The 47993-nt window shown below is 73.7% G+C and carries 46 protein-coding genes (1 of these 46 cut by a window edge); 7 read left to right on the top strand and 39 right to left on the bottom strand.

All coding sequences use genetic code 11. The features are described 5' to 3' along the window. Positions 1–118 precede the first annotated feature (118 nt). The 12 genes from coaBC to pyrR form a co-directional block, all read right to left on the bottom strand. Positions 119–1342 (bottom strand): bifunctional phosphopantothenoylcysteine decarboxylase/phosphopantothenate--cysteine ligase CoaBC, encoded by a 1224-nt coding sequence (gene coaBC / locus RM425_RS14025; RefSeq protein ID WP_311345834.1) that lies wholly within the window; start codon positions 1340–1342, stop codon positions 119–121. A 157-nt stretch (positions 1343–1499) separates the two neighbouring features. Further along, a complete protein-coding gene (rpoZ, locus tag RM425_RS14020; protein ID WP_012949163.1) occupies positions 1500–1763 on the bottom strand; it encodes a DNA-directed RNA polymerase subunit omega in 264 nt (87 codons plus the stop codon). A gap of 76 nt (positions 1764–1839) precedes the next feature. Then, a complete protein-coding gene (gmk, locus tag RM425_RS14015; RefSeq protein WP_311345833.1) occupies positions 1840–2427 on the bottom strand; it encodes a guanylate kinase in 588 nt (195 codons plus the stop codon). 43 nt (positions 2428–2470) lie between these two features. Further along, positions 2471–2797, bottom strand: a complete 327-nt coding sequence (mihF, locus tag RM425_RS14010) for an integration host factor, actinobacterial type (RefSeq protein WP_311345832.1) — start codon at positions 2795–2797, stop codon at positions 2471–2473. Positions 2798–3103: 306 nt separating this feature from the next. Further along, complete coding sequence (locus RM425_RS14005) at positions 3104–3394, bottom strand: hypothetical protein (protein WP_311345831.1); 291 nt, start codon at positions 3392–3394, stop codon at positions 3104–3106. Positions 3395–3402: 8 nt separating this feature from the next. Then, a complete protein-coding gene (pyrF, locus tag RM425_RS14000) occupies positions 3403–4218 on the bottom strand; it encodes an orotidine-5'-phosphate decarboxylase (protein ID WP_311345830.1) in 816 nt (271 codons plus the stop codon). Then, the gene (locus RM425_RS13995) at positions 4215–5600 is read right to left on the bottom strand and encodes a beta/alpha barrel domain-containing protein (RefSeq protein WP_311345829.1); all 1386 of its coding nucleotides are present in this window, start codon (positions 5598–5600) and stop codon (positions 4215–4217) included. Before RM425_RS13995 ends, pyrF begins: the two co-directional genes overlap by 4 nt. Then, entirely contained in the window at positions 5597–8926 is a 3330-nt protein-coding gene (gene carB / locus RM425_RS13990; protein WP_311345828.1) for a carbamoyl-phosphate synthase large subunit, read from the bottom strand. Before carB ends, RM425_RS13995 begins: the two co-directional genes overlap by 4 nt. Further along, positions 8926–10095, bottom strand: a complete 1170-nt coding sequence (gene carA, locus RM425_RS13985) for a glutamine-hydrolyzing carbamoyl-phosphate synthase small subunit (RefSeq protein ID WP_311345827.1) — start codon at positions 10093–10095, stop codon at positions 8926–8928. Before carA ends, carB begins: the two co-directional genes overlap by 1 nt. 76 nt (positions 10096–10171) lie before the next feature. Beyond that, positions 10172–11461 (bottom strand): dihydroorotase, encoded by a 1290-nt coding sequence (locus RM425_RS13980; protein WP_311345826.1) that lies wholly within the window; start codon positions 11459–11461, stop codon positions 10172–10174. Then, a complete protein-coding gene (locus RM425_RS13975) occupies positions 11458–12378 on the bottom strand; it encodes an aspartate carbamoyltransferase catalytic subunit (protein ID WP_311345825.1) in 921 nt (306 codons plus the stop codon). The genes RM425_RS13980 and RM425_RS13975 overlap by 4 nt, the downstream gene beginning before the upstream one ends. Further along, the gene (pyrR, locus tag RM425_RS13970) at positions 12375–13013 is read right to left on the bottom strand and encodes a bifunctional pyr operon transcriptional regulator/uracil phosphoribosyltransferase PyrR (protein ID WP_311345824.1); all 639 of its coding nucleotides are present in this window, start codon (positions 13011–13013) and stop codon (positions 12375–12377) included. The genes RM425_RS13975 and pyrR overlap by 4 nt, the downstream gene beginning before the upstream one ends. A gap of 248 nt (positions 13014–13261) precedes the next feature. On the opposite strand from pyrR, the gene bldD reads away from it, so the two are divergent. Further along, positions 13262–13816, top strand: a complete 555-nt coding sequence (bldD, locus tag RM425_RS13965) for a transcriptional regulator BldD (protein ID WP_311345823.1) — start codon at positions 13262–13264, stop codon at positions 13814–13816. Positions 13817–13895: 79 nt separating this feature from the next. Here the strand turns inward: bldD and RM425_RS13960 are convergent, their stop codons facing one another. Beyond that, positions 13896–14432 (bottom strand): GNAT family N-acetyltransferase, encoded by a 537-nt coding sequence (locus RM425_RS13960; RefSeq protein WP_311345822.1) that lies wholly within the window; start codon positions 14430–14432, stop codon positions 13896–13898. A 121-nt stretch (positions 14433–14553) separates the two neighbouring features. On the opposite strand from RM425_RS13960, the gene RM425_RS13955 reads away from it, so the two are divergent. After that, the gene (locus tag RM425_RS13955; protein WP_311345821.1) at positions 14554–15507 is read left to right on the top strand and encodes an ABC transporter ATP-binding protein; all 954 of its coding nucleotides are present in this window, start codon (positions 14554–14556) and stop codon (positions 15505–15507) included. Then, positions 15504–16550, top strand: a complete 1047-nt coding sequence (locus RM425_RS13950; protein ID WP_311345820.1) for an ABC transporter permease subunit — start codon at positions 15504–15506, stop codon at positions 16548–16550. Before RM425_RS13955 ends, RM425_RS13950 begins: the two co-directional genes overlap by 4 nt. Positions 16551–16705: 155 nt before the next feature. Here RM425_RS13950 and nusB read toward each other — a convergent pair whose 3' ends face one another. From nusB to RM425_RS13875, 15 genes are all read right to left on the bottom strand, one after another. Beyond that, positions 16706–17113, bottom strand: coding sequence for a transcription antitermination factor NusB (nusB, locus tag RM425_RS13945; RefSeq protein ID WP_311345819.1), 408 nt, complete (start codon positions 17111–17113; stop codon positions 16706–16708). 34 nt (positions 17114–17147) lie between these two features. Then, positions 17148–17708: an elongation factor P gene (gene efp / locus RM425_RS13940; RefSeq protein WP_311345818.1), complete on the bottom strand. Its 561-nt coding sequence runs from the start codon at positions 17706–17708 to the stop codon at positions 17148–17150. Further along, positions 17708–18829, bottom strand: a complete 1122-nt coding sequence (locus RM425_RS13935; protein ID WP_311345817.1) for a M24 family metallopeptidase — start codon at positions 18827–18829, stop codon at positions 17708–17710. The genes efp and RM425_RS13935 overlap by 1 nt, the downstream gene beginning before the upstream one ends. After that, positions 18826–19260 (bottom strand): type II 3-dehydroquinate dehydratase, encoded by a 435-nt coding sequence (aroQ, locus tag RM425_RS13930; RefSeq protein WP_311345816.1) that lies wholly within the window; start codon positions 19258–19260, stop codon positions 18826–18828. The genes RM425_RS13935 and aroQ overlap by 4 nt, the downstream gene beginning before the upstream one ends. Then, on the bottom strand, positions 19257–20342 hold the full coding sequence (aroB, locus tag RM425_RS13925; protein WP_311345815.1) for a 3-dehydroquinate synthase: 1086 nt from the start codon (positions 20340–20342) through the stop codon (positions 19257–19259). The genes aroQ and aroB overlap by 4 nt, the downstream gene beginning before the upstream one ends. Continuing rightward, positions 20339–20860: a shikimate kinase gene (locus RM425_RS13920; protein ID WP_311345814.1), complete on the bottom strand. Its 522-nt coding sequence runs from the start codon at positions 20858–20860 to the stop codon at positions 20339–20341. The genes aroB and RM425_RS13920 overlap by 4 nt, the downstream gene beginning before the upstream one ends. A gap of 20 nt (positions 20861–20880) precedes the next feature. Beyond that, positions 20881–22074 (bottom strand): chorismate synthase, encoded by a 1194-nt coding sequence (aroC, locus tag RM425_RS13915; protein ID WP_311345813.1) that lies wholly within the window; start codon positions 22072–22074, stop codon positions 20881–20883. A 75-nt stretch (positions 22075–22149) separates the two neighbouring features. After that, positions 22150–22812, bottom strand: coding sequence for a prepilin peptidase (locus tag RM425_RS13910; RefSeq protein ID WP_311345812.1), 663 nt, complete (start codon positions 22810–22812; stop codon positions 22150–22152). Between the two features lie 12 nt (positions 22813–22824). Beyond that, positions 22825–23643 carry a shikimate dehydrogenase gene (locus RM425_RS13905; RefSeq protein WP_311345811.1) on the bottom strand — a complete coding sequence of 273 codons (819 nt, stop codon included), beginning with the start codon at positions 23641–23643 and terminating at the stop codon, positions 22825–22827. Between the two features lie 7 nt (positions 23644–23650). Beyond that, positions 23651–25384, bottom strand: coding sequence for an endolytic transglycosylase MltG (mltG, locus tag RM425_RS13900; RefSeq protein WP_311345810.1), 1734 nt, complete (start codon positions 25382–25384; stop codon positions 23651–23653). Positions 25385–25611: 227 nt separating this feature from the next. After that, positions 25612–26298, bottom strand: a complete 687-nt coding sequence (gene ruvX, locus RM425_RS13895) for a Holliday junction resolvase RuvX (protein ID WP_311345809.1) — start codon at positions 26296–26298, stop codon at positions 25612–25614. A gap of 5 nt (positions 26299–26303) precedes the next feature. Continuing rightward, complete coding sequence (alaS, locus tag RM425_RS13890; protein WP_311345808.1) at positions 26304–28988, bottom strand: alanine--tRNA ligase; 2685 nt, start codon at positions 28986–28988, stop codon at positions 26304–26306. Positions 28989–29049: 61 nt separating this feature from the next. Next, on the bottom strand, positions 29050–29337 hold the full coding sequence (locus RM425_RS13885) for a hypothetical protein (protein ID WP_311345807.1): 288 nt from the start codon (positions 29335–29337) through the stop codon (positions 29050–29052). After that, positions 29337–29762: a DUF948 domain-containing protein gene (locus tag RM425_RS13880; RefSeq protein WP_311345806.1), complete on the bottom strand. Its 426-nt coding sequence runs from the start codon at positions 29760–29762 to the stop codon at positions 29337–29339. Before RM425_RS13880 ends, RM425_RS13885 begins: the two co-directional genes overlap by 1 nt. Before the next feature lie 136 nt (positions 29763–29898). Continuing rightward, a complete protein-coding gene (locus RM425_RS13875) occupies positions 29899–31236 on the bottom strand; it encodes a replication-associated recombination protein A (RefSeq protein ID WP_311345805.1) in 1338 nt (445 codons plus the stop codon). A 142-nt stretch (positions 31237–31378) separates the two neighbouring features. On the opposite strand from RM425_RS13875, the gene RM425_RS13870 reads away from it, so the two are divergent. Both RM425_RS13870 and RM425_RS13865 read left to right on the top strand, forming a co-directional pair. After that, on the top strand, positions 31379–32209 hold the full coding sequence (locus tag RM425_RS13870; RefSeq protein ID WP_311345804.1) for an aldo/keto reductase: 831 nt from the start codon (positions 31379–31381) through the stop codon (positions 32207–32209). A gap of 188 nt (positions 32210–32397) precedes the next feature. Then, positions 32398–33264 (top strand): endonuclease domain-containing protein, encoded by an 867-nt coding sequence (locus RM425_RS13865; RefSeq protein ID WP_311345803.1) that lies wholly within the window; start codon positions 32398–32400, stop codon positions 33262–33264. Between the two features lie 105 nt (positions 33265–33369). Here the strand turns inward: RM425_RS13865 and RM425_RS13860 are convergent, their stop codons facing one another. The 5 genes from RM425_RS13860 to RM425_RS13840 all read right to left on the bottom strand — a co-directional run bounded on the left by RM425_RS13860 (position 33370) and on the right by RM425_RS13840 (position 39335). Next, positions 33370–34458 carry a pyridoxal-phosphate-dependent aminotransferase family protein gene (locus RM425_RS13860; RefSeq protein WP_311345802.1) on the bottom strand — a complete coding sequence of 363 codons (1089 nt, stop codon included), beginning with the start codon at positions 34456–34458 and terminating at the stop codon, positions 33370–33372. Between the two features lie 9 nt (positions 34459–34467). Beyond that, positions 34468–36258 (bottom strand): aspartate--tRNA ligase, encoded by a 1791-nt coding sequence (aspS, locus tag RM425_RS13855; RefSeq protein WP_311345801.1) that lies wholly within the window; start codon positions 36256–36258, stop codon positions 34468–34470. A 77-nt stretch (positions 36259–36335) separates the two neighbouring features. Further along, complete coding sequence (locus tag RM425_RS13850) at positions 36336–37328, bottom strand: aldo/keto reductase (protein WP_311345800.1); 993 nt, start codon at positions 37326–37328, stop codon at positions 36336–36338. A 58-nt stretch (positions 37329–37386) separates the two neighbouring features. Then, entirely contained in the window at positions 37387–38652 is a 1266-nt protein-coding gene (hisS, locus tag RM425_RS13845; protein ID WP_311345799.1) for a histidine--tRNA ligase, read from the bottom strand. Next, on the bottom strand, positions 38652–39335 hold the full coding sequence (locus RM425_RS13840; RefSeq protein ID WP_311345798.1) for an MBL fold metallo-hydrolase: 684 nt from the start codon (positions 39333–39335) through the stop codon (positions 38652–38654). Before RM425_RS13840 ends, hisS begins: the two co-directional genes overlap by 1 nt. Positions 39336–39501: 166 nt before the next feature. Here RM425_RS13840 and RM425_RS13835 point away from each other — a divergent pair, with 166 nt between their 5' ends. Then, positions 39502–40359: a peptidylprolyl isomerase gene (locus RM425_RS13835; protein WP_311345797.1), complete on the top strand. Its 858-nt coding sequence runs from the start codon at positions 39502–39504 to the stop codon at positions 40357–40359. A 10-nt stretch (positions 40360–40369) separates the two neighbouring features. Continuing rightward, entirely contained in the window at positions 40370–41017 is a 648-nt protein-coding gene (locus RM425_RS13830) for a methyltransferase domain-containing protein (protein WP_311345796.1), read from the top strand. 127 nt (positions 41018–41144) lie between these two features. Here RM425_RS13830 and RM425_RS13825 read toward each other — a convergent pair whose 3' ends face one another. The 6 genes from RM425_RS13825 to ruvB all read right to left on the bottom strand — a co-directional run. Continuing rightward, positions 41145–43601 carry a RelA/SpoT family protein gene (locus tag RM425_RS13825; RefSeq protein WP_311345795.1) on the bottom strand — a complete coding sequence of 819 codons (2457 nt, stop codon included), beginning with the start codon at positions 43599–43601 and terminating at the stop codon, positions 41145–41147. 94 nt (positions 43602–43695) lie between these two features. Next, complete coding sequence (locus RM425_RS13820; protein WP_396137049.1) at positions 43696–44310, bottom strand: adenine phosphoribosyltransferase; 615 nt, start codon at positions 44308–44310, stop codon at positions 43696–43698. Continuing rightward, the gene (secF, locus tag RM425_RS13815; RefSeq protein ID WP_311345794.1) at positions 44307–45698 is read right to left on the bottom strand and encodes a protein translocase subunit SecF; all 1392 of its coding nucleotides are present in this window, start codon (positions 45696–45698) and stop codon (positions 44307–44309) included. The genes RM425_RS13820 and secF overlap by 4 nt, the downstream gene beginning before the upstream one ends. Then, positions 45695–47401, bottom strand: coding sequence for a protein translocase subunit SecD (gene secD / locus RM425_RS13810; protein ID WP_311345793.1), 1707 nt, complete (start codon positions 47399–47401; stop codon positions 45695–45697). The genes secF and secD overlap by 4 nt, the downstream gene beginning before the upstream one ends. Before the next feature lie 14 nt (positions 47402–47415). Then, on the bottom strand, positions 47416–47748 hold the full coding sequence (gene yajC, locus RM425_RS13805; protein ID WP_311345792.1) for a preprotein translocase subunit YajC: 333 nt from the start codon (positions 47746–47748) through the stop codon (positions 47416–47418). Between the two features lie 164 nt (positions 47749–47912). After that, positions 47913–47993 carry the 3' end of a Holliday junction branch migration DNA helicase RuvB gene (gene ruvB, locus RM425_RS13800; RefSeq protein WP_311345791.1) on the bottom strand. 1044 nt of this gene lie beyond the right edge of the window, so the window shows 81 of its 1125 coding nt (coding positions 1045–1125); its start codon lies off the right edge, out of view; it ends in the stop codon at positions 47913–47915.

The following is a 47993-nucleotide window of genomic DNA, read 5'->3' as shown; positions in this document are numbered from 1 at the left end:
GACCGCGCGTCGACAACGACACGCTCGCCCACCACACCGGCAGACGAAGCAGAGGCGCCCGCCCGAAGCAATCCGGACGGGCGCCTCACCCTGCCCCTTGACAGAAACGAGCTACATATCAGCTGTAGCGAGGGGTCAGGCGGGACGCCACCACGGTCCAGATGCCGGCGGCCACGCCGTCCTTGGGGCCGCGCGGGATCTCGGTGCTCTCCCCGTCGGCGGCCAGCACCACGACCGCGTTGTCCGCCTGCCCGAAGACCAAGTCGCCGGAGACGTCGTTGACCACCAGGAGGTCGCAGCCCTTGCGGGCCAGCTTGGCGCGGGCGTGGGTGAGCACGTCGGCGTCGGCGTCGCCGGTCTCGGCCGCGAAGCCGACGACCAGCTGCCCCGGCGACCGCTTCGCCACCAGCTCGGCCAGGATGTCGGGGTTGCGGACCAGCGGCACGGAGTCCGGTTCGGCAGCCGAGTCCTTCTTCATCTTCGCCTCGGCGACGCTCGCGGGGCGGAAGTCGGCGACCGCGGCGCTCATGACGACGACGTCGGCGTCCGTGGCCTCGGCGTGCACCGCCGCCCGCAGCTCCTCGGCGGTGCCCACGTGCACGACGCGCACCCCGAACGGGGCCGGCAGCTCGACGTTGGCGGCGACCAGCACGACCTCCGCCCCCCGTGCCGCGGCCACCCGCGCCAGCGCCCAGCCCTGCTTGCCCGAGGAGCGGTTGCCCAGGTAGCGGACCGGGTCCAGGGGCTCGCGGGTCCCGCCGGCGCTGATGACCACCCGGCGGCCGGTCAGGTCGTGCGCCAGCGCGGACGCCCCGCCCGCCAGCACCACGGTCGTCAGGGCGGCGATGTCGGCGGGCTCGGGCAGCCGGCCCGGTCCGGAGTCCGGCCCGGTGAGCCGGCCCACCGCGGGCGGCAGCACGACCGACCCGCGGCGGCGCAGGGTGGCGACGTTGTCCTGGGTGGCCGGGTGCAGCCACATCTCGGTGTGCATGGCCGGCACGAACACCACCGGGCAGTGCGCGGTGAGCAGCGTGGCGGTGAGCAGGTCGTCGGCCCGCCCGGCCGCGGCGCGGGCCAGCAGGTCCGCGGTGGCCGGGGCGATGACGACGAGGTCGGACTCCTGGCCGATCCGCACGTGGGCCACCTCGTCGACGTCGGACCAGACGTCAGTGGTGACCGGGTTCCCGGACAGCGCCTCGAAGGTCGCGGCACCGACGAAGTGCAGCGCCGACGGCGTGGGGACGACGCGGACGTCGTGCCCGGCCTCGGTGAGCGCGCGCAGCAGGAGTGCCGCCTTGTAGGCGGCCACGCCGCCGCTGACGCCCAGCACGATCCGACTCATGGGTTCATCCTGCCGCAGGCACGACGATGCCCCCGGCCGGAGCCGGGGGCGTCGTCACTACAAAGGGCGGTGACGACGTGACGCCATCAGCCGTCGGACCCGGTCCAGAGGCTCGCCCCTGAGCTCGCGAAGGGGTGAGGGGGACCGGGGTCCTCTTTCAGTTCTCGCCGGCGGTGTGGGTCAGCAGGCCCTCGTTGATCTCGCGGAGCGCGATCGACAGGGGCTTCTCCTGCGGAGCGGTGTCCACCAGCGGGCCGACGTACTCCAGCAGGCCCTCGGAGAGCTGGCTGTAGTAGGCGTTGATCTGGCGCGCGCGCTTGGCGGCGAAGATGACCAGGCCGTACTTGCTGCTGGTGCGCTCGAGCAGCTCGTCGATCGGCGGGTTGGTGATGCCCTCGGGGGCAGGTGCGACTCCGGACACGGGCGGGCGTGCTCCTCATTCGATAGCGGGAGGAAGCGTCCGGCGGGGCCGCCGGCGGTGCTCTTCCTCGTGGGCGCTACTCCCCCGGCACGAGTCCGGGCGAGGGCGCAGTCAGCAAGCCTACCAACTCGTCCGCGGCCCGGGCGACGTCGTCGTTCACGACCACCACGTCGAACTCGCCGGCGGCGTCCAGCTCCGCCTGCGCGATGCGCAGCCGCGCCTCCTGGACCGCCGCCGGTTCCGACCCCCGCCCGGCCAGCCGGCTCTGCAGCTCGGTCCAGGACGGCGGAGCCAGGAAGACCAGCTGGGCCTCGGGGGCCCGGGCCCGCACCTGGCGGGCACCCTGGAGCTCGATCTCCAGCAGGGCCGGCGCCCCGGCGGCCAGCCGCTCGCGCACCGGGGCGACCGGGGTGCCGTAGCGGTTGCCGGCGTACTCGGCCCACTCCAGCAGCCCGTCGGTGGCGATCAGCCGGTCGAACTCGGCGTCGTCCACGAAGTGGTAGTGGGTGCCGTGGACCTCGCCCGGGCGGGGTCGACGGGTGGTCGCGGACACCGACACCCATACGTCGGGGTGCCTCCGCCGGACCTCGGCGACCACGGTGCCCTTGCCGACCCCGGAGGGTCCGGAGAGCACGGTGAGCCGTGCCGGTGCGTTCGATCCCACTCGTCGTCCTCGTCCGGGTCGTGCGCGTGCGTGCCGGGACGGGTCAGACGACCTGGTCGCCGCCGAACTCCGTCTCCAGCGCACGGCGCTGGTTGGCGCCCAGCCCCCGCACGCGGCGCGTCGGGGAGATCTCCAGGCGCTCCATGATCTTCGCAGCCCGGGCCTTGCCGACTCCGGGGAGGGACTCCAGGACCGCCGAGACGCGCATCTTGCCGATGACCTCGTCGGTCTCGCCCTGCTTGAGGACGTCGCTGACGGTCGCCCCCTTGCTCTTGAGCCGTTCACGCAGCTCGGCGCGCGTCTTGCGGGCCGCGGCGGCCTTCTCGAGTGCGGCGGCGCGCTGCTCCGGGGACAGTTCGGGAAGGGGCATGGTGCAACCCAATCGTGTCGTCGCCGGCGTCGTTGCCGGCGTTGCTGTTCGCGGATTCTGAGGACGGACGGCGTGCGGTGCTGAGCCTCGCGACCATCATCCCTACGGGCAAATCCGCAGGTCACACGACCGCGCGCGGAAGGCTGCCCCCGGGTCGTCCCGGCGTTCACCCCCCGTCCACGAGTGCGCTCACCCACCGTCATCTCCGCAGGTCAGCGAGGGATCCGGACGATACCGTTCCGAATTCGCCGCAGGCGGCCTCCGGGCGCCTGCGTGCCGACACGCCCGGACGCCGACACGCCGGGATCAGGTCCGCGCGGACGACCGCCGACCGAGCTCCCAGTCGCCGGCAGCGGCGAACAGGAGCAGCCCGGTGACGACCAGCAGCGCACCCGCCACGTGCGCGCCGGTCCAGAGCACCGCCCACGGATCGTCGAAGCTCAGGACGAGGTCGCTCCGGTAGGCGACCTGCGGTTCCAGCGGGGTGGAGGCGGTCCGGCCGACGTCCCGCGGTGCGCCGGATCCGTCCGCGACGGCGAAGACGACCACCCCGGCGACCAGGAAGCCCGCAGCCAGGGTCGCCAGGAGTGCCGGCACCCGGCGTCTCATGCTGCCAGCGCCCCGGCCCACCGCTCGGCCGCCGCCCGCAGCGCGGCGGGGTCGGGCCCGGCGGTGAGCACGTCGCGCGAGACCGTCGGGACCACCACGGTGCCCTCGGCGAACAGCCGCCGCAGGTCCGCCGGGGATCCGCCCTGCACGCCGAGGCCGGGCGCGAGCACCGGTCCGCCGAGGCCTGCGAGGTCGACGTCGAGCTCCCGCAGCGTGGCGCCGACGACGACGCCGAAGGAGCCGGCGGCCGGGGTCTCCGCGTTCCAGCCACCCACGGTGTCCACGACGGCCTGCGCGACGCTCCGGTCGCCCACCCGCGCGTGCTGCAGCGTGCCGGCGTCGGGGTTGGAGGTGCGGGCCAGGACGAACAGCCCGCCACCGTGCGCGCGGGCGGTGTCGACGGCCGGCTGCAGCGAGTCCGGCCCGAGGTAGGGGCTGACCGTCATCGCGTCGACCTGCATCGGGTGGTCGTCGTGCAGGTAGTCGGCGTAGGCGGCCATGGTCGAGCCGATGTCGCCGCGCTTGGCGTCGAGCAGAACGAGCGCGCCGGCGGAGCGCATGTGGCCGACGGCCTCCTCCAGGACGGCGACTCCGCGCGCACCGAAGCGCTCGTAGAACGCCATCTGGGGCTTGAGCACCGAGACCGACCCCGCGAGCGCCTCGACCACCCCATCGGTGAACCGGCGCAGCCCGTCCAGGTCGTCGCCGGCCCCCCAGGCCAGGAGGAGCTCCCGGTGCGGGTCGATGCCGACGCACAGGGGGCCGCGGGCGGTCACCGCCCCGGCGAGACGCTGTCCGAACGGCGCGGTCACGGGGCCTCCAGGGCTCGGGGCAGGGTGGTCCCCAGCTCGGCGACGCAGGCCGCCGCCAGGAAGGGGTCGGCGAACGCGCCGGCCGCGGACTGCACGGCGTCCGCGCCGAGGCCGAACAGCGCCTCGAACGACGCGGGATCGGTGACCCCGCCCATGGCGAGGACGTCGAAGGGCACCCCGCCCGCGTCGCGCAGCGCGACCAGCCTGCGGCTGAAGTCCAGGGCCGGCTCCCGCACCGCGATGCCGGACAGCCCGGCGAGCTCGCGCCCGGGGAAGGTCGGCGTGCCGTCGCTGCGGCGCACCCGGCTCTGCACGGTGTTGATCCCCGCGATGCCGTCGACGAGCGGGGCCAGCTCGGGGACGAGGGCGCTCAGCCGCGGCTCGTCGAGCCAGGACAGCTTGGCCACCAGCCCGGTGCGGTCGTCCAGCGCCCGGCGCACGGTGTCCACCACGGTCACGGTCGCGTCGGGATCCAGGCACAGCGGCGGCTTCACCCCGGAGGCCGTCCGGTCGAGCGTGTTCGGGCAGGAGAGGTTGAGCTCCACCACCGACGCCCCGGCCTCCTGGGCCATGAGCGCCGTGCGGGCGAAGTCGGCGGCGAGGTCGGAGACCCGGCCGGTGCCCTCGGGATCCTCCCCCATCACGCTCACCAGCAGCAGCTGCTCGTCACCGACGACGCGCAGAGCGCGCTCCAGATCGGCCATCCACTCCTCCGGCTCCGGAGAGGGGACGCCGAAGGAGTTGACGCTGCTGACCGCCGGGCTGCCCGGGGGCACCCAGTCCCACGGATCGGCGACGACGTCGGCGTCCGCGCCCGGGGGCAGGCTGGTGGTCTCCCGCGCGGCGAACACCCAGTTCGGCTGCTCGTTGGGCGGATGGGCCCGGCCGCGGACCGTCTTGTAGGTCAGCACGTTCCAGCCGTTGGCGACGTTGTGCCGCACCCAGGCCTCGCTGCCGTTGAGGACGCAGGCCGGCACGCCGATCGGGAAGCCGATCCGGCGACCCAGGAGCGACCAGCGCCGGTTCCCCGCCGTGGGCCGCTCGGGCAGCCGGGGACCCAGGGGGCGGGCGAGGTTGTCCCGGAAGCCGCCCAGCACGTCGTACACGGGGCTGAGCACGCCGTGCACCGCGAGCAGCTCGGCCTGCCCGGCGAGGTACAGCACCCGGGTCAGCAGCGGCAGGTCGCCGCCGTCGACCGCCCCGGACGCGAGCCGCCCGGCCAGGCCGTCGACCTCCGCCGCGAGCGCGTCCAGCTCCGCCCGTGGTGGCTGCCCGAACCGGGTGATCCCCGCCAGGAACGCCGCGGGCAGCCCCTGGACCAGCCCGCGGCCCACGACGTCGTCGCGCAGGCGCCGGACGGCGTCCGGCGACGACGGGGTCACGGTCCGGTGCCCGAGAAGGTGCTGGGACCGCCGTGCGTGCCCCCGGCCAGCGCCGCGTGCACCTCCTGCAGGCTGCGCACCCCGATGCCGCCCTGGCGCAGCGCCTCGATGCCCTGGACCGCGGCGGCCATCCCCTGCACGGTGGTGATGCACGGGATGCCGGCCGACACCGCGGCGGTGCGGATCTCGTAGCCGTCCAGTCGGGGACCGCTGTTGCCCGGCGCCCCGAACGGCGTGTTCACGACCATGTCGACGTCGCCGGCCAGGATCGCCTCCACGACGTTGCCCGGGCCCTCGCTGAACTTGCCGACGACCTCCGCGGCCACCCCGTTGCGCCGCAGCACCTGCGCGGTGCCGGCGGTGGCCAGGATGCGGAAGCCCAGGTCGGCCAGCCGCTTCACCGGGAAGATCGCCCCCCGCTTGTCGCGGTTGGCCAGGGACACGAAGACCGTGCCGACCGTCGGCAGCGAGCCGTATGCGGCGGCCTGCGACTTGGCGAAGGCGGTGCCGAACTCGGTGTCCAGGCCCATGACCTCGCCGGTGGACTTCATCTCCGGGGAGAGCAGGGTGTCCACGCCGTGGCCCTCGACGGTCCGGAAGCGGTTGAAGGGCAGGACCGCCTCCTTGACCGCGATCGGCGCGCCCTCGGGGAGGTCGGTTCCGTCACCGGTCGCCGGCAGCACGCCGGAGGCGCGCAGCGAGGCGATCGTCTCCCCCACCGCGATGCGGGCCGCGGCCTTGGCCAGCTGGACCGCCGTGGCCTTGGAGACGAACGGCACCGTGCGGCTGGCCCGGGGGTTGGCCTCGATCACGTAGAGGATGTCGTCCTTGATCGCGTACTGGACGTTCATCAGCCCCCGGACGCCGATCCGCTCGGCCAGCTTCCCGGTGGCCGCCCGGATCTTCAGCAGGTCCGCCGTCCCCAGCGTGATGGGCGGCAGGGCGCAGGCCGAGTCGCCGGAGTGGATGCCGGCCTCCTCGATGTGCTCCATGACCCCGCCCAGGTACAGGTCGGTGCCGTCGTAGAGGGCGTCGACGTCGATCTCGACCGCGTCCTCCAGGAACCGGTCGACGAGCACCGGGTGGTCGACGCTGACGTCGGTCGCCTTGGCGATGTAGGCCTCGAGCGTGGCGTCGTCGTAGACGATCTCCATCCCGCGGCCGCCGAGCACGTAGGACGGCCGCACCAGCACGGGGTAGCCGATGTCGGCGGCGATGGCGCGCGCCTCGGGGAAGGTCGTGGCCATCCCGTGCTTGGGCGCGAGCAGCCCGGTGTCGGAGAGCACCCGGCTGAACGCCCCGCGGTCCTCGGCGTCGTCGATGGCCTCCGGCGAGGTGCCCAGCACCGGGACGCCGGCGTCCTTGAGGCGCTGCGCCAGCCCCAGCGGCGTCTGCCCGCCGAGGGTGCAGATGACCCCGGCCACCGGACCGGCCGCACGCTCGGCCTCCACGACCTCGAGGACGTCCTCGAAGGTCAGCGGCTCGAAGTACAGCCGGTCGGCGGTGTCGTAGTCGGTGGAGACGGTCTCGGGGTTGCAGTTGACCATCACCGCCTCGTAGCCGGCGTCCTGCAGCGCCATGACCGCGTGCACGCAGGAGTAGTCGAACTCGATCCCCTGCCCGATGCGGTTGGGCCCGGAGCCCAGGATCAGCACCGCCGGCTTCTCGCGCGGCTCGACCTCGGTCTCCTCGTCGTAGGAGGAGTAGTGGTACGGCGTGCGGGCGGCGAACTCCCCGGCGCAGGTGTCGACGGTCTTGTAGACCGGCCGGATGCCCTGCCGCCAGCGCAGGGACCGGACGCCGTCCTCGCCGGCGAGCTCCGGCCGGAGCGCGGCGACCTGCCGGTCGGAGAGCCCGAACCGCTTCGCCCGGCGCAGCACCTCCGGCGTGAGGGACGGCGCGTCGCGGACCTCGTCGGCCACCTCGCGGACCAGCGCTATCTGGTCGACGAACCACGGGTCGAACCCACTGGCCTCGGCGACCTGCTCGACGGTCGCGCCGGCGGCGAGCGCCTGCTCGGCCACGTAGAGCCGGCCGTCGACCGGGACGCGCAGCACCTTGAGCAGCTCGTCGGCGGTGCGGGTGTCCTCCGGACCGGTCCAGAAGCCCGCGACCTTGGTCTCCGTGGACCGCATCGCCTTGCCCAGCGCCTCGGCGAAGTTGCGGCCCATCGACATGACCTCGCCGACGCTCTTCATCGTCGTGGTCAGCCGGGGGTCGGCCCCGGGGAACTTCTCGAAGGCGAACCGCGGGATCTTCACGACGACGTAGTCCAGCGTCGGCTCGAACGCGGCCGGGGTGACGCCGGTGATGTCGTTGGTGATCTCGTCGAGGGTGTAGCCGATGGCGAGCTTCGCGGCGATCTTGGCGATCGGGAAGCCGGTGGCCTTCGACGCCAGCGCGCTGGAGCGAGAGACGCGCGGGTTCATCTCGATGACGACGAGCCGGCCGTCGGCGGGGTTGACCGCGAACTGGATGTTGCAACCGCCGGTGTCCACCCCGACCTCGCGCAGCACGGCGATGCCGACGTCGCGCATCTTCTGGTACTCGACGTCGGTGAGGGTCATCGCCGGGGCGACGGTCACCGAGTCGCCGGTGTGCACGCCCATCGCGTCGATGTTCTCGATCGAGCAGATGACCACGACGTTGTCGCTGCGGTCGCGCATCAGCTCGAGCTCGTACTCCTTCCAGCCCAGCACCGACTCCTCGATGAGGACGGTGTGCACCGGGGAGTCGGCCAGCCCGTGGGAGGCCATCCGGCGGAGCATCGCCTCGTCGGTGGCGAAGCCGGAGCCGAGCCCGCCCATGGTGAAGCTGGGCCGGATGACGACCGGGTAACCGACCTCCTCGGCGGTGGCGATCGCCTCCTCGACGGTCGAGCAGACCGTCGAGCGGGGGGCATCGGCGCCGATGGAGCGGACGATGTCCTTGAACAGCTGCCGGTCCTCGCCGCGGTTGATCGCGTCGACGTCGGCGCCGATGAGCTGGACGCCGTACTTCTCCAGCACACCGTTCTCGTACAGGCCGATCGCGATGTTGAGCGCGGTCTGCCCACCGAGGGTGGCCAGCAGCGCGTCGGGGCGCTCCTTGGCGATCACCTTCTCGACGAACTCCGGCGTCAGCGGCTCGATGTAGGTGGCGTCGGCGACCTCGGGGTCGGTCATGATCGTCGCCGGGTTGCTGTTCACCAGGCTGACCCGCAGGCCCTCGGCGCGCAGGACGCGGCAGGCCTGGGTGCCGGAGTAGTCGAACTCGGCGGCCTGGCCGATGAGGATCGGCCCGGAGCCGATGACCAGGACGTGCTTCAGGTCGGTGCGCTTGGGCATCAGGCCTGCTCCTCCCCCGTGCTGTGCTGGACGACGGTCGCCGGTCCCCCGGCGTGGGCATCCCCGGTGCGGGCGGCCTCCATCAGGTCGACGAAGCGCTGGAACAGCGGCGCCGCGTCGTGCGGGCCGGCGGCCGACTCAGGGTGGAACTGCACGCTGAACGCCGGCGTCTCGAGCAGGCGCAGCCCCTCGACGACGTCGTCGTTGAGGCCGACGTGGCTGACCTCCACCGGCCCGTAGGGGGTGTCGGTGGGCCGGTCGAGCGGGGCGTCGACGGCGAAGCCGTGGTTGTGGCTGGTCACCCGCACCGTGCCGCTGACCCGGTCGAGCACCGGCTGGTTCAGGCCGCGGTGGCCGAAGCGCAGCTTGTAGGTGCCCAGGCCCAGGGCGCGGCCCAGGATCTGGTTGCCGAAGCAGATGCCGAACAGCGGACGGCGCGCGTCGAGCACGCCCCTCACCGCCTCGACCGCGTAGTCGGCAGCGGCCGGGTCGCCCGGGCCGTTGGAGAGGAACACCCCGTCCGGGCCGGCGGCCAGCAGCTCATCGGCGGTCGCCGTCGAGGGCAGCACGTGCGTCTCGACCCCGAGCGCGGCCAGGTGCCGGGGCGTGGCCGTCTTGATGCCCAGGTCGAGCGCGGCGATCGTGAACCGCTTCTCCCCCACCGCCGGGACGACGTAGGCCTCGCCGGTGCTGACCGTCGGTGCCAGGTCCGCGCCGGTCATGCCCGCGGCGTCGGTGACCCGCGACAGCAGCTCCTCGGCACCCAGCTCGGTGCTGATGCCGGCCCGCATGGCGCCGCGGTCGCGCAGGTGGCGGGTCAGCGCGCGGGTGTCGATGCCGCTGATGCCCACGATGCCCTGGGCGACCAGCTCGTCGTCGAGGCTGCCGGTCGACCGCCAGTTCGACGTGCGGCGGGCGGGGTCGCGGACGACGAAGCCGGCGGGCCACATGCGGCGGCTCTCGTCGTCCTCGTCGTTCACCCCGGTGTTGCCGATGTGGGGGGCCGTCATGGCGACGATCTGACCGGCGTAGCTGGGGTCGGTCAGCGTCTCCTGGTAGCCGGTCATCCCGGTGGCGAACACCGCCTCGCCCACCGTCGTGCCGACCGCGCCGTAGGCCTCGCCGCGGAACGTGCGTCCGTCCTCGAGCACGAGGATTGCCTGACTCACGCTGCACACCGTTCGGCTCCGCGGTCGCTCCGCTCCTCGCTCGCAGACCTCACTGCGATGCTCACTTCCTGTCGCGTCACCGGGTTGCCTTTCCGTCCAGAACTGTCGGCGTCCCCCGCAGGAACGTCGCGACGATCCGGCCGGGGAGCTCCCGGCCGGCATAGGGGCTGTTGCGGCTGCGGCTGGCCAGCGCCGCGGGGTCGACCGCCGCGCGCACCGCCGGGTCGACCAGGACCAGGTTCGCGGGCTCCCCGGCGGCCAGCGGCCGGCCGTGCCCGTCGAGGCGGCCGATGGCGGCCGGGCGGACCGACATCCGGTCGGCGACGCCGGCCCAGTCGAGCCGGCCGGGCTCGACCATCGTCTCGATGACCACCGCGAGCGCCTGCTCCAGCCCGAGCATGCCGGGCCGGGCCTGCGCCCACTCGCTCTCCTTGTCCTCCACCGCGTGCGGGGCGTGGTCGGTGCCGACGGCGTCGATCGTGCCGTCGGCCAGGCCCGCCCGGAGCGCCTCGACGTCGGCGTCGGTGCGCAGCGGCGGGTTGACCTTGAACACCGGGTCGTAGCTCTCGGCGCAGGCGTCGGTGAGCAGCAGGTGGTGCGGGGTGACCTCGGCGGTGACCTGCACCCCGCGGGACTTCGCCCAGCGCAGGATCTCCACCGACCCCGCCGTCGACACGTGGCAGACGTGCAGCCGGGCACCGACGTGCTCGGCCAGCAGGACGTCGCGGGCGATGATCGCCTCCTCGGCGGCGGCCGGCCAGCCGGTCAGCCCGAGCTTGGCGGAGCGCTCGCCCTCGTGCATCTGCGCGCCGACGGTGAGCCGCGGCTCCTCGGCGTGCTGGGCGACGACGCCGTCGAACGCCTTCACGTACTCCAGCGCGCGACGCATGAGCGCGGGGTCGGCGACGCAGTGCCCGTCGTCGGAGAACACCCGGACGCGGGCGGCGGAGTCGGCCATGGCGCCGAGCTCGGCCAGCCGCTCCCCCTTGAGCCCGACGGTGACGGCACCCACCGGGACGACGTCGACCAGCCCGGCCTCCTGCCCGAGCCGCCACACCTGCTCGACGACGCCGGCGGTGTCGGCCACCGGGTCGGTGTTGGCCATGGCGTGCACCGCGGTGAACCCGCCGAGCGCCGCGGCCCGGCTGCCGGTCTCCACGGTCTCGGCGTCCTCGCGGCCGGGCTCGCGCAGGTGGGTGTGCAGATCGACCAGGCCGGGCAGGGCGATCAGCCCGGCCGCCTCGACCACCTCGGCGCCGGTCGCTTCGAGGGAGTCCCCGAGAGCGGCGATCCGGCCGTCCTTGATCAGGATGTCGGCTGCCTCGCCGCCGTAGGGCTTCGCGCCCTTGATCAGGTACGTCGTCACTGGGGTGCGCCTCCGAGCAGCAGGTAGAGCACGGCCATGCGGGTGGAGACCCCGTTGGCGACCTGCTCGACGATCGTGGAACGGGCAGAGTCGGCCACCTCGGCGGCGATCTCCATCCCGCGGTTCATGGGGCCTGGGTGCATGACGATCGCGTCGTCGGGCAGCGCGCCCATCCGGCGCGCGTCCAGGCCGTAGCGGCGGCTGTACTCCCGGGCGCTGGGGAAGAACGAGGCATTCATCCGCTCGGCCTGCACCCGCAGCATCATCACCACGTCCACCTTGGGCAGCACGGCGTCCAGGTCGTAGGAGACCTCGGCCGGCCAGCTGCCGACGCCGACGGGCAGCAGGGTGGGCGGGGCGACCAGCGTGACCTCCGCACCGAGGGTGGTCAGCAGGCCGACGTTGGACCGGGCCACCCGGCTGTGCAGCACGTCGCCGACGATCGCCACCCGCACGCCCTCGAGCCGGCCCAGCCGCTGCCGGATCGTGTACGCGTCCAGGAGCGCCTGCGTCGGGTGCTCGTGGGTGCCGTCACCGGCGTTGACCACGCTGCCGCGCACCCAGTTCGCCAGCCGGTGCGGCGCCCCCGACGAAGAGTGCCGGACGACGACGGCGTCGGCGCCCATGGCCTCCAGGGTCAGCGCGGTGTCCTTGAGGCTCTCCCCCTTGGAGACGCTGCTGCCCTTCGCCGAGAAGTTGATGACGTCGGCGGACAGCCGCTTGGCCGCCAGCTCGAAGGAGATCCGGGTACGGGTGGAGTCCTCGTAGAAGAGGTTCACCACCGTGCGCCCGCGCAGTGTCGGCAGCTTCTTGACCTCGCGGCCGGTGAGCGCCTGGTCGATCTGCGCCGCGGTGTCCAGCACCAGCGTCGCGTCGTCCCGGTCGAGGTCCGCCGCCTCCAGCAGGTGCCGCTTCATCGCTCGTCCGCCCCGCCCGTCGCCCTCTCGGTGACCAGGACCTCGTCCACGCCGTCGGTCTCGGCCAGCCGCACCGACACCTTCTGGGTGCGCGAGGTGGGCAGGTTCTTGCCGACCAGGTCGGCGCGGATCGGCAGTTCGCGGTGCCCCCGGTCGACGAGGACCGCCAGCTGCACGGCCCTGGGGCGGCCCAGGTCGCGCAGCGCGTCCAGCGCCGCCCGCACCGAGCGCCCGGAGTAGAGGACGTCGTCGACGAGGACGACGAGCCGGTCGTCGACGCCCCCGGCCGGCAGCTCCGTGGGCTCCAGGGCGCGGACGCCACGGCGCCGGAGGTCGTCCCGGTAGAGGGTGATGTCCACGGTGGCGACGTCGACGGTCACCCCCGAGAACGCCTCGATGCGGGCGGCCAGGCGCCGGGCGAGCGGGGCGCCGCGGGTGGGGATGCCGACCAGGACGAGATTCGCGAGACCGGCCGTGGTGTCGCCGGCGTCGGCGTCGGTCGCGGCGCGCTCGATGAGCTGGTGGGCCATCCGGTCGACCATGCGGGCGACGTCGGCGGCGGAGAGGACCGAACCCGGTGACGGGTCGCCGCTGGAGGGCGCCGCGTTCCGGGCAGGCTGGGCAGAGCTGGCCATCAGGCCTCCTTCCCCGCCTCACTGGACGGGTCGTTAAAGGAGTGGGTGGACCTGGCTCGACGGTACTGCACGCCCCGATCCGGCCCTACTCCGGTGCGGAACCGCAGGTAGGCGGCCCGGCGGATCCGGCGGGGCCTCGACCGCTTCCGGGATCTCTGCCCGATCCGGCTGTTGCGGCCGGGCCTCGACCAGTACGCTCAGTGACGATCAGCCGCATCCACAGACGACGGACAGTGAGCAGGAACGCGATGAGCACCGACTACTCACGGGCCCTCGGCGCCCGGCTACGCGCCATCCGCAACCAGCAGGGCCTGTCCCTGCAGGGCGTGGAGGACAAGTCGCACGGCCGCTGGAAGGCAGTCGTCGTCGGCTCCTACGAGCGCGGCGACCGCGCCGTCACCGTGCAGCGCCTCTCCGAGCTGGCCGTCTTCTACGGCGTGCCGGTCTCCGAGCTGCTGCCGGACCCGCGGCCGAGCTCCGCGGTCACCTCCAGCAGCAAGATCGTGCTGAACCTGGAGTCGCTGGGTTCGCTGCCCGCGGACGAGGCCGGCCCCTTGGCGCGGTACGCCTCGACCATCCAGGCCCAGCGGCACGACTACAACGGCAAGGTCCTCTCCATCCGCGCCGAGGACCTGAAGTCGCTGGCGATCATCTACGACATGAGCCCCGACGAGCTCACCTCGCGGCTGATCGAGTGGGGGGTCATCTCCGCCGGCATGGACAGCGTCGTGGGCTTCGGCGGCCCCGACGACGAGGACGAGGAGCTCGATCCCAACTGGGAGCGGCGCCGCGCCCCGCGGTGAGCCGCAGCAGAGGGCGCTGAACGCGAGAGGCCCAGGACCGCCACGGTCCTGGGCCTCTCGCGTTCAGCGCTTCCCGCGATCAGAGCGTTCTCGTGGTGAACAGGGTGGTCCCGTGGACCGCGTCCACGTCCTTCCGCCCGGTCTCGGTGAACCCGACCTTGGCCAGCACGCGGCGAGAAGCGGTGTTCCAGTCCCAGACGGTGGCCCACAGGCGTTCGTAGCCAGCTGATCTCGCCCAGTCCAGGACCGCCGACGAGGCCTCGGTCGCGTATCCCTGCCGCCAGGTCCGCCGTAGCAGCTCGAACGCCAGCTCCGGTTCCCGTGCCGCGCCTCGTCCGCTGTCGACCAGCCCGCAGTAGCCGATGACGTCACCGGCGGCCTTCCGCTCCACCGCCAACAACCCGATCGACGACGGCTCAGCGGCACGGATCCACTGCTCGAGGTCTGCGACCGTGGGTCGTCCGTCCGCGTCGATCCGGCGGTGCGGTGGAACGCGTGGATCACGTTCGGTCCACAGCTCGTGCTGGACGACGGCCTCGGTCACCCGCCACGGCCTGAGCAGCAGGCGTTCCGTCTCGAGCACGACCCCGTGGGCCGGGGTCGCGCCAGCCGCCATGGCATCGACCCTCTCACGGACCCGCGTCGTGAACTCCCGGGTGTCGCATCCGCTGGGATGACCGCTTCCTGTGCCAGGGTGCAGCCACCCGGGGCGCTGGGCCTCGGAGCAGGGAGATCCCATGCCGGCCGTGCAGCTGACCGCGGTGTCCAAGAGCTACCGACGCCGCGGGCGCCCCCCGCAGAAGGCGCTGGACGACCTCGACCTCCTCGTCGAGTCCGGCGGGGTCCACGGGTTCCTCGGTCCCAACGGATCGGGCAAGACCACCACCATCCGGGTGCTCCTCGGTCTGGTGTCCGCCGATCCCGGCGGCGGCGAGATCCGGCTGCTCGACCAGCCGGTACCGCGGGGCCTCCCCGACGTGATCGGCTCGGTCGGCGCCCTGGTCGAGACCCCGCTGTTCTTCCCCGGTTTCTCCGGCCGGCTCAACCTCCAGCTCCTGGCCGAGGCCGCCGGGGTGTCCCACGCCCGCGTCGAGGAGTGTCTGGAGCTGGTCGACCTCTCCGGCCGCGCCGACGACCGCTTCAAGGGTTACTCCCTGGGCATGAAGCAGCGCCTCGGCATCGCCGCGGCGCTGCTCAAGGCGCCGCGCCTGCTGATCCTCGACGAGCCGAGCAACGGTCTGGACCCCGCCGGCATCCGCGACGTGCGCGAGCTGATCCGCCGCCTCGGCCGGGACGGGCACACCACCGTCCTGCTCTCCTCGCACCTGCTGGCCGAGATCCAGCAGGTCTGCGACTCGGTCTCGATCCTGGCCCGCGGGCGCTGCGTGGCCTCCGGCCCGGTCGGCGAGGTGCTCGCCAGCCGCGGGTCGGGCGACGTCCTCGTGCAGATCGCCGATCCGACCGCGGCCGCAGGAGTGCTGCAGCAGGCCGGCTTCTCGGTGTCTCCCGCCGACGGCGCCCTGATGGTCCACTCCGTGGCCACTCCCAGCGACATCACCCGCGTCCTGGCCGGATCCGGCCTCTACCTCGAGGAGCTGAGACGGGTGACCCCCGACCTGGAGAGCGCCTTCCTCGCCATCACCGGCGACCAGCCGCACGACGGGCCCGCCGCGGCCGGGACGCCGGCATGAGCGCCGTGATGGAGGATCCCGGCGCGCGCGTCGCCGAGCCCTCGGCCCACCGGGCCAGCTTCGCCAGCCTGCTGCGGTCGGAGGCGCACCGCTTCCGCTCGCGCCGGTTCATCCAGCTCCTGATGCTGCTCGCCGTGGTCGGCTGGGTGGTGGCGACGGTCATCGGCCTGCTGAACTACGGCACGCCCGACGACGGCGATCTCGCCGACGCGCAGGCCCGGCTGGACCAGATCGTCGCCGAGCAGCAGATTTACCACGAGCAGTGCCTGGAGGACTCGAACATCCCCGAGGGAACCTCCCCCGAGGAGTGGTGCGGGCCGGCGCCCACCGCGGACAACTTCGGCGGACCCGAGCAGTTCCTCGACAAGGCGCCGTTCGACTTCGGCGAGGCCGGCCCCGACGGTGCGCTGGGTGTCGCCGCGCTCGCCGCCGCACTCGCCATCGCCATGGGCGCCACCTGGATCGGCGCGGAGTGGTCGTCGCGGACGATCGTCGCCCTGCTGTTCTGGGTGCCGCGGCGGCTGCAGGTCATGGCCGCCAAGCTGACCGTGCTGATCGGCGCAGCCGCGCTGTTCGGGGTGCTGACGCAGGCCGCCTGGCTGGCGACCGCCGGCATCTGGGAGGCGACGGTCGGCAGCCCGGATCCGCTGCCGGAAGAATTCTGGAGCACGCTGCTGCAGACCCAGGCGCGCGCCGTGCTCCTCGTCGTCCTGGCCGCGGTGCTCGCCTTCGGCCTGACCAACGTGGTGCGCAACACCGGGGCGGCGCTGGGGATCGCCTTCGTCTACACGGCCATCGTGGAGAACATCCTCCGGGCGCTGCGTCCGCACTGGGAGCCCTGGTTGCTCACCAGGAACGCGCTGGCCCTGGTCCAGGACGGCGGCTACACCATCGTCTACTGGAACGACGGGCCGATCGGGCCCGACGGGCAGCCTCCGGAGTACTACCTGGGGCCGCTGCAGGCAGGCGTCTACCTGGGGGCGGTGGCCCTCGTGCTGGCCGCGGTCGGTGCGCTGCTGTTCGCCAAGCGCGACCTGCACTGAGGCCTCCGCCGACGCGACAGGGTGCGTGGATGCGCCGTTCCGCCCGCCGGGACGGCGCATCCGCGCACTCCGTCCATCGCGGGCCCCGCCGATCAGGAAGCGCTCGCGACGAGGTGGCGCTCGTCGGTGGAACGTGAGGGGGACGGCGACCGTCGTCAGGCGGTGGGGACCTCGGCGGCCAGGATCGCGCCCAGGACGCCGTTGACGTAGCCCGGCGAGTCGTCGGTGGACAGCGTCTTGGCCAGCTCCACCGCTTCGTCGATCACCACGGCGTCGGGGACGTCGTCAGCCCAGAGCAGCTCGTAGACCGCCATGCGCAGGATGGCGCGATCGACGTCGGGCAGCCGGTCGATCGACCAGCCCGACGCGTGGGTGTCGATGAGCTCGTCGATGCGCCGGGCGTTCTCGTCGAACCCCTCGACCAGGCGGATCGTGTGCTCGGGTACCGGCGGGTTGCCGTCGGCGACGCGCTCGCCGAGCAGCTCCCGTCGGTTGCGGCCACGGACGTCGGCCTCGTACAGGACGTCGACGGCGCGCTTGCGTGCCTTGGAACGTGCGGCCATCAGCGTGCGGACCGGATGTGGACCAACAGCCGGCTCAGTTGGCGCGGCCGAGGTACCGGCCGTCGCGGGTGTCGACCTTGAGCTTCTCGCCGGTCGTGATGAACAGCGGGACCTGGATCTCCGCGCCGGTCTCCAGCCGCGCCGGCTTCGTGCCGCCGGTGGAGCGGTCGCCCTGCAGGCCCGGGTCGGTGTGCTCCACCACGAGCTCGAGGGTCACCGGGAGCTCGATGTACAGCGGCACGCCCTCGTTCACCGCAACCATGGCCTCGGTGTTCTCCAGCATGTAGTCCGCCGCGCCGCCGACCGTCGCCGCGGGCACGGTGATCTGGTCGAACGTGTCGCCGTCCATGAAGACGAAGTCGGCGCCGTCCTTGTACAGGAAGGTCATGTTGCGCTTGTCGACCGTGGCCGTCTCGACCTTCAGACCGGCGTTGAACGTCTTGTCGACGACCTTGCCCGAGAGCACGTTCTTCAGCGTGGTGCGCACGAACGCGCCGCCCTTGCCGGGCTTCACGTGCTGGAAGTCGGTGACGGTCCAGAGCTGGCCGTCCAGCTTGAGGACGATGCCGTTCTTCAGGTCGTTGGTGGTAGCCATCAGAGAACCAGCAGTTCCTTGCTCGTGAGGGTCAACAGTTCGGGCGCGTCGTCCGTGACGATCAGGGTGTCCTCGATCCGGACACCGCCGTGGCCGGGCAGGTAGACGCCCGGCTCCACGGTGACGGCCATGCCGGCAGCCAGGGTACCTGCGCCCAGCGGCCCGATCCCCGGCGCCTCGTGGATCTCCAGCCCGACACCGTGCCCCAGTCCGTGGGTGAAGTGCTCTCCGTGGCCCGCCTGGGCGATGACGTCGCGGGAGGCGGCGTCCACCGCGACGACCTCCGCTCCGACGGCCAGCGCCGCCCGTCCCGCCGCCTGGGACTCCGCGACCAGGGCGTAGATCTCGCGCTGCCAGTCGGCGGCGTGCTTGAGCACCACCGTGCGCGTCATGTCCGAGTGGTAGCCGTCGACGGTGGCGCCGAAGTCGAGCTTCAGGAAGTCGCCGTCGCGCAGCACGGTGGCGTCGGGCCGGTGGTGCGGGATGGCCGAGTTCGCGCCGGCGGCGACGATCGTCTCGAACGAGGGCGCCTCGGCACCGAGGGCGAGCATCCGGGCGTCCAGCTCGCGGCCGACCTCCAGCTCGGTCCGTCCCGCCCGGAGGGCGCCCTCCGCGGCGAGCTCGGCCAGCGCCTGGTCGGCGACCGCGCAGGCCCGCCGCAGCGCCTCGATCTCGCCGTCGTCCTTGATCGCCCGCTGCGCCTCGACCGCCCGGCGGATCGACTCCAGCTCCGGCACCGTGCCGCCGGCGGCGGCATCGGCGAGCACGCGGCGCAGCTGCTCGAGCCCGTCGACGGTCAGCTCGTGGGACTCGAAGCCCAGCCGCCCGGTGCCCGCGCGGACGGCGGCACGGGCCAGTGCCGGCACGGTGCCGCGGTCAACGAGGACCTCCACGTCGGGCACCTGGGCCGCCGCCTGGGTCGTGTACCGGCCGTCGGTGCCGAAGAGGTCGGCTGGGTGGGCGGGAGACGGATCGGTCCGGACGAGCAGCGCGCCGTTGGACCCGGTGAACCCGGTGAGGTAGCGGACGTTGAGCAGGTTGGTGACCAGGACGGCGTCCAGGCCCCGCTCGGCGGCGGTGGCGCGCAGCGCGTCCCGGCGTGCGGCGGCCCGTGCGCTCACCGGTGACCTCGCAGCGACATCCACTGCAGGGCGAGCACGTAGCCCTCGACGCCGAGCCCGGCGATGACGCCGTCGGCCACGGCGGAGACGTAGGAGTGGTGCCGGAACGGCTCGCGCTTGTGGATGTTGCTGATGTGCACCTCCACCAGCGGGGCGTTCAGCGCGGCGAGCGCGTCGTGCAGCGCGACCGAGGTGTGCGACCAGGACGCCGGGTTGAGCACGACGGGGTCACCCGCGTCGGTGGCCTCGTGGATCCAGCGCAGCAGCTCGGCTTCGTCGTCGGTCTGGCGCACCCGCACGTCCAGCTCCAGCTCGCGCGCCGTCGTCTCCAGGACGTCCACCAGCTGGGCGTAGGTCGTCGAGCCGTAGATCTCCGGTTCGCGCGTGCCGAGCCGGCCGAGGTTGGCACCGTTGAGCACCTGGATCGTCACGCACTCTCTCCGTTCGACGGGGCGGCGGGGTGGGTGGACGACACGGCCGCCCACGCGGCGTCCAGCCAGGACTGTTCCGGGTCGGTCAGGATCCGGGGGTTGCCGATGCCGTCGAGGACGACGAAGCGCAGCACCGCGCCGCGGGCCTTCTTGTCCACGCGCATGACCTGCTGCAGCTGCGCCCAGTCGCCGCGGTACGTCGTCGGCAGGCCCATGGCGGTGACCAGCTCGCGGTGCCGCTCCACCTCCGCGCGGGTGAGCAGGCCGGCCTCCCCGGCCAGCTCGGCGGCGAACACCATGCCGACGGCGACGGCCTCGCCGTGCCGCCAGCCGAAGTCCTCGAGCCGCTCGATGGCGTGGCCCAGCGTGTGCCCGTAGTTGAGGAACTCGCGGACGCCGGTGTCGCGCAGGTCCTGACCGACGGCGTCGGCCTTCACCTGGACGGCGCGGGCGATCAGCTCCTCGGTGTCGCGCCGGCCGGTGGGGTCCTCGGTCAGCAGCCGCAGGATCTCGCCGTCGGCGATGAACCCGCACTTGACCACCTCGGCCAGACCGGAGCGGAACTCGGCCTCGGGCAGCCCGTCCAGGGCGTCGGTGTCGGCGAGCACGGCGGCGGGCGGGTGGAACGCCCCGACCAGGTTCTTCCCCGCCGCAGTGTTGATGCCGGTCTTCCCGCCGACGGCGGCGTCGACCATGCCGAGCAGGCTGGTGGGCACCTGCACCACGCGCACGCCGCGCGCCCAGGTGGCGGCGAGGAAACCGGCCAGGTCGGTGACCGCTCCCCCGCCGAGCCCGACGACGGCGTCGGTGCGGGTGAGCCCGAGCCGGCCGAACTGCTCCCACGCGCCGGCGGCGACCTCGGCGGTCTTGGCCGCCTCGCCGTCCGGCACGACCATCGCCTCGGCGGCGACCCCGGCGGTCTGCAGCGTCTCGACCGCCGCGCCGGCGGCAGCCGTCAACGGCGGCGCGTGCACCACGACGGCTCGTGCGGTGCCGTCGAGGACCAGGCCGAGGCGCGCCTGCGCCCCCGGACCGATCAGCACCTCGTAGGGCCGCTCACCGGGCACCTGGACCTGCCTCATCGGGCGTCCCTCCCCTGGATCAGCTCGAGCACGTCGGCGACGACGTCGTCGGTGGTCCGGTCGCTGGTCGGCACCGTGCCGGTGGCCACCTCGCGGTACAGCGGGGCGCGGTCCTCGAGCATGGTGCGCAGCATGGCTCGGGGGTTGATCGCCAGCAGCGGCCGGTCCCGGGAGAGGCCGACGCGCTTGGCCGCGGAGTGCAGGTCGACGTCCAGCCACACCACCAGCCCCCCGGCCCGGCCGTGGGCGACGAGCAGCTCCCGGGTGGCCGGGTCGACGACCGCCCCGCCGCCGAGCGCCAGCACGCCGTCGTGCTCGGCGAGCCCGCGGGCCACCGCCGTCCGCTCCAGCCCGCGGAAGTGCGGCTCCCCGTGCTGGACGAACAGATCGGCCACGGAGCTGCCCGTCTGCTCCTCGACGTCCCGGTCGGTGTCCCGGAACCCGATGCCCAGGGCGGTGGCCACCGCCGTCCCCACCGTCGTCTTGCCCGACGCCGGCGGTCCGACCAGCACCAGCACCGGACCGGTCCCCCGAGGCGTCACCGGAGCGGGAGGGCGTCGAGGTAGGCCTGGGCGTTGCGCCGGGTCTCGGCCAGCGAGTCGCCGCCGAACTTCTCCAGGGCGGCGTCCGCGAGGACCAGCGCCACCATCGCCTCCATGACCACCGAGCCGCGGGGCACGGCGCAGGCGTCGCTGCGCTGGTTGATGGCGACCGCGGGCTCCAGCGTCGCGGTGTCGATGGTGGCCAGCGCCCGGGGCACCGTGGAGATCGGTTTCATCGCCGCCCGCACCCGCAGCACCTCGCCGTTGGTCATGCCGCCCTCGATGCCGCCGGCGCGGTCGGTGCGCCGCTGCACGCGCCGCCCCCCGCCCGGCGACCCGGCCAGGTCGATCTCGTCGTGGGCGACGGAGCCGCGGCGCCGGGCGGTCTCCAGGCCGTCGCCGACCTCGACGGCCTTCACCGACTGCACGCCCATGAGGGCGCCGGCCAGGCGGGAGTCCAGCCGCCGGTCCCAGTGCACGTGGCTGCCCAGGCCAGGGGGCAGACCGTGGACGACGACCTCGATGACGCCGCCGAGGGTGTCACCGCTCTTCCGGACGTCGTCGATCTCGGCGACCATCGCGGCACTCGTGGCGGGGTCGGCGCAGCGCACCGGGTCCTCGTCGATGGCGGGGTTGTCGTCCGGCCCCGGGAGCAGGCCGTCGGGCGCGGTCACCGGGCCGATGGCGACCACGTGGCTGACCACGGAGACGCCGAGCGCCTGGCGCAGGAACGCCTGCGCGATCGCGCCGAGGGCGACGCGGGCCGCGGTCTCCCGCGCGCTGGCGCGCTCGAGCACGGGCCGGGCGTCGTCGAAGCCGTACTTCTGCATGCCCGCCAGGTCGGCGTGCCCGGGACGCGGGCGGGTCAGCGGCGCGTTGCGGGCCTGGCTCTCGAGCACCTCGGCGTCCACCGGGTCGGCCGACATGACCGTCGACCACTTGGGCCACTCGGTGTTGCCCACCTGGACGGCGATGGGGCCGCCCTGGGTGCGGCCGTGCCGCACCCCGCCGCTGAGGGTGACCTCGTCCTGCTCGAACGACATCCGGGCGCCCCGCCCGTGGCCCAGCCGGCGGCGAGCCAGCTCGCGGTCGAGATCGGCGGTCTGCACCTCGACGCCGGCGGGCAGGCCCTCCAGGATCGCGGTGAGCTGCTGACCGTGCGATTCCCCTGCGGTCAACCAGCGCAACATGCGCATGATCCTAGAAGGAGCCCGTTCCTCTCCCCCCTCGCAGGCTCGGGGGCGAGCCTCCGAACGGGACCGACGTCAGCCGGGCGGGACCGCGCCCAGCGCGAGGGCCAGCACGGCGCCGGCCAGCAGCGGCGGGCCGAACGGGATCGCGGTCCGCCAGCCGACGCGGCGGGTGACCAGCAGCAGGACCGAGACGAGCGCCCCGGTGAGCAGACCGAGGAAGACCCCGGCCATCAGCACGCCCCAGCCGAACCAGCCGAGCAGGAGACCGAGGAGCCCGAGCAGCTTCACGTCCCCCAGGCCCAGCCCCTGCGGCGAGACGATCCAGCCCAGCCCGCCGGCGAGCACCGCGGCCGCGCCGGCCGCCGCCGCGGTGAGCAGCGCGCCCCAGGTGCCGTGCACCACGGCGTCGACCAGCAACGCGGTGGAGCACACGAGGTAGGCGGGGTAGGTGACCCGGTCGGGCAGGCGGTGGCTCAGCAGGTCGGTCGCTGCCAGCACCACCGCCGCTCCCGCGGCCCAGGCCAGTGCTCCGGTGGCCGGCCGCAGACCGGTCAGCTCCCCCGCCCCGGCGAGCAGCGCGGCGAAGGCGGCGGCCATGACGCCGGTCCGCAGCGGGGTGGGCAGCACCGCGTCGTCCCGGGCGGCCAGCCGGACGGCGACCCGTGCCAGCCACGGCCCCACGACCACGGCGATCACCAGCACGCCGACGGCGAGCACCGGCCGGGACGGCTCCACCGGGCGGCCCGCTCAGTGCACGGCGAGCGCGGCGTCCAGGGCGCGGCGCATCTCCGCGATCGGCGCCGGGAAGCCGGTCATCAGCTCGACCTGCACCGTGGCCTGCCAGAACAGCACCTCGGCGCCCCCGATCACCGTGCCGCCGGCCGCGGTGACCCGCTCGGCCAGCGGCGTCGGCCACGGGGCGTAGAGCACGTCGAGCACGGTCTGCCCCGGCCGCCAGGGCAGCGCGCCGGCCGCGGGCTGGCCGGCCACCGGCACGGTGCTGACCACCACCGGCGCATCGACCGCCGTCTCGCCGAGCCGCGAGACGGTCACCGGGACCTGCAGGACGTCGAGCACGCGGACGAGGTCGGCGGCCCGCGCCGGCTCCCGGACGACGACGTCGACGTGCTGCGCACCCAGCGAGGCCAGCGCGACGGCGGCGGCCGCGGCGGTCCCCCCGGCTCCGAGGACGGCTGCGCGCTCGACCGACTCGACGCCGCCCACCTGCAGGGCGGTGCCGATGCCCGCGACGTCGGTGTTCTCCGCCCGCCAGCCGCCCGGTTCGCGGACGAGCGTGTTGGCCGCGTGCAGCAGCCGCGGGAGCGGCTCCACGCGGTCCGCGACGTCCACCGCCGCCTGCTTGCAGGGCATGGTGACCGAGAAACCCCGCCACTCCTCGTCCAGCCCGGCGAGCAGGTCGGGCAGGTCCTCGGCCCCGACGTCCAGCGCGTCGTAGCGCCAGCCGTCGAGCCCGAGCGCGGCGTAGGCCGCACGGTGCAGCAGCGGCGAGAGCGAGTGCGAGACAGGCCTGCCGAGCACCGCCGCCCGCCCGGGTCCGCCCGGCACCGCTCCGTCAGCCACCGCAGCCGAGGCCGGCCTCGGCGCACCGCTGGCGCGCGGCCAGGAACTCGTCGTAGTCGGCGGTGAAGAAGTGGTTGCCGTCGGCGCTCTCGAGCACGTAGTACAGCAGGTCTCCGCTGCTCGGCTCGAGCGCCGCCTCCAGGCTGGCCTCGCCCGGCGAGCTGATCGGCGTCGGCGGCAGCCCGTCCTGGGTCCTCGTGTTGTAGGGGTTGTCCGACCGCAGGTCCGAGACGGTGAGCTCGTTCCCGCTCTTGCCCAGCCCGTAGGCCAGCGTGGCGTCGATGCCCAGCCGGACCCCCTGCTCGAGCCGGTTGTAGATGACCTGCGCGACGTCGGGGCGTTCCTCGTCCAGCCGGGTCTCGGACTGGATCATCGATGCGATCGTCACGATCTCGGCCGGCGTCCGGCCGAGTGCGGCGGCGCGCTCCTCGAGCCGGAGGGTGCCCGCGACGCTGGTGAACTGCTGCACCATCCGGCGCAGGATGTCGGCCGGCGTGTCGTCGGGGTCGAGGTCGTAGGTGGCCGGGAAGAGGTACCCCTCCAGCTGACCGTTCGCGTAGGGCGGCAGCCCCAGGGCGTCGACGTCCGCCGCGGCGGCCCGCAGCTCCTCGAGCGGCCGCCCGGTCTCCGTGGCGACGCGCTCCAGGATCTGCGCGACGGTGAGGCCCTCGGGGATGGTCACCCGGGACAGCAGCCGGGAATCCGACTCGAGGAGCCGGTCCAGCGCGGCGCTCCCGCTCATCTGCGACCGCAGCTCGTAGACCCCGGGCTGGATGCCCGTCGCCTCGGGGCGGCCCTCGGCGGCCTCCACGAAGGGCTGGGTGGAGGCGATGACGCCCTCGTCGGCCAGCGTGCGAGCGATCTCGCTGAGGGTGTCGCCCTGCTGGACACGGACCTCGACGGTGCCGCTGCCCTCACCCGTGTAGTCCTCGGCCGCGGTCAGGCCCAACAGCGCCTGCACGCCGAGGACGATGCCCACGACCAGCCCGCCGAGCACGAGCAGGCTGAGCAGCACGGCCAAGGGGCGACGCCGGCGACTTCGCCCGCCGCGCCGGTCGTAGGGCACCAGCGGGATCGCGCCCCCGTGGTCGTCGGGGTGCTCCATCTCCTCGAGGCGTCCGGTGTCGTCGAGCCCCAGGTGGTCATCGGTGCCGGCGTCGACGGACGCGGCGTGGACGTCCTCGTCGTCGATGTGCTCGTCGTGGACGGGCTCGTCGAGGATGTGCTCGTCGTCGGGGCCGGGGGTGCGGCCCGCGTCCGGCGTGCCGCCACCGGCGTCGTCCCCGCGGGACCGGCGGCCCCACCGGCGCCGGCGGGGGGCGTCGTCCTCGACGTGCGCGCCGATGACGTCCAGGCCACCGGTGCGGTCCCAGGACTCGGTGTCGCCCTCGGCCGGATGGTGTTCGTCGTCGTGGGCCTCGTCGTCCGCGGCCGGACCGATGGGGTGTGCGGCGACGGTCGCGTCGTCGTCGGCCGGGCGGTCCGCCCGCGGCTGGAGCCGGTCCCACACCCCCGAGGGCATCGGCGGCAGCGGACCGGACGGGTGCTGGCTGCCGGGGCGCTGGGGCTCCGGGCGCTGGGCGTCCCCGGGCCCGCCGGAGGCGGCGGGGACGTCGTCGCCGCCCCCCTGCCGGGCGCGCGGGTGATCGGGGTGGTCGGGGTGGTCGTAGGACCACCACGCGGGCTCGGGCAGCGGCCCGGTGTGGCGGTCGCGTCGGTCCGGCACACCCGGCACGGGAGAAAACCCGCCGGTCGGGGTGCCGGCGCCGGCCCAGGGCTCGAACCGGGGCCGCGCGGGCCCGCCGCCGCGCCCGGGATCGGAGCCGACGGAGGGCGTGGCGGGCACACCCGGGACGGGCGGCGGGCCGCCGGCGTTCCAGGGGGAGGACGGGAATCCACCGGTGCCGTCGCCGGCGGAGTGTCGTCCCCGCCGGCCCGGACCACCGGGGTAGGTCACGACCGTGCCCGCCGGCTGTCCAGGTACTGCTGCAAGATCACCACGGCAGCGGCCTGGTCGATCACGGAGCGCTGATTGCGGCTGTCGATGCCGCCCTGACGCAGGTGCGCTGCTGCGGTCACGGTCGAGAGCCTTTCGTCGATCAGGTACACCGGCACGTCCGAGATCCGGTCGGCCAGCGCCTGAGAGTAGGCCGACGCATCCTCGGCGGAGGCGCCCGACGCACCCGACAGATGCCTCGGGTCCCCCACCACCACCTCGGTCACCTCGTGTTCCGCCACGAGCGCGGCGAGGCGGTCCAGGTCGGCTCCGTCCTTGGCCCGCCGGAGCGTCTCCAGGGGGCTGGCCAGGGTGCCGGTGGGGTCGGACAACGCCAGCCCCACCCGCACGGTGCCGACGTCGACACCGAGCACGCGGCCGGTGGCGACGCCGCCGGCAGCCGGCTTCGGCGGCACCTTGAGGTGCGCCGGCCAGCCCCCGGACAGGTCGATCTCGCTGGTCTCGTTCGACACTGGCGGGAACCCCTGGCGGAGGTCGATCTCCGTCGTCGGGTGGTGGGTCGGCTGACCCGGCGCCGGCCGTGGCCGTGCGGGCGGGACGGCGGGCAGCTCGCGCCGCCGGCTCCCGACCGGACCGGTGTCGTCGGGGTTGTAGTCGGAACCGTTGTCCTCGGTCGTGGGCACGGTGCTCACCTCCCAGTGGCGGTCGCAACCGCCTGTTCGCCGGCCTGCAGCGCAGCGGGGATGCCCGCCGCGTCGGTGCCGCCCCCCTGGGCGACGTCGGCCTTTCCGCCACCTCGACCGCCGACGGGACCCGCCGCGGCCTTCAACACGTCGTTGGCCGACAGCCCCTGCGCCAGGGCGGCCGGGTTGAGCGCCGCCACGAGGGCCACCTTGCCACCTGACTCCGATGCCAGCAGCACGACCGCGGGGCGCTCGCCCAGCCGGCCGCGGACGTCCAGCGCCAGGGTGCGCAGGTCTCCCCCGCCGAGCCCGGCAGGCGCGCCGGTGACCACGGCGACCCCGCCCACGTCCTGCGCGCCCGCGGCCAGCTGTCCGGCGGCCGCCAGGTTCTGCTGGCTGCGCAGCTCCGCCAGCTCCCGGTCGACGTCGCGCAGCCGGGACAGCATGCCGCCGACCCGCTCGACCAGCCCGTCCTGCGGGGTCTTGAGCAGCTCGGCCAGCTGGCGGACGAGGTCCCGCTCGCGGGCGAGATAGCGGAAGCCCTCCAGGCCCACCACCGCCTCGACGCGGCGCGAGCCGGACCCGACCGAGGACTCGCCGGTCAGCGCCAGCGTGCCGATCTGCGCGCTGCCCCGCACGTGCGTGCCACCGCAGAGCTCGCGCGACCAGGGGCCGCCGATCTCCACGACGCGGACCTGCTCGCCGTAGGTCTCGCCGAACAGCGCCAGCGCGCCGAAGGCCCGGGCCTCCGGCAGCGTCATCCACGAGGCCGACACGGCGTGGTCGGCGCGGACGGCGGCGTTGGCGACGTCCTCGATGTCGGTCCGCTGCTGCGCGGTCAGCGCCCCCTGCCAGGCGAAGTCCAGCCGCAGGTACCCCGGGCGGTTGTACGACCCCGACTGCAGCGCCTGCGGGCCGAGCACCTGCCGCAGGGCGGCGTGCACCACGTGCGTGCCCGAGTGGGCCTGGCAGGCCGAGAGCCGCCACTCGCGGTCGACCTCGGCGGTGAGCTCGGCGCCCTCGCGCAGCTCGCCCTCCAGCACGCGCACCTGGTGGGCGACCAGCCCCTTGACCGGGCGCTGCACGTCGATGACCTCGGCGCGGCCGCCGTCCCAGGTCAGGATGCCGGCGTCGGCCACCTGCCCACCGGACTCGGCGTAGAACGGCGTGCGGTCGAGCACCACGCGGGTGATCTCGCCCGGGCCGACCGGTCGCGGCGCGGCGTCGTCGTCCCCCTCGGCGACGACGCCCAGCACCCGGGCGTCGGTGCGCAGCGTCTCGTAGGCCTGCCAGTCGGTGGGGCCGTGTTCGGCGAGCAGTCGCCGGTAGGCCAGGACGTCGACCGAGCCGGTCCGCTTGGCGCGCGCGTCGGCGCGAGCCCGGTCGCGCTGCTCGGTCATGAGCGCGCGGAAGCCCTCCTCGTCGACGGTCACGCCCTGCTCGGCGGCCATCTCGAGGGTGACGTCGATCGGAAAGCCGTAGGTGTCGTGCAGGGAGAACGCCTGCTCCCCGGTCAGGGACGGCGTCCCGGCCCCCTTGGCCGCGGCGACGGCGGTGTCGAACAGCGCCGTGCCGGAGGTGAGGGTGCGGCGGAACGCCTCCTCCTCGGCGTAGGCGACGGCGGAGATGCGGGCGAAGTCGGTGGCCAGCTCGGGGTAGCTGGCGCTCATCGCGTCACGGGAGACCGGCAGGAGCTCCGGCAGCGAGGCGTCCTCGACGCCGAGCAGCTTCATGGAGCGGACGGCGCGGCGCAGCAGCCGGCGCAGGATGTAGCCGCGGCCCTCGTTGCCGGGCGTGACGCCGTCGCCGATGAGCATGAGGCCGCTGCGGACGTGGTCGGCGACCACGCGCAGCCGGACGTCGGCCTCGTGGTCCTCCCCGTAGGTGACCCCGCTGAGCTCGGCGGCGCGCCGCAGCACGGGCGCGACCTCGTCGATCTCGTACATGTTGTCGACGCCCTGGAGCAGGAAGGCCACCCGCTCCAGGCCCATGCCGGTGTCGATGTTCTTGTTGGGCAGCTCACCGACGACCGTGAACTCCTCCTTGCTCCGGACGTCGGTGAGCTCGTACTGCATGAAGACGAGGTTCCAGATCTCCAGGAACCGGTCGCCGGCGGTGTCGACCAGCGGGCCGCCGTCGGGCCCGGACTCCGGGCCGCGGTCGTAGTAGATCTCCGAGCACGGGCCGCCGGGGCCGGCCGCTCCCGTGTGCCAGTAGTTGTCCTTCTTGCCCAGCCGCTGGATCCGCTCGACCGGCAGGCCCGCGATGCGCGCCCAGGCCTCGGCGGCCTCGTCGTCGTCCAGGTAGACCGTCACCCAGAGCCGCTCGGGGTCGAATCCCAGACCGCCGTCGGCGACCGGGCCGGTGAGCAGCTGCCAGGCGTGCTGGATCGCCCCCTCCTTGAAGTAGTCGCCGAAGGAGAAGTTGCCGTTCATCTGGAAGAACGTGCCGTGGCGGGTGGTCTTGCCCACCTCCTCGATGTCGAGGGTGCGCACGCACTTCTGCACGCTGGTGGCCCGCGCGAACGGCGCCGGCTCGCGACCGGTCAGGTACGGGATGAACGGCACCATCCCGGCCACGGTGAACAGCAGCGAGGGGTCCGGCGACACCAGCGACGCGCTGGGGACGACGGTGTGGCCGCGCTGGGCGAAGTGCTCCAGGAAGCGGCGGCGGATCTCGGCGGTCTGCATCAGGTCTTCTCGGTCTCGGCGGACTGGGCCGGGCGGGAGGGTGGGCGTCCCGGCGGGCGGTTCAGGATCGGGAGGCGTGCGCCCCGCCACGACCGGGCAGCTGCACCTGGTCGCCCACCGGCAGCGGGGCGTCCAGCCCCGTGCCCGCGCGCAACTCCTGCTCGCGCTCGGCCATGGCGTCGCGGATGTCGGCGCCGAAGTCACCGATGGCGTCGGCCAGGTCGCGCAGGCCGTCGGCGATCGACGCCCCGATGCCCGCGGGCGTCATCTTCTCCGCCGCGCGGCTCAGCTTGCGGACGACGAGCGCGCCGATGGTGATGCCCATGGCGAGCCAGAACAGCCGGCGCATCAGACGGCCCGCCGGGCGGCACGACGCGCGCGGCGCGCCTCCTTGTCGCGGCGCGCGGCGTCGGCGAGCGCCTCGCCCTCGCGCTTCTTCTTCGTCGCGCTGCGGACGCCGTAGGAGAACGCGGCGACCTTGATCAGCGGGCTGCCCAGCGTCGCGGCGACGACGCTGGTGAGGGCGGCGACGTTGCTCGACACGTTGGCGGCGTTGCCGGTGATGTCGTCGACCCGCTCGAGGTTGCTGTTCACGTGGGTCACCGTGGTGCTGGCCTGGGTCAGGATCGGCGCGCTCTGCTCGCGGACCTGCCGGATCGTCAGCGTGGTCTCGTCCAGCGTGCGGCCGAGCTTGAGCAGCGGGACGGCGACCAGCACCACCAGCAGCACCAACGCACCGGCTGCGACCAGCCCGGCGATCTCTCCTGCGGACACACGTGCTCCTCGTCTGTTGGTCTCGGCGACCGGGCTGCCCGCCCGGCACGGCCGGGTCGACCGGTGGGCGGAGTCGTCAGACTAGTCGCGGGGCCGCCGGATGCGTTCCGCGTCCCCGTTCCCATCGGCAGCCGCGTCAGCGACCGCGACGCACGATCGCTCTCAGCTTGGCCAGCCGCTCGCCCAGTCGGGCCTCGGCGCCCCGGCCGGTGGGCCGGTAGTAGTCCCTGCCGACCAGCGCGTCCGGCGGGTACTGCTGCGGGACGACGCCGTCGGGATGGCTGTGCGGGTACACGTAGGTCTGGGCGTGACCGAGCTTCTTCGCACCGGCGTAGTGCCCGTCGCGCAGGCCGGGCGGCACCGGCCCGGCCAGGCCCTTCCGCACGTCGGCCACCGACTCCCCCATGGCTGTGGTGACGGCGTCGGACTTGGGGGCGGTGGCCAGGTGCACGACGGCCTGCGCGAGCGGGAAGTGGCCCTCCGGCATGCCGATCATCTGGACCGCCTGCATCGCCGCCACGGCCAGCGGCAGCGCCGTCGGGTCGGCCATGCCGATGTCCTCGCTGGCGGAGATGACCAGCCGGCGGGCGATGAAGCGCGGATCCTCCCCCGCCTCGACCATGCGTGCGAGGTAGTGCATCGCGGCGTCGACGTCGCTGCCCCGGATGCTCTTGATCAAGGCGCTGGCGACGTCGTAGTGCTGGTCGCCCTGGCGGTCGTAGCGCACAGCGGCCTGGGCGACCGCCGTCTCCAGCGTGGCCAGGTCGATCTCGGCCGAGCCGACCGCCTTCGCCGCTCCGGCGCCGGACTCCAGGGCGGTGAGCGCCTTGCGGCCGTCCCCGCCGGCGATGCGGACCAGGTGCTCCTCGGCCTCGGGGCTCAGCGTGACGACGCCGTCGAGCCCGCGGTCGCTGGTGAGCGCCCGGTGCAGCAGCGTGCGCACGTCGTCGTCCTCCAGCGGCTGCAGCGCCAGCACCAGGCTGCGCGAGAGCAGCGGGCTGACCACGGAGAAGAAGGGGTTCTCCGTGGTGGCCGCGATCAGGCTGACGATCCGGTCCTCGACCGCGGACAGCAGGCTGTCCTGCTGGGTCTTGGAGAAGCGGTGCACCTCGTCGATGAACAGCACGGTGCGGCGGGAGGAGAAGGTGAGCTCGCGCTTGGCGCTCTGGATGACCGCCCGCACCTCCTTCACCCCGGAGTCCAGCGCCGACAGCTGCACGAACTGCCGCTTGGTGGCCAGCGAGATGACGTGCGCCAGCGTGGTCTTGCCGGTCCCGGGGGGCCCGTAGAGCACCAGGGACATCGGCTCGTCGGACTCCACCAGCCGGCGCAGCGGGGCGCGCGGGCCGAGCAGGTGCTGCTGGCCGACGACCTCGTCCAGCGCGCGCGGCCGCATGCGCACCGCGAGCGGGGCACCCGGATCGAGGACGGGCGCGCCGTCCTCGTCCGGAGCGGGGTCGAACAGCGATGTCATACCGTCGGTTCGCTTCCGCGGCGCGCTCCGCTCCTCACTCGTTCCTCGCTGCGATGCTCACCCGCCTGTCCGCTCACGGTTGCGACGCTACCCGCGGGGCACGACAGGCCCCGTGCAGCAGCGACGCATCGGAGACCGGGACGTGAGCGCGATCGGGCTGGGGGCGATGCCCCTGTCCACCAAGGAGCCACGGCCCTCCCGCGAGGAGGCGATCGGCGTCGTCCACGCCGCCCTCGACGCCGGGGTGAATCTAGTAGACACCGCCGACGCCTACTCCCGCGACGAGGCGGAGTTCGGGCACAACGAGGAGCTCGTGGCCGAGGCGCTGGCCTCCTACGGCCCCGGCGCCGCCGACGTGCTCGTCGCCACCAAGGGCGGGCACACGCGCTCCGGCACAGACTGGCGGCTGGACGGCTCGCCGGACTACCTGCGCCGGGCGTGCGAGGCCTCGCTGCGCCGGCTCGGCGTGGACGCGATCGGCCTGTACCAGCTCCACCGCCCCGACCCCGCGACGCCGTGGGAGGACTCGATGGGAGCCCTGCGGGCGCTCGCCGACGACGGGCTGGTGCGGATGGTGGGGGTGTCCAACGCCGACATCGCGCAGATCGACGCCGCCCGCGCCATCGTCGGCGACGGCTTCGTCAGCGTGCAGAACCAGCTCTCCCCCGGCTGGCGCTCCTCGGCCGGGGAACTGGCGCACTGCGCGGCGCACGGGCTGGCATTCATCCCGTGGAGCCCGTTCGGCGGGGTGGGCGCGGCCGGCTCGCTGGACACCTCTGCGCCCGCGTTCGCCGGGGTGGCCGCGGAGCTCGGCGTCTCGGTGTACCGGGTGGCGCTGGCGTGGCACCTCGCGCAGGCCGACGTCGTCGTCCCCATCCCCGGCGCCTCCCGTGCGGCGTCGATCCAGGACTCGGCGGCCGCCGCCTCGATAGAGCTGACCCCCGACCAACTGGCCCGCCTCGACGCGAGCTGACCCCTCTTCTCGCCTCCCGCCACCCGGTTCCCTGCCTCCCGCGATCATCGAGTTGTTGCCGGCGACACGGGCCGGCGCGCCGCGGCGGGCGAGCACGAGGCGATGATCGCGGTCCACAGTTGCGGCCGCCGTCCACAGATCGACGCCGACCGGCCGGAACGGGCAGCTGAGGACCCACGGTCGCCTGCATGGGCGAGGTCGATCTAGGGACGGCGTACACCTGGGCCGCGGCTCGGCAGAGGGGCGCGGCCCGCCGCCAGGTGGGACGCGACGGCGTGCGGCTGGGACGCGGGCTGTACCTGTCCTCGGCGGTGGAACCGAGCCTGGTCCAGCGCTGCGCGGCGTGGGCCCTGGTGCTTCCCGCAGACGCCGCCTTCGGGCTGTTCACTGCAGCCCTGCTGTGGAGAGCCCCCGTTCCCGAGGACGGACCCGTGCAGGCGGTGGTGACCCCGCGAAGCGTCCTGCCGCAACGACGTGGGCTGCAGGTGCGGGTGCGCACCGATCTCACGCCGGCCGACGTCGTCCCGCTGTCCGGTCTGCGCGTGACCTCGCCGGCCCAGACTTACCTGGACCTGGCCGCGCGGGTGCCCGGACACGAACTGGTGGCCATCGGCGACGCGCTGCTCCGTGGTGGGCATCTCGATCGCGCTGCACTTGCATCCCGGCTCGCTCGGGCGTCCGGCGCTCGCGGTGTCATCCGTGCCCGAGCATGCGCCGGGCTACTCTCCCCGCTGGCCATGAGCCGCCCGGAGAGCCTGATTCGGTACTGGCTGGCGACCAGCCGCCTGCCCGAGCCGGAGCCGCAGGTGCCGATCCTCGACCGGCACGGACGAGCCGTCGCCCACGCCGACCTGGGCTGGTCCCGCTGGAAGGTCGCGGTCGAGTACGAGGGCCGGCAGCACGCGGAGCGGACTCAGTTCGGCCGGGACGTGGAGCGCTACTCCCTGATGGCGGCCGACGGCTGGCTGACGGTCCGATTCGCCGCCCGGCACCTCGACGAGCAGCTCGTGGTGGACCGCGCACGGCGGGCTCTCCTCTCCCGCGGCTGGCGCTGATACCCGCGATCATCGAGTTGTTGCCGGCGACACGGGAGGGCGCGCCGCGAGGAGCGAGCGGAACCCGATGATCGTGAGGCGGGTGAGGCGGGAGGGGCGAGGGGGTCAGCGGCCGAGGACGTCCTTCAGCGCGGCGAGCACGAGGGCGACCTTGCCGGGTGCGGCGTTCGGGCCCATGAGGCCGATCCGCCACACCGACGCCGCGTACGCACCCGCGCCCGCCCCGATCTCCAGGTCGTAGCGGTCGAGCAGCTCGGCGCGAACGGTGGCCGAGTCGACGCCGTCGGGCACCTTCACCGTCGTGAGCTCGGGCAGCCGGGAGCCTTCGGCGGCGAACAGCTCCAGCCCCAGCTCGGCCAGCCCCGCGTGCAGCATGCGGCCGGCCTCGGCGTGCCGGGCGTGGACGGCGTCCAGCCCCTCGTCCAGGATCCGGCCGAGCCCCGCGTGCAGGGCGACGACCATGCCGGTCGGCGCGGTGTGGTGGTAGGTGCGCCCCGAGCCCGCCGCCTCCCCCGCGTATCCGCCGAGCAGGCCGAGGTCGAGATACCAGCTCTGCGGCTTGTCGATCCGCCGCTCCCACGCCCGGTCGTTGATGGTGAACGGGGCCAGCCCGGGCGGGACGCCGAGGCACTTCTGCGAGCCCGAGTAGGCGAGGTCCACGCCCCACTCGTCCAGCCGCACCGGGACGCCGCCCAGCGAGGTCACGCAGTCCGCGAGCAGCAGCGCGTCGCCCTTGCCGGCGGCCAGCGGCCCGAGGTCGGAGAGCACGCCGGTCGAGGTCTCGGCGTGCACCGCGGCGATCAGCTTCGGCGCCGGGTGCGCCTGCAGCACCCGGGAGGCGTCGACCGGCTGCCCCCACTCGTGCTCGACGGCGACCACCTCCGCGCCGCAGCGCGAGGCCACCTCCACCATGCGCTGCCCGAACAGCCCGTTGACCGCCACGACGACGACATCGCCGGGGCCCACGGTGTTGACGAACGCCGCCTCCATGCCCGCCGAGCCGGTGGCCGAGAGCGGCAGCGTGCGCCGGTTCGCCGTCCCGAAGACCTGCCGCAGCCGCTCGGAGGTCTCGTCGAGCACCTGGAGGAAGAGCGGGTCCAGGTGCCCGAGCAGCGGGAGCCCCAGCGCGGCCTGCGCCTCCGGGTATGGGTTGGACGGGCCGGGGCCGAGCAGGGTGCGGGCGCGCAGCGTCATGGCGATCGGCTACTTCGTCGGGTCGGCCGGGCCGGACGCTTCCGGGAGGGCCGGCTCCTCGGGCTGCGCGTCGATGCCGGCCTCGCGGCGCTGGACGTCGGTGATCGGTGTCGGCGCGCCGGTCAGCGGGTCGAACCCGGCTCCGGTCTTCGGGAAGGCGATGACGTCGCGGAGCGAGTTCGCGCCGGCGAGGAGCATGACGACACGGTCCCAGCCGAAGGCGATGCCGCCGTGCGGCGGCGGCCCGTAGGAGAAGGCGTCGAGCAGGAAGCCGAACTTCTCCTGAGCCTCCTCGGGCCCGATGCCCATGAGGTCGAACACGCGCTGCTGCACGTCCTTGCGGTGGATACGGATCGACCCACCGCCGATCTCGTTGCCGTTGCAGACGATGTCGTAGGCGTAGGCGAGCGCGTTGCCGGGGTCCTGCTCGAAGCGGTCGATCCACTCCGGCTTCGGCGAGGTGAACGCGTGGTGCACCGCGGTCCAGGCGCCCCCGCCGACGGCCACGTCACCGCTCTCCCCGGCCGGCTCGAACAGCGGGGCGTCGACGACCCAGACGAACTCCCAGCGGCTCTCGTCGATCAGCCCGCAGCGCGCGCCGATCTCCAGCCGGGCCGCAGCCAGCAGGCCGCGGGCCGACGACGCCGCCCCCGCCGCGAAGAAGACGCAGTCGCCGGGTGAGGCACCGACGTGGGCAGCGAGGCCGGCGAGCTCGGTCTCCGACAGGTTCTTGGCGACCGGGCCGGTGAGCGAGCCGTCCTCCTGCACCAGCACATAGGCCAGCCCTCGGTGGCCCCGCTGCTTGGCGAAGTCCTGCCAGGCGTCGAGCTGCCTGCGCGCCTGCGAGGCGCCGCCCGGCATGACCACCGCGCCGACGTAGGGCGCCTGGAACACGCGGAAAGGCGTGTCGGCGAAGTACTCCGTGCACTCGACCAACTCGCAGCCGAAGCGCAGGTCCGGCTTGTCGTTGCCGTAGCGGCGCATGGACTCGGCATAGGTGATGCGCGGGATCGGGAGCGGGACCTCGACGCCCACGAGGGCCCACAGGGCGGCGACGATCCGCTCGCCGACCGCGATGACGTCGTCCTGTTCGACGAAGCTCATCTCGATGTCGAGCTGGGTGAACTCCGGCTGCCGGTCGGCCCGGAAGTCCTCGTCGCGGTAGCAGCGGGCGATCTGGTAGTAGCGCTCCATGCCACCGACCATCAGCAGCTGCTTGAACAGCTGAGGGGACTGCGGCAACGCGTACCAGTTGCCGGGCTGCAGGCGCACGGGCACCAGGAAGTCGCGGGCGCCCTCGGGGGTGGACCGGGTGAGCGTCGGCGTCTCGATCTCGAGGAAGCCCTCGTCGTGCAGCACGTCGCGCGCAGCCCGGTTCACGTCGCTGCGCAGCCGCATCGCAGCGGCCGGTCCGCTGCGGCGCAGGTCGAGGTAGCGGTGGCGCAGCCGGGACTCCTCGCCGACCTCGACGTGGTCGTCGATGGGGAACGGCAACGGGTCGGACTGGCTGAGCACCTCGACACCAGCCGCCACGACCTCGATCTCGCCGGTCGGCAGCTCGGGGTTCTCGTTGCCCTCGGGGCGGGTGCGGACCTCACCGGTCACGAGCACGCAGTACTCGTTGCGGAGGTGGTGCGCCTCCTCCTCGCGGACGACGACCTGCACGTAGCCCGATGCGTCGCGCAGGTCGAGGAAGACCACGCCACCGTGGTCGCGGCGGCGGGCCACCCAGCCGGCGAGGGTGACGGTGGTGCCCGCGTCGGACGCGCGCAGCGTGCCGGCGTCGTGGGTGCGCAGCAAGGGATGTGGCCTCTCGTGGTGGTGGGTGGGAGGGATCTGGCGGGCGGTGGGGCGGGTGGAAAGCGGGTCGGGGCGGGTTACCAGCGGTCGTGCACGTGGGCGCGGATGCGCTCGTCGTACAGCCGCTCGAGATCGGAGAGCTGGGAGGGCGACAGCGGCGGCAGCCCGGCGGCGGCGACGTTGCCGCGCACCTGCTCGACGTTCCGGGCACCGGGGATGACGGCGGTGACGCCGGGCTGGTCCAGCACCCAGCGCAGCGCGAACGCGGAGGTCTCGACGTCGCCGGCGATGGCGGCCACCTCGCGGGCGGCGGCGACGCCGACCTCGAAGGGCACCCCCGCGAAGGTCTCGCCGACGTCGAACGCCTCGCCGCCGCGGTTGAAGCTGCGGTGGTCGTCGGCGGCGAACGTCGTCGACTCGTCGTACGTCCCGGTGAGCAGCCCACTGGCCAGCGGCACCCGGGCCAGCACACCGACGCCGGCGCGGGCCGCCGCGGGCAGCAGCTCCTCCAGCGGCTTGCGCCGGAAGACGTTGAGGATCACCTGGAGGGTGGCCACGCCCGGGTGCTGCAGCGCGGTGAGCCCCTCGGCCACGGTCTCGACGGAGACGCCGTAGGCGGCGATCGCGCCGTCCTCGACGAAGGAGTCCAGCGCGTCGTAGACCCGCTGGTCGCCGTAGACCGCGGGTGGCGGGCAGTGCAGCTGCACCAGGTCCAGCGTGTCGACGCCGAGGTTGCGGCGGGACCGGTCGATCCAGGCGCGGAGGTTTTCGTGCCTGTACTGCGCGGCCTCGAACGGCTCGGCGCGGCGCCCTGCCTTGGTCGCGACGAACGGCCGGTCCGACCGCGGGGCCAGCGCCTTGCGGATCCGCGCCTCCGAGCGCCCGTCGCCGTAGACGTCGGCGGTGTCGAGCAGGTTCACGCCCGCGTCGAGCGCGGCGTCCAGCACGTCGGCGGCGTCGTCCTCGGAGACGTCGCCCCAGTCGCCGCCCAACTGCCAGGTGCCCAGGCCGACGACGCCGACCTCGGCCCCGGTCCGCCCGAGCGGCCGCTGCTCCATCACCGTGCTCATGGTTCGACTCCGCCCTCGATCCGCTCCTCGGTCGCTGGCGCTCCGTCAGGCGTCGTTCTCACGGACCCACCGTCGCACGCTTCAGCGCGTCGAACAGGTCCGCGACCGGGACGGCGGTCTGCTCGCCGGTGCTCATGTCCTTGAGCTGGCCCACGCCCTCGGCGAGGTCGCGCTCGCCGATGACCACGATGTGCGAGGCGCCGGAGCGGTCGGCGGCCTTCATCGCGCCCTTGAGCCCGCGGTCGCCGTAGACGGTGTCGGCGGCGACCCCGGCCTGGCGCAGCTGCCCGACCAGCCGGACGGCCAGCCGCTTGGCCTCCGCCCCCAGCGGCACGACGAAGGCCTGCACCCCGGCGCTCGCGCCGACGTCGAGCCCCTCGGCCCGCACCGCGAGCAGGGTGCGGTCCACGCCCACGGCGTAGCCGATGCCGGGCAGGTCCGGGCCGCCGAGCGCCGCCGACAACCCGGCGTACCCGCCGCCGCCGCCGATCGCCGACTGCGCGCCCAGCCCGTCGTGCACGAACTCGAACGTCGTCTTCGTGTAGTAGTCCAGCCCTCGCACGAGCCGCGGCGCCTCGGTCCAGGCCACGCCGAGGTCGGTGAGGTGCTGGCGGACGGCGTCGTAGTGCGCCCTGGTGGAGTCGGACAGGTGGTCGACCATGAGCGGGGCGTCGCCGAGCTGCGCCTGCACCTCGGGCCGCTTGTCGTCCAGCACCCGCAGCGGGTTGATCTCCGCGCGCCGGCGGGTCTCCTCGTCGAGGTCGAGCTTCGCCAGGTAGGCGACCAGCAGCTCGCGGTACTGCGGCCGGCAGGTGTCGTCGCCCAGCGAGGTCAGCAGCAGCTCGAAATCGGTGAGGCCGAGGTCGCGGAACCCCTGCACGCCCAGCGCCACCACCTCGGCGTCCAGCGCCGGGTCGTCGACGCCGAGGGCCTCGCAGTCGACCTGGGTGAAGTGCCGGTAGCGACCTGCCTGCGGGCGCTCGTAGCGGAACGCCGAGCCCACACTCCAGATCTTGACCGGCAGCGCGCCGGAGTACAGGCGGTGCTCGAGAAAGGCGCGCATCAGGCCCGCGGTGAGCTCCGGGCGCAGGGTCAGCGAGCGGCCACCGCGGTCGTCGAAGGTGTACATCTCCTTCTGGACGACGTCGGTGGACTCTCCCACCCCGCGCGCGAAGACGGCCGTGTCCTCGAACGCCGGCGTCTCGATGTAGCCGTATCCGGCCTGCCGCAGCGGCGCGGTGAGCGTGTCGCGGACCCCGAGGAAGCGGGTCGAGTCCGGCGGCAGCGTGTCGAAGGTGCCCTTCGGGGCGGTCAGGCCGCTCATCAGAGCCCCCGCCCCTTCGGCTCGGCAGCGGCCTCCGCCAGGTACGGGTTCGTCGCCCGCTCGCGCCCGATCGTCGTGGCCGGGCCGTGGCCGGGCAGCACGATCGTCTCGTCGTCCAGCGGCAGGACGACGTCGCGCAGCGAGGTGAGCATCGCGTCCCACGAGCCGCCGGGCAGGTCCACCCGGCCCACGGAGCCCGCGAACAGCACGTCGCCGGCGAGCAGGCCGGGGGCCTCCCCCAGGTCGAGGGAGAACATCACCGAGCCCTGGGTGTGCCCGGGCGCGTGCCGGACGGTGAGGTCGACGCCGGCCAGCGACAGCACGGCGCCGTCGTCCAGCGCCTTGACGTCGCTGGGGTCCGGCAGCCGGAGACCGCCGAGCAGCGGGGCGAGCTGCGGACCGTGCCAGCGCACCGGGTCCGAGAGCATGCCGAAGTCGTCGGGGTGCAGGTAGGCGGGGATGTCGTAGCCGTCGCACACCGGGAGCACGGAGAAGGTGTGGTCGAGGTGGCCGTGGGTGAGCACCACGGCGACCGGCTTGAGCCCGTCGTCGGCCAGCATGCGGGCCAGCGGCTCGACGGCGTCCATGCCGGGATCGACGACGACGCACTCCTGCCCCGGGCCGGACGCGACGGCGTAGCAGTTGGTCCCGAAGGCACCGGCGGGGAAGGAGCGGATGAGCACCCGTGCAGGTTACGCGGGCGCCCCGGCCCCGGCGGGCGTGCCAGGGAACGGACAGCTCAGCCACCTAGACTCCGTCGTCGACCGCGCCGAGCGGCGCCCGGCAGCAGGTCCACCCCGCCGCCCCGCCGTTCCGCCGAGCAGCCGCCCGTCCGAGGAGTTCCCGCCCATGCCCACGAACAAGCAGCGCCGCGAGGCTGCCCAGCGCCACCTCCAGCGGCAGATGGAGCGCCGCGCCGAGCAGGCCCAGAAGCGGCGCCGCAACCTGGGCATGACCCTCGCCGCGATCGCCGCCGTCGTGGTCCTCGGCGCGGTGCTGCTGTTCACCGGCGTCTTCACCGGGGACGACGACGACGCGACGGCGTCGGCCGACCCCACCCCGACCGACACGGCGGCTCCGACGGCGGCGGCGACGGCGAGCCCGGCCGTGCCCAACCCCGACGGCACCGTCACCTGCACCTACGCGCCCGACACCTCGGGCAACCCCAACCTCACCGACGTCGGCACGCCACCGTCCCCCGAGGCGACGCCGGCCGACGGCACCAGCACGTTGCTGATGAGCACCGACCAGGGCGACCTGACGCTGACCCTGGACCGCGCGAAGGCCCCCTGCGCCGCGGCCAGCTTCACCTACCTCGCGCAGCAGTCGTTCTTCGACGGCAGCACCTGCCACCGGCTGGTCAACCAGCCCAGCTTCGGCGTGCTGCAGTGCGGTGACCCGACCGGGACCGGCTCGGGTGGCCCGAGCTACAAGTACGCCGAGGAGGTCACGCCCGAGACGACCTACCCGCGCGGCACCATCGCGATGGCGAAGACCGCCGCTCCGGGCAGCACCGGCAGCCAGTTCTTCCTGGTCTTCACCGACACCCAGCTCCCCCCGGACTACACCGTCGTCGGCACGGTCGACGAGGCCGGCCTGGCGGTGCTGGAGGAGGTCGCCGCCGGCGGCATCGAGGGTGTCGGCCCCGAGGGCGACGGCGCTCCCGCCACCCCCGTGAACATCGAGACGCTCTCCGTCGTGGCGTGACACCGGCCCCGTGAGCGGCACCGACCCGTACGCCGGCTTCCCGGAGGACTTCTTCCGCCGGGACGACGAACGACCCGACGAGCTGTTCTACGGCCCGCCACGGCTGGTCACCCACATCGACGACGACGCCCTCGCCGCCGTGGGCGCCCTCTACGCCGAGCTGGGCATCGACGGCTGGGCACCCCGGCCGCAGCGGGTGCTCGACCTGATGTCCTCGTGGATCTCGCACTTCCGCACGCCGCCCGCAGAGCTGGTGGTGCTGGGGATGAACGCCGCGGAGCTGGCGGCCAACACCGCGGCCACCGAGCGCGTGGTGCAGGACCTCAACGCCGATCCGCGGCTGCCGCTGCCCGACGAGGACGTCGACGCCGCCGTCTGCTGCGTGTCGATCGACTACCTGACCCGGCCCATCGAGGTGCTCGAGGAGATCGGGCGGGTCCTGCGGCCCGGCGGCACGCTGGCGATCACCTTCTCCAACCGGTGCTTCCCGACCAAGGCCGTCCGCGGCTGGCTGCTCACCGACGACGAGCAGCACGCAGCGCTGGTCGCCGAGCTGGTGCGGCGCGCCGGCCGGTTCACCGAGCCCGAGGTCTCGCTGCGCACCCCGCCCGGCCGGGGGGACCCGCTCTACGCGGTGGTGGCCACCCGCCTGCCCTGACCCCGACGGCCTGCGGCGGGGACGGACGACCGTCGCGGAGGTCCTCCCTCACCTCAGCGCGTCCTCCCTCACGGCGCACGGTGAGGGAGGACGCGCTGGGATCAGGTCACCTGATCCCAGCGCGAGGTCAGGCGGTCACGCGCTCCACGTCGAAGACGCCGTCGACGTTGCGGACCGTCTGCAGGACCGCACCGAGGTGGGCGGGGTCGGCCAGCTCGAAGGTGAACCGGCTGATGGCCACCCGGTCCCGGCTGGTCTGCACCGAGGCGGACAGGATGTTCACCCGCTCGTCGGCCAGCGCCTTGGTGACGTCGGAGAGCAGCCGGTGCCGGTCCAGCGCCTCCACCTGGATCGCGACCAGGAAGACCGAGCCCGGCGCGCTGGCCCACTGGACCTCCACCAGCCGCTCGGGCTTGCGCTGGAGGTCGTCGGCGTTCGTGCAGTCGGTGCGGTGCACGCTCACGCCACCACCGCGGGTGACGAAGCCCAGCACCTTGTCGCCGGGCACCGGCGTGCAGCACTTCGCGAGCTTGGCCCACACGTCGGTCATGCCGTGCACGACGATGCCGGGGTCGCCACCCGAGGAGCGGCGGGGGGCCGGCCGGCTCGTGGGGATGGCGGTCTCGGCGATGTCCTCGACCGCGCCCTCGGTGCCGCCGAGCGCCGTCATGAGCTTCTCGACCAGTGACGCCGCCGAGATGTGGTTCTCCCCCACCGCCGCGTACAGGGCGGTGACGTCGGCGTAGCGCAGGTCCTTGGCCAGCGTGCTGAGCGCCTCGCCGCCGAGCAGCCGCTGCAGCGGCAGACCCGCCTTGCGCATGGCGCGGGTGAGCGCCTCCTTGCCCGCCTCGACCGCGTCCTCGCGACGCTCCTTCGTGAACCACTGGCGGATCTTCGTGCGCGCCCGCGACGAGCCGACGAAGGACAGCCAGTCCTGGGAGGGCCCCGCGGTGGGCGACTTCGAGGTGAAGATCTCCACGACGTCGCCGTTGGACAGCTTGCGGTCCAACGAGACCAGCGCGCCGTTCACCCGGGCGCCGATCGTGCGGTAGCCGACCTCGGTGTGCACCGCGAACGCGAAGTCGACCGGCGTCGACTCCCCCGGCAGGCTCACCACGTCGCCCTTGGGCGTGAAGACGAAGACCTCCTGCGGACCGAGGTCGTAGCGCAGCGTCTCCAGGAACTCGCCGGGCTCCTGCGCCTCCCGCTGCCAGTCCAGGAGCTGGCGCAGCCACAGCATGTCGTCGGGCGAGCCCACCTTGGGCGGCGCGCCGAACTCACCGGCGCTGGGCCGGCCGCCGGCCCGTGCGCTCTCCTTGTACTTCCAGTGCGCCGCGATGCCGTAGTCGGCGGTCCGGTGCATGTCGTGGGTGCGGATCTGCAGCTCGACCGGCTTGCCGTGCGGGCCGATCACCGTGGTGTGCAGCGACTGGTACATGTTGAACTTCGGCATGGCCACGAAGTCCTTGAAGCGGCCTGGCAGCGGCTGCCAGTGGGCGTGCATGATGCCGAGCGCGGCGTAGCAGTCGCGCACCGAATCGACCAGGATCCGGATGCCCACCAGGTCCCAGATGTCGGTGAAGTCGCGGCCGCGCACGATCATCTTCTGGTAGATCGAGTAGTAGTGCTTGGGCCGGCCGGTGACGACCGCCTCGATCTTCGCCGCCTTGAGCTGCTCCTGGACCGTCGTGGTGACCTCGGCCAGGTAGGTGTCCCGGGACGGCGCCCGCTCGGCGACCAGCCGCACGATCTCGTCGTAGCGCTTGGGGTACAGGGTGGCGAACGCGAGGTCCTCGAGCTCCCACTTGATGGTGTTCATGCCGAGCCGGTGGGCCAGCGGGGCGAGGATCTCCAGCGTCTCGCGCGCCTTCTTCTCCTGCTTCTCGGGCGGGAGGAAGCGCAGCGTGCGCATGTTGTGCAGCCGGTCGGCGAGCTTGATGACCAGCACCCGCGGGTCGCGGGCCATGGCGACGATCATCTTGCGGATCGTCTCGGCCTGGGCGGCGTCGCCCAGCTTCACCTTGTCGATCTTGGTGACGCCGTCGACCAGGTGGGCGACCTCGGGCCCGAAGTCGGCGGTGATCGAGTCGAGGGTGACGCCGGTGTCCTCGACGGTGTCGTGCAGCAGCGCCGCCACGAGGGTGGTGGTGTCCATCCCGAGACCGGCGAGGATGGTCGCGACGGCCAGCGGGTGGGTGATGTAGGGGTCGCCGCTCTTGCGCTTCTGGGCGGAGTGGGCGGCCTCGGCCACGTCGTAGGCCCGCTGCAGCAGGACCAGGTCGGCCTTGGGATGGCTCTGCCGGTGCAGGGCGGCCAGGGGCTCGAGGACCGGACGGACGACGGGGCTGCGCTGGCCGGCCACGATCCGGCGCGCCAGCCGGTCGCGGACGCGGCGGCGGGGGGTGCCCGGGTCGCCGTCGCCGGGTTCGGCGCCGACGTCGTCCGGTCGGCGCACCGCGGGCCGCTCCGGCAACGGTGGCCGGTGGGGCACCGGCGCTGCCCCGTCCGGCGGGGACGGGTCGGTGGTGGTGCCGGGCGTGCCGGGGCGCGCCGGAGCGGCGTCGGCGGCTACGTCGGAGGCCACGGCGACTCCCGCGGGTTCGAGGAGAGGAGGATCCTGTCCATGCTAGCCGCGCCGGGCGTGGCGCCGCCGCATGCCGGCGGGGCGCCTCCCTCGGTCAGGTGGTCCAGAGGGCGTGCACCGTGTGCGGCGCGACGCGCTGCCGGCCGCCCAGCGCCGCCAGCTCGACCACCACGGAGACCGCGGTCACCACGCCGCCGAGCTGCTCCACGAGGGCGACGGCCGCGGCCAGGGTGCCGCCGGTGGCGAGCACGTCGTCGACCACCAGCACGCGCTGCCCCGGGCGGATGGAGTCGGAGTGCAGCTCCAGCGTCGCGGTGCCGTACTCGAGCACGTAGTCGGCGGCGATCCGCTCGCGTGGGAGCTTCCCGGCCTTGCGGACCAGGACCACGCCGACCCCGGCGGACAGCGCGACCGCGGCCGCGAGCAGGAATCCGCGGGCCTCCACGCCGACGACGACGTCGAACGGCGGCCCCGCGTGGTCGGCACCGGCGTCGTCGCCACCGGCCAGGGCCGCGGCCCGCGGATCCCCGTTCTCCGGAGCGGCCAGGCCCGCGACCAGCCGGCGGAAGGCCGGGCCGTCGGCGAACACCGGCGTCAGATCGCGGAACAGCACCCCCGGCTCGGGGTGGTCGGGCACGTCGACGGTCAGCGAGGCGATCAGCTCGTCCAGCGGCTGCCGCACCGCCTCATCGGCGGGGACCGCGCTCACCGGCGCTTCCTGCCCGGCGGGCGGCCCTTGCCGTCGGAGCGCTGCGGCCGGGCACCGGGACGCGGCGCGGCCGTGCTCCCGGACGCGTCGGGCCGCACGGACGACGGCGACTCGATCACGACGTCGGCCTGCACCTCGCCGGGCAACTCGGCGACAGCGGTACCGCCGCCACCCGCCGGGCGGCGACCACGGCGCGCGCTGGCCACCGGCCCGGCCGGGGCGCCTCCCTGCCGCGCCGCCGAGGACCGGCGCGCGAGCACCCGCCGGCGCAGCGCCTGCACCTCGGGCTCGCGCTCCTTGAGGTCGGCCACGATCGGCGTCGCGAGGACGATCGACGAGTACGTGCCGGCGGCCAGGCCGACGAAGAGGACCAGCGCCAGGTCCTTGAGGGTCCCCACGCCCAGCAGCCCGGCGCCGACGAACAGCAGCCCGGCGACCGGCAGCAGCGCGATGACCGAGGTGTTGATCGAGCGCATGAGCGTCTGGTTGACGGCCAGGTTGGCCGCCTCGCTCCACGTCATGCGGGCCGACTTCTCGAGGTCCTTGACGTTCTCGTCGACCTTGTCGAAGACCACCACGGTGTCGTAGAGCGAGAAGCCGAGGATGGTCAGGAAGCCGATCACCGTCGCCGGCGTCACCTCGAACCCGACCAGCGCGTAGATGCCCGCGGTCACCACGATGTCGTGCACCAGGGCGGCCATCGCGCCGATGGCCATCTTGGGCTGGAAGCGCAGGGCGAGGAACGCCACGACCGCGACCAGGAAGACGACCAGCGCGACGAGCGCCTGGTCGGTGATGTTCCGGCCCCAGTCGGCGCTCACCGACTCCGGGCTGACCTGGTTCGGGGCCACGCCGGCGGCCTCGGCGACGGCCTCCACGACCTGGCGCTCGGCGTCGCTCTCCAGGGCGCCGGTGCGCAGCAGGACGCTGTCACCGCCGACGATCTGCGCGGAGGCCACCTCGGCCCCGGCCTCGTCGGCCGCCTCGCGGATCTGCGACAACTCGGACTCGGTGCCGGGCAGCCGGAAGCTGTTGCCGCCGGCGAAGTCGATGCCGAAGTTGAAGCCCCGGAACAGCATCGCGGCGAGGGAGAGCAGCAGGATCACGGCGGTGATCTTGTAGATCAGCCGGCTGCGGCCCACCACGTCCAGCCCGGCCTCGCCGTTGTAGAGCCGGTGCGCCAGCGAGGCGCGAGGCCGGCCCGCCTGCTCGGCGCCACCCTCGCGGAGCAGGCCTGCGTCGGCGAGTGCATCGTCTCCCATCGACGCGGCCGCCTCGTCGGAGGCGTGACCCGCGTCCCGGGCCTCGTCGGCGTCGGTACCGACCGGCACGACCGCCTCCTCGGAGCCGGGGACGCCGGATCCGTCGTTCCGCTCGTCGCGGGTCATGAGGTGCTCCTGTTCTGCGCCGTGGCACCGGCGGTGGCGCCGACCAGGTCGCGGCCGGCCCGCGGAGCGGACGACGGGCGGGACCTGTCGACCTGACCCAGGCCGGAGACCCTGCCGCTGCCGAACCACTTGTAGCGCGACAGCACCGCCATCAGCGGATGGGTGAAGAGGAAGACGACGACCAGGTCCAGGACCGTCGACATGCCCAGCGTGAACGCGAAGCCCTTCACGTCGCCGATGGCCAGCACGTAGAGGATCGCCGCGGCCAGGAAGCTGACCGCGTCGGCCGACAGGATCGTCCGCCGGGCGCGGACCCAGGCCCGCGGTACGGCCGAGCGCAGGCTGCGGCCCTCGCGGATCTCGTCCTTGAGCCGTTCGAAGTAGACGACGAACGAGTCCGCGGTGATGCCGAGCGCGACGATGAAGCCGGCGATGCCGGCCAGGCTGAGCGTGAACCCGATCTCCCGACCGAGCACCACCAGCACGCCGTAGACCACGACACCGGAGAGCACGAGGCTGGCGATCATCACCAGGCCGAGCGCCCGGTAGTAGAGCAGCGAGTACAGGAAGACCAGGCCGATGCCGAGCGCGCCGGCGAGGAGCCCGGCGCGCAGCTGCTCCTCACCGAGCTCGGTGGAGATCGACTGGGCGGTCTGCTGGGTGAAGCTCAGCGGGAGCGCGCCGTACTTGAGCTGGTTGGCCAGCTCGGTGGCCGACTCCTGGTCGAACTGGCCGGTGATCTCGGTGCTGCCACCGAGGATCGCGCTCTGGATGGCCGGCGCCGAGATGACCCGGCCGTCGAGGGTGATCGCCACCGAGTTGCCGATGTTGGCCGCGGTGTAGGCACCCCAGGCGCTGCCGCCCTCGGAGTCGAAGTCCAGGTTGACGACCCACTCACCGGTGCCCGCGCGGGTACCGGCCGACGCGTCGGTCACCGAGGTGCCCTCGACGACCGTGGGGCCGAGCAGGTACTTGAACTCGCCGTCCTCACCGCAGGCGGCGACGTGGTCGTCCGGGCGGGCGGTGTCGCTGGCGACCGTGTCGCCGCAGGTCAGTGCGTCGAAGGCGATCTGCGCCTCTTCCTGCGTGACCGCCGGCGAGTCCGGATCACGCGCCGGGGCCTCGTCCGCCTCGTCGGCCGGCGCCTCGGACGGCTCGGCGCCCTCGGTGGGCTCCGCCCCGTCGGTGGGCTCCGCGCCGTCGGTGGGCTCGGCGCCCTCGGTCGGCTCCGCGCCGTCGGTGGGCTCCGCGCCGTCGGTGGGCTCCGCGCCGTCGGTGACCTCCGCACCCTCGGTCGGCTCCGCGGGCTCCTCGGCGGGCGCCTCGCCGGCCGGCGCGACGTTCAGCACCGGGCGGAACCTGAGCTGCGCCGTCTCGCCCAGCTGGCGTGCCTGGTCGCCGTCGTCCCCGGGCACGGAGATGACGATGTTCGAGTCGCCCTCGGTCACGACCGAGGCCTCGGCGACGCCCAGGCCGTTCACCCGTTGCTCGATGATCCGGCGGGCGAGCTCGAGGTCCTCGCTGTCGGGCGCGGCACCGTCGGGCGTGCGGGCGGTCAGCGTGACGGTGGTGCCGCCGCGCAGGTCCAGCCCGAGCTGCGGCGTCCGGTCGGTACCGGCGAAGAAGACCAGGCCGTAGAGCAGGGCCACGATCAGGATGAACGCGCCGAAGTACCGGCGGGCCGGCAGCGCACGGTTGGCCACGGGATCTCCCCGGCTCAGCGGGTGCCGTCGGCCGGGCGTCCCCCGGCCGAGCCGGGAGCGTCGTCCCCGGGGAGTCCGGTGCCCGGGCCCGCCGGCTGGCGGATCTCCAGGATCGCCTGCCGGGCGAACGTCACGACGACGCCGGGCGCGAGCTCCAGGTCGGCGGTGGTCTCGTGGAGTGCGGCCACCGTGCCGTGGATGCCGCTGGTCGTCATCACGGGAGTGCCGACGGTCAGCGACTCCTGCAGGGCCTGGGCACGGGCGGCCATGGCCTTGCGCTGGCGTGCGGGGAGCACGAACAGCAGCACCGCCAGCAGGGCGAGCATGATCAGTGGGAAGTACTCCACGACAGGTGTGCCTCTCTACCGCGCGTGCTGCTCCGCGGTCGGTGCGGCCCGGGGGGCCGCTCGGGTACGTCGGTTGCCTCGGCGCATCTGGTGCACGGCGCGCGGCGACCCGGAAGGGCGCGCACGGCCGCGGCCTCTCAGTTTGCGCGCCAGCGGTCTGGAGTCTAGGCGTCGAAGAGCGGCTCTGACGACGAGCCCGCGCCCGGTGGGTCGGGTGTGACCCGGCCGAGGGGGATCCCGCCGCG

Source organism: Blastococcus goldschmidtiae, assembly GCF_031845325.1.
GTDB lineage: Bacteria > Actinomycetota > Actinomycetes > Mycobacteriales > Geodermatophilaceae > Blastococcus > Blastococcus goldschmidtiae.
Note: the sequence above shows the minus strand (reverse complement) of the source record. Positions and strands in the feature narration are given on the sequence as shown.

Coding starts and splice junctions, on each gene's coding strand:
- coaBC (WP_311345834.1), bottom strand. CDS start 1,342: ATGAGTCGGATCGTGCTGGGCGTCAGCGGCGGCGTGGCCGCCTACAAG.
- mihF (WP_311345832.1), bottom strand. CDS start 2,797: ATGCCCCTTCCCGAACTGTCCCCGGAGCAGCGCGCCGCCGCACTCGAG.
- carB (WP_311345828.1), bottom strand. CDS start 8,926: ATGCCCAAGCGCACCGACCTGAAGCACGTCCTGGTCATCGGCTCCGGG.
- RM425_RS13975 (WP_311345825.1), bottom strand. CDS start 12,378: ATGAAGCGGCACCTGCTGGAGGCGGCGGACCTCGACCGGGACGACGCG.
- pyrR (WP_311345824.1), bottom strand. CDS start 13,013: ATGGCCAGCTCTGCCCAGCCTGCCCGGAACGCGGCGCCCTCCAGCGGC.
- bldD (WP_311345823.1), top strand. CDS start 13,262: ATGAGCACCGACTACTCACGGGCCCTCGGCGCCCGGCTACGCGCCATC.
- RM425_RS13960 (WP_311345822.1), bottom strand. CDS start 14,432: ATGGCGGCTGGCGCGACCCCGGCCCACGGGGTCGTGCTCGAGACGGAA.
- RM425_RS13955 (WP_311345821.1), top strand. CDS start 14,554: ATGCCGGCCGTGCAGCTGACCGCGGTGTCCAAGAGCTACCGACGCCGC.
- RM425_RS13950 (WP_311345820.1), top strand. CDS start 15,504: ATGAGCGCCGTGATGGAGGATCCCGGCGCGCGCGTCGCCGAGCCCTCG.
- nusB (WP_311345819.1), bottom strand. CDS start 17,113: ATGGCCGCACGTTCCAAGGCACGCAAGCGCGCCGTCGACGTCCTGTAC.
- efp (WP_311345818.1), bottom strand. CDS start 17,708: ATGGCTACCACCAACGACCTGAAGAACGGCATCGTCCTCAAGCTGGAC.
- aroB (WP_311345815.1), bottom strand. CDS start 20,342: ATGAGGCAGGTCCAGGTGCCCGGTGAGCGGCCCTACGAGGTGCTGATC.
- aroC (WP_311345813.1), bottom strand. CDS start 22,074: ATGTTGCGCTGGTTGACCGCAGGGGAATCGCACGGTCAGCAGCTCACC.
- alaS (WP_311345808.1), bottom strand. CDS start 28,988: ATGCAGACCGCCGAGATCCGCCGCCGCTTCCTGGAGCACTTCGCCCAG.
- RM425_RS13885 (WP_311345807.1), bottom strand. CDS start 29,337: ATGCGCCGGCTGTTCTGGCTCGCCATGGGCATCACCATCGGCGCGCTC.
- RM425_RS13875 (WP_311345805.1), bottom strand. CDS start 31,236: ATGACATCGCTGTTCGACCCCGCTCCGGACGAGGACGGCGCGCCCGTC.
- RM425_RS13865 (WP_311345803.1), top strand. CDS start 32,398: ATGGGCGAGGTCGATCTAGGGACGGCGTACACCTGGGCCGCGGCTCGG.
- RM425_RS13860 (WP_311345802.1), bottom strand. CDS start 34,458: ATGACGCTGCGCGCCCGCACCCTGCTCGGCCCCGGCCCGTCCAACCCA.
- RM425_RS13850 (WP_311345800.1), bottom strand. CDS start 37,328: ATGAGCACGGTGATGGAGCAGCGGCCGCTCGGGCGGACCGGGGCCGAG.
- hisS (WP_311345799.1), bottom strand. CDS start 38,652: ATGAGCGGCCTGACCGCCCCGAAGGGCACCTTCGACACGCTGCCGCCG.
- RM425_RS13835 (WP_311345797.1), top strand. CDS start 39,502: ATGCCCACGAACAAGCAGCGCCGCGAGGCTGCCCAGCGCCACCTCCAG.
- secF (WP_311345794.1), bottom strand. CDS start 45,698: ATGACCCGCGACGAGCGGAACGACGGATCCGGCGTCCCCGGCTCCGAG.